At 71.1% G+C, this 57,347-nt stretch carries 49 protein-coding genes (2 of these 49 running past the window's edge); 26 read left to right on the top strand and 23 right to left on the bottom strand.

What is annotated here, in order from left to right; translation table 11 throughout:
- The 3 genes from KCH87_RS35960 to KCH87_RS35950 form a co-directional block, all read left to right on the top strand.
- Positions 1-115, top strand: the end of a protein-coding gene (locus KCH87_RS35960; RefSeq protein WP_210592048.1) for a 3-keto-5-aminohexanoate cleavage protein. Its footprint begins 773 nt before the window's first position; 115 of the gene's 888 nt are visible here — the last part of the coding sequence; its start codon lies beyond the left edge, outside the window; the stop codon is at positions 113-115.
- Between the two features lie 137 nt (positions 116-252).
- Complete coding sequence (locus tag KCH87_RS35955; RefSeq protein ID WP_210592047.1) at positions 253-1,227, top strand: 3-hydroxyacyl-CoA dehydrogenase NAD-binding domain-containing protein; 975 nt, start codon at positions 253-255, stop codon at positions 1,225-1,227.
- Entirely contained in the window at positions 1,224-1,706 is a 483-nt protein-coding gene (locus KCH87_RS35950; protein WP_210592046.1) for a thioesterase family protein, read from the top strand. The genes KCH87_RS35955 and KCH87_RS35950 overlap by 4 nt, the downstream gene beginning before the upstream one ends.
- Here KCH87_RS35950 and KCH87_RS35945 read toward each other — a convergent pair.
- Genes KCH87_RS35945 through KCH87_RS35935 form a run of 3 tightly spaced genes read right to left on the bottom strand, consistent with a single transcriptional unit; the run spans position 1,684 to position 5,292 of the window.
- The gene (locus tag KCH87_RS35945; RefSeq protein WP_210592045.1) at positions 1,684-2,079 is read right to left on the bottom strand and encodes a DUF742 domain-containing protein; all 396 of its coding nucleotides are present in this window, start codon (positions 2,077-2,079) and stop codon (positions 1,684-1,686) included. The genes KCH87_RS35950 and KCH87_RS35945 overlap by 23 nt on opposite strands.
- Positions 2,080-2,089: 10 nt before the next feature.
- On the bottom strand, positions 2,090-2,527 hold the full coding sequence (locus KCH87_RS35940; RefSeq protein ID WP_210592044.1) for a roadblock/LC7 domain-containing protein: 438 nt from the start codon (positions 2,525-2,527) through the stop codon (positions 2,090-2,092).
- The gene (locus KCH87_RS35935; protein ID WP_210592043.1) at positions 2,524-5,292 is read right to left on the bottom strand and encodes a nitrate- and nitrite sensing domain-containing protein; all 2,769 of its coding nucleotides are present in this window, start codon (positions 5,290-5,292) and stop codon (positions 2,524-2,526) included. The genes KCH87_RS35940 and KCH87_RS35935 overlap by 4 nt, the downstream gene beginning before the upstream one ends.
- Before the next feature lie 418 nt (positions 5,293-5,710).
- Between KCH87_RS35935 and KCH87_RS35930 the strand changes: the two genes are divergently transcribed.
- Entirely contained in the window at positions 5,711-6,397 is a 687-nt protein-coding gene (locus KCH87_RS35930) for a hypothetical protein (protein ID WP_210592042.1), read from the top strand.
- A 163-nt stretch (positions 6,398-6,560) separates the two neighbouring features.
- Here KCH87_RS35930 and KCH87_RS35925 read toward each other — a convergent pair whose 3' ends face one another.
- Together KCH87_RS35925 and KCH87_RS35920 are read right to left on the bottom strand one after the other, a co-directional pair.
- On the bottom strand, positions 6,561-7,754 hold the full coding sequence (locus tag KCH87_RS35925) for an NAD(P)/FAD-dependent oxidoreductase (protein ID WP_210592041.1): 1,194 nt from the start codon (positions 7,752-7,754) through the stop codon (positions 6,561-6,563).
- Positions 7,755-7,824: 70 nt separating this feature from the next.
- Entirely contained in the window at positions 7,825-8,148 is a 324-nt protein-coding gene (locus KCH87_RS35920; protein ID WP_210592040.1) for a bifunctional 3-phenylpropionate/cinnamic acid dioxygenase ferredoxin subunit, read from the bottom strand.
- A 289-nt stretch (positions 8,149-8,437) separates the two neighbouring features.
- On the opposite strand from KCH87_RS35920, the gene KCH87_RS35915 reads away from it, so the two are divergent.
- The 9 genes from KCH87_RS35915 (at position 8,438) to KCH87_RS35875 (ending at position 20,675) form a co-directional block, all read left to right on the top strand.
- Positions 8,438-9,277 (top strand): IclR family transcriptional regulator, encoded by an 840-nt coding sequence (locus KCH87_RS35915; protein ID WP_210592039.1) that lies wholly within the window; start codon positions 8,438-8,440, stop codon positions 9,275-9,277.
- 202 nt (positions 9,278-9,479) lie between these two features.
- Positions 9,480-10,565 carry an S-(hydroxymethyl)mycothiol dehydrogenase gene (locus KCH87_RS35910; protein ID WP_210592038.1) on the top strand — a complete coding sequence of 362 codons (1,086 nt, stop codon included), beginning with the start codon at positions 9,480-9,482 and terminating at the stop codon, positions 10,563-10,565.
- Positions 10,562-11,179 carry an MBL fold metallo-hydrolase gene (locus tag KCH87_RS35905; RefSeq protein WP_210592037.1) on the top strand — a complete coding sequence of 206 codons (618 nt, stop codon included), beginning with the start codon at positions 10,562-10,564 and terminating at the stop codon, positions 11,177-11,179. Before KCH87_RS35910 ends, KCH87_RS35905 begins: the two co-directional genes overlap by 4 nt.
- A 49-nt stretch (positions 11,180-11,228) precedes the next feature.
- Positions 11,229-13,673, top strand: coding sequence for an FAD-dependent oxidoreductase (locus tag KCH87_RS35900; RefSeq protein WP_210592036.1), 2,445 nt, complete (start codon positions 11,229-11,231; stop codon positions 13,671-13,673).
- A gap of 9 nt (positions 13,674-13,682) precedes the next feature.
- Positions 13,683-14,837 (top strand): N-methyl-L-tryptophan oxidase, encoded by a 1,155-nt coding sequence (solA, locus tag KCH87_RS35895; RefSeq protein ID WP_210592035.1) that lies wholly within the window; start codon positions 13,683-13,685, stop codon positions 14,835-14,837.
- Between the two features lie 11 nt (positions 14,838-14,848).
- Positions 14,849-15,991 carry an aromatic ring-hydroxylating dioxygenase subunit alpha gene (locus KCH87_RS35890; RefSeq protein ID WP_210592034.1) on the top strand — a complete coding sequence of 381 codons (1,143 nt, stop codon included), beginning with the start codon at positions 14,849-14,851 and terminating at the stop codon, positions 15,989-15,991.
- Positions 15,972-17,438, top strand: a complete 1,467-nt coding sequence (locus KCH87_RS35885) for an aldehyde dehydrogenase family protein (protein WP_210592033.1) — start codon at positions 15,972-15,974, stop codon at positions 17,436-17,438. Before KCH87_RS35890 ends, KCH87_RS35885 begins: the two co-directional genes overlap by 20 nt.
- Before the next feature lie 92 nt (positions 17,439-17,530).
- Complete coding sequence (locus tag KCH87_RS35880; RefSeq protein WP_210592032.1) at positions 17,531-19,087, top strand: APC family permease; 1,557 nt, start codon at positions 17,531-17,533, stop codon at positions 19,085-19,087.
- Positions 19,088-19,124: 37 nt separating this feature from the next.
- Entirely contained in the window at positions 19,125-20,675 is a 1,551-nt protein-coding gene (locus KCH87_RS35875) for a GMC family oxidoreductase (protein ID WP_210592031.1), read from the top strand.
- Between the two features lie 64 nt (positions 20,676-20,739).
- On the opposite strand, the gene KCH87_RS35870 is transcribed toward KCH87_RS35875, so the two are convergent.
- The 4 genes from KCH87_RS35870 to KCH87_RS35855 form a co-directional block, all read right to left on the bottom strand.
- Positions 20,740-25,644 (bottom strand): hypothetical protein, encoded by a 4,905-nt coding sequence (locus tag KCH87_RS35870; RefSeq protein WP_210592030.1) that lies wholly within the window; start codon positions 25,642-25,644, stop codon positions 20,740-20,742.
- 36 nt (positions 25,645-25,680) lie between these two features.
- Positions 25,681-26,562 carry a hypothetical protein gene (locus KCH87_RS35865; RefSeq protein ID WP_210592029.1) on the bottom strand — a complete coding sequence of 294 codons (882 nt, stop codon included), beginning with the start codon at positions 26,560-26,562 and terminating at the stop codon, positions 25,681-25,683.
- Positions 26,563-26,668: 106 nt separating this feature from the next.
- Complete coding sequence (locus tag KCH87_RS35860; RefSeq protein WP_210592068.1) at positions 26,669-28,195, bottom strand: hypothetical protein; 1,527 nt, start codon at positions 28,193-28,195, stop codon at positions 26,669-26,671.
- A 158-nt stretch (positions 28,196-28,353) separates the two neighbouring features.
- Complete coding sequence (locus tag KCH87_RS35855) at positions 28,354-29,049, bottom strand: GntR family transcriptional regulator (RefSeq protein ID WP_210592028.1); 696 nt, start codon at positions 29,047-29,049, stop codon at positions 28,354-28,356.
- Positions 29,050-29,225: 176 nt separating this feature from the next.
- Between KCH87_RS35855 and KCH87_RS35850 the strand changes: the two genes are divergently transcribed.
- The 5 genes from KCH87_RS35850 to KCH87_RS35830 are packed head-to-tail and all read left to right on the top strand — an operon-like array spanning position 29,226 to position 33,642.
- A complete protein-coding gene (locus tag KCH87_RS35850) occupies positions 29,226-30,527 on the top strand; it encodes an MFS transporter (RefSeq protein ID WP_210592027.1) in 1,302 nt (433 codons plus the stop codon).
- Positions 30,524-31,345 (top strand): putative hydro-lyase, encoded by an 822-nt coding sequence (locus KCH87_RS35845; protein WP_210592026.1) that lies wholly within the window; start codon positions 30,524-30,526, stop codon positions 31,343-31,345. Before KCH87_RS35850 ends, KCH87_RS35845 begins: the two co-directional genes overlap by 4 nt.
- A 52-nt stretch (positions 31,346-31,397) precedes the next feature.
- Positions 31,398-32,156, top strand: a complete 759-nt coding sequence (locus tag KCH87_RS35840) for a LamB/YcsF family protein (protein WP_210592025.1) — start codon at positions 31,398-31,400, stop codon at positions 32,154-32,156.
- Between the two features lie 2 nt (positions 32,157-32,158).
- A complete protein-coding gene (locus KCH87_RS35835; RefSeq protein ID WP_210592067.1) occupies positions 32,159-32,776 on the top strand; it encodes an allophanate hydrolase subunit 1 in 618 nt (205 codons plus the stop codon).
- Entirely contained in the window at positions 32,773-33,642 is an 870-nt protein-coding gene (locus tag KCH87_RS35830; protein ID WP_210592024.1) for a biotin-dependent carboxyltransferase family protein, read from the top strand. Before KCH87_RS35835 ends, KCH87_RS35830 begins: the two co-directional genes overlap by 4 nt.
- Positions 33,643-33,792: 150 nt before the next feature.
- Here KCH87_RS35830 and KCH87_RS35825 read toward each other — a convergent pair whose 3' ends face one another.
- The 5 genes from KCH87_RS35825 to KCH87_RS35805 all read right to left on the bottom strand — a co-directional run bounded on the left by KCH87_RS35825 (position 33,793) and on the right by KCH87_RS35805 (position 39,213).
- The gene (locus KCH87_RS35825; RefSeq protein ID WP_210592023.1) at positions 33,793-34,650 is read right to left on the bottom strand and encodes an SGNH/GDSL hydrolase family protein; all 858 of its coding nucleotides are present in this window, start codon (positions 34,648-34,650) and stop codon (positions 33,793-33,795) included.
- Positions 34,647-35,813 (bottom strand): glycosyltransferase, encoded by a 1,167-nt coding sequence (locus KCH87_RS35820; protein ID WP_210592022.1) that lies wholly within the window; start codon positions 35,811-35,813, stop codon positions 34,647-34,649. The genes KCH87_RS35825 and KCH87_RS35820 overlap by 4 nt, the downstream gene beginning before the upstream one ends.
- Positions 35,810-36,940: a glycosyltransferase family 1 protein gene (locus KCH87_RS35815; protein ID WP_210592021.1), complete on the bottom strand. Its 1,131-nt coding sequence runs from the start codon at positions 36,938-36,940 to the stop codon at positions 35,810-35,812. The genes KCH87_RS35820 and KCH87_RS35815 overlap by 4 nt, the downstream gene beginning before the upstream one ends.
- Before the next feature lie 139 nt (positions 36,941-37,079).
- On the bottom strand, positions 37,080-38,498 hold the full coding sequence (locus KCH87_RS35810; protein ID WP_210592020.1) for a HEAT repeat domain-containing protein: 1,419 nt from the start codon (positions 38,496-38,498) through the stop codon (positions 37,080-37,082).
- A 322-nt stretch (positions 38,499-38,820) separates the two neighbouring features.
- Positions 38,821-39,213, bottom strand: coding sequence for an ankyrin repeat domain-containing protein (locus KCH87_RS35805; protein ID WP_210592018.1), 393 nt, complete (start codon positions 39,211-39,213; stop codon positions 38,821-38,823).
- Between the two features lie 255 nt (positions 39,214-39,468).
- Between KCH87_RS35805 and KCH87_RS35800 the strand changes: the two genes are divergently transcribed.
- Positions 39,469-39,663, top strand: a complete 195-nt coding sequence (locus KCH87_RS35800; protein WP_015661880.1) for a hypothetical protein — start codon at positions 39,469-39,471, stop codon at positions 39,661-39,663.
- A gap of 41 nt (positions 39,664-39,704) precedes the next feature.
- The gene (locus KCH87_RS35795; RefSeq protein WP_210592016.1) at positions 39,705-41,300 is read left to right on the top strand and encodes a hypothetical protein; all 1,596 of its coding nucleotides are present in this window, start codon (positions 39,705-39,707) and stop codon (positions 41,298-41,300) included.
- Positions 41,301-41,459: 159 nt separating this feature from the next.
- On the opposite strand, the gene KCH87_RS35790 is transcribed toward KCH87_RS35795, so the two are convergent.
- Positions 41,460-42,959, bottom strand: coding sequence for a PLP-dependent aminotransferase family protein (locus KCH87_RS35790; protein WP_210592014.1), 1,500 nt, complete (start codon positions 42,957-42,959; stop codon positions 41,460-41,462).
- Between the two features lie 102 nt (positions 42,960-43,061).
- Here KCH87_RS35790 and KCH87_RS35785 point away from each other — a divergent pair, with 102 nt between their 5' ends.
- The 4 genes from KCH87_RS35785 to KCH87_RS35770 all read left to right on the top strand — a co-directional run bounded on the left by KCH87_RS35785 (position 43,062) and on the right by KCH87_RS35770 (position 46,515).
- Positions 43,062-43,715, top strand: coding sequence for a YitT family protein (locus KCH87_RS35785; RefSeq protein ID WP_210592012.1), 654 nt, complete (start codon positions 43,062-43,064; stop codon positions 43,713-43,715).
- Positions 43,712-44,479 (top strand): glycerophosphodiester phosphodiesterase, encoded by a 768-nt coding sequence (locus tag KCH87_RS35780; protein WP_210592010.1) that lies wholly within the window; start codon positions 43,712-43,714, stop codon positions 44,477-44,479. The genes KCH87_RS35785 and KCH87_RS35780 overlap by 4 nt, the downstream gene beginning before the upstream one ends.
- 44 nt (positions 44,480-44,523) lie before the next feature.
- Positions 44,524-45,873: an MFS transporter gene (locus tag KCH87_RS35775; protein ID WP_210592008.1), complete on the top strand. Its 1,350-nt coding sequence runs from the start codon at positions 44,524-44,526 to the stop codon at positions 45,871-45,873.
- 267 nt (positions 45,874-46,140) lie between these two features.
- Positions 46,141-46,515, top strand: coding sequence for an RNA polymerase-binding protein RbpA (locus KCH87_RS35770; protein WP_003977404.1), 375 nt, complete (start codon positions 46,141-46,143; stop codon positions 46,513-46,515).
- A 101-nt stretch (positions 46,516-46,616) separates the two neighbouring features.
- Here the strand turns inward: KCH87_RS35770 and fxsA are convergent, their stop codons facing one another.
- The 4 genes from fxsA to KCH87_RS35750 form a co-directional block, all read right to left on the bottom strand.
- Positions 46,617-47,192: an FxsA family membrane protein gene (gene fxsA / locus KCH87_RS35765; RefSeq protein ID WP_210592007.1), complete on the bottom strand. Its 576-nt coding sequence runs from the start codon at positions 47,190-47,192 to the stop codon at positions 46,617-46,619.
- Between the two features lie 81 nt (positions 47,193-47,273).
- Positions 47,274-48,074 carry a polyprenol monophosphomannose synthase gene (locus KCH87_RS35760; RefSeq protein WP_210592005.1) on the bottom strand — a complete coding sequence of 267 codons (801 nt, stop codon included), beginning with the start codon at positions 48,072-48,074 and terminating at the stop codon, positions 47,274-47,276.
- Positions 48,075-48,627: 553 nt separating this feature from the next.
- Positions 48,628-50,235: an amidohydrolase gene (locus KCH87_RS35755; RefSeq protein WP_210592002.1), complete on the bottom strand. Its 1,608-nt coding sequence runs from the start codon at positions 50,233-50,235 to the stop codon at positions 48,628-48,630.
- A gap of 56 nt (positions 50,236-50,291) precedes the next feature.
- Positions 50,292-50,732 carry an Lrp/AsnC family transcriptional regulator gene (locus KCH87_RS35750; RefSeq protein ID WP_210592001.1) on the bottom strand — a complete coding sequence of 147 codons (441 nt, stop codon included), beginning with the start codon at positions 50,730-50,732 and terminating at the stop codon, positions 50,292-50,294.
- A 267-nt stretch (positions 50,733-50,999) separates the two neighbouring features.
- Here KCH87_RS35750 and KCH87_RS35745 point away from each other — a divergent pair, with 267 nt between their 5' ends.
- A complete protein-coding gene (locus KCH87_RS35745; RefSeq protein WP_210591999.1) occupies positions 51,000-51,437 on the top strand; it encodes a hypothetical protein in 438 nt (145 codons plus the stop codon).
- A gap of 10 nt (positions 51,438-51,447) precedes the next feature.
- Here the strand turns inward: KCH87_RS35745 and KCH87_RS35740 are convergent, their stop codons facing one another.
- The 3 genes from KCH87_RS35740 to KCH87_RS35730 form a co-directional block, all read right to left on the bottom strand.
- Complete coding sequence (locus KCH87_RS35740) at positions 51,448-52,542, bottom strand: phosphotransferase family protein (RefSeq protein WP_210591997.1); 1,095 nt, start codon at positions 52,540-52,542, stop codon at positions 51,448-51,450.
- A gap of 58 nt (positions 52,543-52,600) precedes the next feature.
- Entirely contained in the window at positions 52,601-53,698 is a 1,098-nt protein-coding gene (locus KCH87_RS35735; protein WP_210591995.1) for a hypothetical protein, read from the bottom strand.
- Positions 53,699-54,048: 350 nt separating this feature from the next.
- Entirely contained in the window at positions 54,049-55,221 is a 1,173-nt protein-coding gene (locus KCH87_RS35730; protein ID WP_210591993.1) for an acyl-CoA dehydrogenase family protein, read from the bottom strand.
- A gap of 240 nt (positions 55,222-55,461) precedes the next feature.
- On the opposite strand from KCH87_RS35730, the gene KCH87_RS35725 reads away from it, so the two are divergent.
- A complete protein-coding gene (locus tag KCH87_RS35725) occupies positions 55,462-56,700 on the top strand; it encodes a glycoside hydrolase family 18 protein (protein WP_210591991.1) in 1,239 nt (412 codons plus the stop codon).
- Between the two features lie 57 nt (positions 56,701-56,757).
- On the opposite strand, the gene KCH87_RS35720 is transcribed toward KCH87_RS35725, so the two are convergent.
- A protein-coding gene (locus tag KCH87_RS35720; RefSeq protein WP_210591989.1) for a TetR/AcrR family transcriptional regulator crosses the window boundary here: on the bottom strand, positions 56,758-57,347 show its 3' portion. Its footprint extends 70 nt past the window's final position; only the last 590 of its 660 coding nucleotides appear in the window; its start codon lies beyond the right edge, outside the window; it ends in the stop codon at positions 56,758-56,760.

The raw sequence follows: 57,347 nt of genomic DNA, 5'->3' as shown, positions 1-57,347 counted from the left end.
GGCGACCAACGCCCAACTCGTGGAGCGTGCCGTGACGATCGTCGAGGCGCTGGGCGCGCGCGTCGCCACGCCCGACGAGGCACGTCTCAAGCTCGGCCTCAAGCCACGCGGCTGACATCCCCGCCGGGCGCTGTACCGACCGGTGGCACCCCGCAGGGCATCTACCGACAGGTGGCACCCGCAGGGCCCCATACCGACCCCCTGTAACCCACCCAGCCGACTCCCCGCCAAGAAGACCAGAAGGAGCCTGAGTTGACGGAGACGTACACCCCCGCCGACGCCCCCGAGGACGTGCGCCGCGTCGCCTGTGTCGGCGCCGGAGTCATCGGCGGCGGCTGGGCCGCCCACTTCCTCGCCCGCGGTTACGACGTCACGGCCTGGGACCCGGCGCCCGACGCCGAGGCCCGGCTGCGCCGGCTGGTCGAGGCCGCGTGGCCCGCGCTGGAGCAACTGGGCCTCGCCCCGGGTGCGAGCGCCGACCGGCTCACCGTGACCGACACCCTCGAAGAGGCGGTCGCCGAGGCGCAGTTCGTGCAGGAGAGCGCTCCGGAGAAGCTGGGCCTCAAGCGCGAGCTGCTGGCCAAGCTGGACGCGGCGACGCCGCCCGGCGTCATCGTCGCCTCCTCGACCTCCGGCTACCCGATGACGGACATGCAGACCGAGGCCGTCACACCCGGCCGGCTGGTGGTCGGACATCCGTTCAATCCGCCGTACCTCATACCGCTCGTCGAGGTCGTCGGCGGCGAGCGCACGGACGCCGAAGCGGTCAGTTGGGCCGCGCGCTTCTACGAGGAGGCGGGCAAGTCCGTCATCACCATGGACCGCGAGGTCCCCGGCTTCATCGCCAACCGCCTCCAGGAGGCCCTGTGGCGCGAGGCCCTGCACATGGTCGCGGGCGGCGAGGCGACGGTCCGTGAGATCGATCTGTCGATCACCGAGGGGCCTGGCCTGCGCTGGGCGGTGATGGGTCCGATGCTGACCTTCGCGCTCGCGGGCGGTGAGGGTGGAATGGCCCATATGCTCGACCACTTCGGGCCGTCCCTGAAGTCCCCGTGGACCCGCCTGGAAGCCCCCGAGCTGGACAAGGCGCTCTACGACGCGGTGGTGGCCGGCTGCGACGACGCCGCCGAGGGCCGTACGATCGCCGATCTCGTCGCCGAACGCGACCGGGGCGTCATCGACGTCCTGCGCGCCACCGGCCGACTGCCCCGGACCGGTGCCGAATGAGTCTGCCGCTGTTCCGGGAAACGGTGCGCCCCGAGTGGATCGACTACAACGGGCATATGAGCGAGGCGTATTACGTCCTCGTCTTCGGCTTCGCGACGGACGCGCTGATGGAGCGTACGGGGCTGGACTCCGCGTACCGCAAGCGCACCGGCTGCTCGCTGTACACGGTCGAGGCGCACGTCCGTTATCTGCGGGACGTATCGGAGGGCGCCCAACTCGCCGTACACACGCGCGTGCTGGGAGCGGCCGGGAAGAAGGCGCGGTTCACGCACGAGATGTACGTCGTGGAAGGGCCGCGAGCGGAGCCCGACCCGGTCGCCACGACTGAGCTGCTGATGCTGCACGTCGATCAGGGGGCGGGGCGCGCCGTCCCGTTCCCGCCCGAAGTCCGCGAGCGCCTCACGGCGCTCGCGGAGGAGCCGCCCGGATGGGCGGGACGGTCGATCGAACCGGTGGTCACAACGCCCGGAGCCCGTTGATCACATCACGCAGGATGCTCTCGTCCGGCAGCTCCGCCGGAGGTACCGGACGATTCACGTGGACGAGTTCCCCGTCCACGAGGTCGCCGATGAGGACGCGTACGACGCCGATGGGGAGGTCGAGTTCGGCGGCGAGCTCGGCGACCGACTGCGGAGTGTCCCGGCACAGACCGACGATGTCCACGTGCTCCGGGGACAGCGTGTGGTCCGCGTCTGAGTCCTCCGCGTCGGGTTCCGTGACGACCACCGCGATCAGGTCCAGGCGGTGCTGGCCCGCATGGCTGGTGCGGCCGCGCGTCATGGCGTACGGACGGACCACCGGTCCGGCCTCGTCGTCGAACCAGTGGCTTCTTCCCTGACCGTCTCCGCTCATGTCATTCTCACTACCCGCCCGCAGGCAGATCGGTGCGTGGTGCGGCCCCCAGATGTACACCGACCCGCTTCACCAGGAGCGTCATCTCGTACGCGACCTGGCCGACATCGGAATCGGCGTCCGCCAGGACGGCGAGGCAGCTGCCGTCACCGGCTGCCGTGACGAACAGGAAGGCCTCGTCCAGCTCGACGACCGTCTGCCGAACGCTGCCCGCCTCGAAGTGCCGGCCCACGCCCTTGGCGAGGCTGTGGAATCCGGAGGCGACGGCGGCCAGGTGCTCGCTGTCCTCCCGGGTCAGGTCTTTGGACGCCCCCGTCGCAAGTCCGTCGCCGGAGAGCACGACGGCCTTGCGGATGCTCGCGACACGGTCCACCAGGTCGTCCAGGAGCCAGTTCAGCTCGCCCGTCCTGCCGGTGTCGCCGTCGCCGTTCGCCTTCGGTGCGGTCATCGACCGTCCCCCTTAGTCGTTCGTTGTGGTGCTGTGCCGCTGGGCGAGTCATCGCCCTCGGCGTTCTCACTGCGGCCGCGCTGCCAGCCGCGCTGGAGCGAGGCCATCCGGCTGCGTACCTCGTCGGCGTCCCGTTCGGCGGGCTCGGCCCGCTGCTCGGTGCGCTGCTCGGCAGCCCGTTTGAGCTGCGGGGCCAGGTTGGCCTGCCGGACCCGGCGGGGCAGGGGCGCCGTACGCGAGCCGGTGGTCGGTGCGGCGGCGCCGTCCTGACCGGGCTCGGGTCCGGCCCCCGGTCCGGGTTCCGCTCTGCGCTCAGGTCTGGTCTCCGGTCCGGTCTCCAGTCTGCCCTCGTGCCTGGCCTCCTGTCCGGTTTCCTCTCGGCCTTCGTGCCTGGCCTCCTGACCCGCCGACGCGATGGCGGCGCGGCGGGTGCGCTTCGGGAGGGCCGGTGCCGTGTCCGAGGATTCCTCGCTCTCGCGCCGGGGCCGCTGCTCGGTGACCGGACGCCCGTGCGAGCTGACCAGCTTGGGAGCGCCGCGGCGAGGCAGCGGGACCGGAGCGCCGCGACGGTCGTCCGCGTCGGGTCGGCCCGACTGGTGCGGTTCGCCGGGCAGGCCCGCGGGGGCGGGGCCGCGCGGGCGGAAGATGCCGCCGCGTTCGCCGTCCTCGTCGTCGAGTGTGCCCGGGAAGTCGTTCAGGGCATCCAGGTCGACAGGGGCTTCCAGTTCGACCGGCCCGTTCAGGAGGGCAGGCGGCAGACCCGGGAGCTGCACGGGCACCTGGGAGAGCGCCGAGCGCCGGCTCTCCTCCAGCTCGGCCTCCTTCGAGGGCCGGTCCCGGTCGAGGCGGAAGCCGATGCCGTTGGTATCGGGGACGTCGTCCGTCAACAGCGCGTCGGGGATGAAGACGACCGCGGTGGTGCCGCCGTACGGGGAGGGCTGGAGGGAGACACGGACGTTCTGCCGCTGGGCGAGCCGGCTGACCACGAACAGGCCGAGCCGGTCGGTGTCGGACAGCTCGAACTCGGGTGTCTCGGCGAGCCGGAGGTTGGCATCCAGCAGCGCGTCGGCGGCCATACCGAGACCGCGGTCGTGGATCTCGAGGGTGAAGCCGTTGGCGACGCGCTCGCCGAGAACCTGGACGGCGGTGTGCGGCGGGGAGAACACCGTGGCGTTCTCCAGGAGTTCGGCGACGAGATGGGTGAGGTCCGCGACGGCCGGGCCGGTGACGGCGACCCTGGGCAGTCGGCGGACCTCGATGCGCTCGTAGTCCTCCACCTCGGCGACGGCGGCGCGTACGACGTCCATGAGCTGGACGGGCTTGCGCCACTGCCGGGAGGGGGCGGCGCCGGAGAGGATCACCAGGCCCTCGGCGTGCCTGCGCATACGGGTGGTGAGGTGGTCGAGCCGGAAGAGGTCGGCGAGTTCCTCGGTGTCCTCGGTCCTGCGCTCCATGGTGTCGAGCAGGGTGAGCTGCTTGTGCAGCAGGACCTGGCTGCGCCGGGCGAGGTTCACGAAGACCTCGGAGACGCCGGCACGGAGTTCGGCCTGTTTGACGGCGGCCTCGACGGCGGCGCGCTGGAGGGTGTTGAGGGCCTGGCCGACCTCGCCCATCTCGTTCCTGTCGAACTCCAGGCGGGGGACCTCGGTCTCGACGTCGACCTGTTCGCCGGCGGACAGGCGGCGCATCACGCTCGGCAGCCGGACGCCGGACGCCTCGTGCGCCTCCAGGCGCAGTTGCCGCAGATCGCGGATGAGGCCGCGGCCGATGCGCACGGACAGGACGAGCGAGAACAGGAGCGCGATCAGGCCGAGGACACCGGCGACGGCGGCCTGGGCGATGACGCCGATCGCGACCGGGCGTACGCGGTCCTGATAGCGGTCGTTCGCCTGGTCGTTGAGGGTGCCGAGTTCGTCCAGCACATCGCCGGCGGCGGTGTCCCAGGTCTGTGCGGTGACATCGCTCGGGGTGCCGTCGAGGGAGGAGCTGGCGGATTCCTCTGCGACGCGCAACGGGGCGCTGGCGGCGTTCTTCCAGAAGCGCTCGTAGCGGTCGCGGTCCGAAGAGGGCAGCAGCGGCAGGTTGACGTCGTACATCAGCGTGCGCTGGGCCACGAGGTCGGAGATGTCACGTGCCTCGCCGCGGGTGATCCTGCCGACGATCAGCGCGGAGCCGAGGAGGGCGTCCTCGCGGGAGAGCAGTTCGCGGGCCCGGGCAAGGTTGATGAGGGCGCGGTACTGCTTGTCCAGTTCCAGGTCGTCCACGACGTGGAGGTTGATGAGCAGGACGTAACAGGGGTCGACCAGCCGGTTGTACAGATCGAGGGCCTGGGCGCGGTTGACGGTGCCGTCCTCGACGCTGCGGCGCAGCGACTGGATGCCGTCGAGGGCCTCCAGGACGGCCGTCAGCCGCTCGCCCGTGGCCTGCCCCACCGCGTCGCGTACGTCCGCGTCCTCGGCGTTCCCACGGATCTCGGCGACGGCCTCGTCGGTGGCGGCCCTGCTGCGGCGCAGCGCGGCGAGCCCGTCGGAGGCGCGCGGGTCGGCGAGGTAGACGAGGGTCTGGCGGCGTTCCTGCTGGAGGACCCGGACGGTGTCCTCGGCCGGGTAGCCGATGTTCTCCACGACCTCGGACACGTTGAACAGCTGGCCCGCCTCACGCCCGGTGAGTACCGTGGCGAAGCCCCAGATAGCCGTCAGTGACACCAGCGGCACGAGAAGCAGCGCCACGATCTTCCGGCGGATGGACTTCCCGCGAAAGCGCATGGCCTCCCCCAGCTCGACCCCCGCCGGCCGGGGGTACACATGTACGTCAACAAACGGCGCGAGCCTACTACTGACGCATAGGTAACTCGAAGACCCGTCCGGAAGCTGAACGTCCACAACGATGGCGGGTCGTGGGGAGTTGTCCGGCCATTACGGGAGATTGCCGCCCTCGATCCCACGGTCTCCGCGGTGAACATTCCGGTCGATTACCGCGCCGGTTGGCTGGAATTTTACGGTAGTTGGGAATCTTCGAGGCGGGCCGTTCGTCCTACTGACGGGAATTGGGGGCGGAATCGGCCACAGGAGCCGCATCCCGCACCCGGGCGGCGTAAAACAGCGCAAGCCGGGCACCCACTGGGGAGCCGTGTCTTCGGACACGGGCGAGCGGGTGTGACCGGCGGTGGGGAGTGACACGTTGATGGGCACGGCGGAGCGGCGCGAGGCGCCCGGTGACGGCAATGCGGCGCAGGCGACGGCACAACGGATCCCCGAGGCACGGGATCGCGGCATTCCGGCAACCGACCGGGACACGACGGACGGTCGGGACGCTGCGGCGGCCGACGCCGGGGCGGCGGTACGGGTGAGCGTGGCGAAGGGCGGTGCGGGCGCAGTGATACAGGAGCGCGTCGCGGAGGCCGGTGCGGGTACGGACACGAAGACGCGGGAGCGTGCCCCGGAAACCGGTGTTCGCGAGAGTGTGCAGGAGCAGCCGAATTACCGGCAGTTGTGGGTCGAGGAGCCCACGCAGCGGCGTCGGATGCCGGATCCGGTGCGTACGGCGGCGGTGCGGGCGGTGCTCGTCATCGCCGTGACGCTGATCCAGGCGATGGTGGCCTTCCTGTGCACGCTGGCCGGATCGTGGCTGGCGTTCCCCATGGTGCTCAGCAGCGTGGCCAGCACGGTGGTGGCCACATGGGGCGCACTGGACGTCTGGGTGACCCGTCAGGTGTGGAACCAGCGCAACGGCGTGGTGTCCATACCCAGCAGCACCGCGCGGGCCCTACGGCGCGAGCGACGCAGGGCCAGGCGGCAGGAGCGGAACGCCGAGCGCGCCCAGGAGCGGATACGGAGTCGGGGTGGCGCCGGTCAGCTGTCTCACTCCTGAGCCGGCGCCCGGCCAGCTGCCGTGCTCCTGAACCGGCGCCCGGTCAGCGGCCGTGCTCCTGAACCGGCGATGGCGAGCTGCGACACTCCTCAGCCGCCGATGGTGAGCCGCGCCACTGCTGAACTGGCGATGGTGAGCCGCATCACTCCCGAGCCGGCGACGGTCAGAGCGCGGCCGGCTGTGGCCGGTTCTCCCCTCGTGCGCCGCGTACGAGTTCCCGTCGCGCCCGCATGAAGGGGCGCGGCCGGTCCACGGAGAGCACCGCGGTCGCATGGCCGTCCCGCTCGTACAGCGCCAGGAAGCCGCCCTCGGCCGGTGCGCCGTCGGCCAGTTCGCCCTCGGCGAGCCGGACCGTGTCCCCGTCCTGACGCCGGCCGGCGAACTGGATGCGTGCGCCGTACTGGTCCGACCAGAAGTACGGCACGGACCGCACGCTCTGCACGGTGCGTCCGGCGAGCAGGTTGGCCACGGCGACCTTGGGCTGCTCCGTCGCGGACGTCCAGTGCTCGGCGCGGGATCCGCCGACGCGGGCGACATCGCCGACGGCGACCACCTGCGGCAGCGCGGTCGCACAGCCGTCGTCGCACAGGACGCCGTCGTGCAGGGCGAGCGTCGAGCCCGCCAGCCAGCCCGTGTTGGGGACGGCGCCGATGCCGACGATCACGACATCGGCGGGCAGGGTACGGCCGTCGGAGAGCTCCACGCCGGTGACCGAGACGGTGCCGTGCAGCCCGGCCACACCGGTGCCGGTGACCAGGTCGACGCCGCCACGCCGGTGCAGCGTGGCGCACACGGAGGCCATCTCGGCGCCGAGTTGGGGCACGAGCGGCAGCGGGGCGGCCTCGACGACGGTGACGGTGTGGCCGAGGCCGGCGCACGAGGACGCGGTCTCGGCACCGATGAAGCCGCCGCCGATGACGACGACTCGGCGTGGGCCGCGGCTGAGTTCGGCACGCAGGGCACGGGCGTCGTCGAGGGTGCGCAGGGTGTGCACCCCGGCGAGGGTGTCGCCCGGGAGGCGGCGGGCCGAGGCGCCGGTGGCGATGACGACACCGTCGGTGGACACCGTCCGGCCGCCGTCGAGCAGCACGGTACGGCCGCGGGCGTCGAGCCCTCGGGCACGGACGCCGAGAAGCCACTCGGCGTCGAGTTCGGCGGTCTCCTCGGCGTCGGTGAGGGCGAGTCGGTCCTCGTCGGCACCGCCGGTGAGGAAGTCCTTGGACAGAGGCGGCCGGTCGTACGGGCGGTGGGGCTCGTCACCGACGATCACCAGTCGCCCGTCGAACCCCTGGGCGCGCAGCTCCCGGGCGGCGTACAGCCCGGAGAGCGAGGCACCGACGACGGTCACGGTCCTCATACGGCACGGCTCCTCTCTCCACCCACGGCACCCACGCCCCCCGCCGCCGCGTCCCACCGTGTCAGGGCGTTCATGCGGCGGTGCCCTCCTCCACGGCGATATGGACATGGACCACGCCGTCGTCGACGGTGACGCTGTGCGTGCGCACGGCGCGCCGGGCCGGGAGGCAGGTCGGTTGGCCGGTACGGAGATCGAATGAAGCGGCGTGCAGCGGGCATTCGACCAGGCAACCCTCCAACCAGCCCTCGGAGAGTGAGGCGTCCTGGTGGGTGCAGGTGTCGTCGATGGCGTACAACTCGCCGTCTTCGGTGTGGAACACGGCGATGGGCGGTGACGTCTCAAGACGGACGGACTCGCCCTCGGGGATGTCTTCGAGGCGGCAGACGGGAATCACGGGCCCCCCTCTCGGTCCGGGACACTGAGGTCCGGACCGACTTGGTCCAGGCAGGTAGGGAGTGCGGACCTTCGTTGGTCCGACAGTCAGGAGGTCAGCGGTGCCGGACCCTCGGGGGGTCCGGACAGTTCGGACCCCTTCCGGGGACCGGACGCTTCGGTAACATGAAGTTTCGTATGGCGCACGAGCAAGCGCTATGCGCAACAGAATCCGGGCGGGACGACCGTCACGTCAAGGGTTTCCCGCAGATGCGGTCCAAACAGGGCCGCAAGGTGGTGAGAGTTCAGCCATGACCCGCACGCAGAAGCAGTCCGACCGTACCGAGGAGACCGCCGGGAGCGCCGACATCACTGAGAAGCAGAGCGGCCGGGGCGGGGCGGGCGGCGTGCAGTCGGTGGACCGCGCCGTGAGCGTGCTGGAGATCCTCGCCCGGCACGGCGAGGTGGGCGTCACCGAGATCGCCGACGAGCTGGACGTACACAAGTCCACCGCGTTCCGGCTGCTCGGCGTCCTGGAGAACCGCGGCCTGGTGGCCCAGGCGAAGGACCGCGGCAAGTACTACCTGGGCGCCGGCGTACTGCGCCTCGCGGGGGCGGCGGCAGTGCGTCTGGACGTCTCGCAGGAGGGCGTTCCGGTCTGCCGGGATCTCGCCGACGAGCTGGGCGAGACGGTCAACATCGCGGTCCTGGACGAGGACGCGGCGGTCAACATCATGCAGGCCCGCGGCACCGCGTCCGTGACGGCCCAGAACTGGCTGGGCCGCCGCACACCGCTGCACGCCACGTCGAGCGGCAAGGTGCTGCTCGCGCACCTGCCGCTCACCCTGCGCGAGGGCCTGCTGGCCCGCTCGCTCCCGCGTTTCACGGAGCGCACGATCACCGGCACGTCCGCACTGCGCGGCGAGCTGGAGGCCGCGGTCGAGCAGGGGTTCTGCGTGGCCGTCGAGGAGCTGGAGCTGGGCCTGGCTGCCGCGGCCGCCCCGATCCGGGCGCACGACGGCAAGGTGATCGCGGCGATCAGCGTGTCGGGTCCGGTGTACCGGCTGAGCAGCGATCGGCTGCCGGAGCTGGCCAAGCGGACGGTGGCGGCGGGGGCCGACCTGTCCCGTCGTATGGGATACGGCTTCTGACGGAGCCCGCGTAGACGATCGAGGCAGGGCGGGACCAGGAGACTCCTGGTCCCGCCCTGCTGTGTGTCCGGCAGATTTCGTCCGGCCAGTTCCTTTTGCCAAGGATTAACCCTCACCTCTTGACGGCCCCCTGACGGCATTCTCACTATGTTCCTCATAGCGCAACCCATCGTGCATTGCGCAACAGCAGAGGAGCTTGGTCGTGCCACACGAGGTCCGTGCCGTAGTCGCTGTGAAGAAGGGCGCACCGGTCGAGGTGCAGACGATCGTGGTCCCCGATCCGGGGCCGGGTGAGGTGCTGGTGAACGTGCAGGCCTGCGGGGTCTGCCACACTGATCTGCACTACCGCGAGGGCGCGATCAACGACGAGTTCCCGTTTCTGCTGGGCCATGAGGCGGCCGGCACGATCGAGGCGGTCGGCGCCGGCGTGACCGACCTCGAGCCCGGCGACTACGTGATCCTGGCCTGGCGCGCTCCCTGTGGCTCCTGCCGCTCCTGTCGCCGCGGCCGACCTTGGTACTGCTTCGACTCCCGCAACGCCGCCCAGCCGATGACGCTGCTCGACGGCACTCCGCTCTCCAACGCGCTCGGTATCGGCGCCTTCGCCGAGAAAACCCTGGTCGCGGCGGGCCAGGCGGTGAAGATCAACCCGGCCGCCCGCCCCGAAGCGGCGGGGCTCATCGGCTGCGGGGTGATGGCCGGCTACGGCGCCGCCGTCAACACCGGCAACGTCGGGCGCGGCGACTCGGTGGCCGTGATCGGCTGCGGTGGCGTCGGCAACGCGGCGATCGCGGGCGCCTGCCTCAACGGCGCCATGAAGGTCATCGCCGTCGACATCGACGACAAGAAGCTCGACCAGGCCGAGAGGTTCGGCGCCACGCACACCGTCAACTCCCGTGGCACGGACCCGGTCGAGGCGGTCCGCGAGCTCACCGACGGCTTCGGCGTGGACATCGCGATCGACGCCGTAGGCCGACCGGAGACCTTCACACAGGCCTTCTACATGCGCGACCACGCAGGCACGCTGGTCCAGGTCGGCGTCCCCTCCCCCGAGATGAAGGTCGAACTCCCCCTGATCGACGTGTTCTCGCGCGGCGGCGCGATCAAGTCGTCCTGGTACGGGGACTGTCTGCCGAGCCGCGACTTCCCGTTCCTCATCGACCAGTACCTGTACGGGCTGCTCGACCTCAACGCCTTCGTCACGGAGACCATCGCGCTCGACCAGGTGGAGCGGGCGTTCGCCAAGATGCACCACGGCGAGGTCCTCCGCTCGGTGGTGGTCCTGTGAGCAGCGTCCGCGTGGACCGGGTCGTCACGAAGGGCACCTTCAGCCTCGACGGCGACACGTTCGACGTCGACAACAACGTCTGGCTCGTGGGCGACGACGAGGAGGTGCTGATCGTCGACGCTCCTCACGACGCCCGGGTGATCCACGAGGCCGTAGCAGGCCGACACGTCACCGCCATCGTCTGCACGCACGCCCACGACGACCACATCGACGCGGCCGCCGAACTCTCCGTTCTCACCGGCGCGCCCGTGCTCCTCCACCCCGACGACTTCGAGCTCTGGTCCCACACACACCCCGCCCGCAAGCCGGACGGCGACCTCACCGACGGCCGGATCCTCACGGTCGCCGGAATCGAACTACAGGTCATCCACAACCCCGGCCACACCTGGGGCAGTTGCTCCCTCTACGCCCCGTTCCTCAACGCCGTCTTCACCGGCGACACCCTCTTCCACGGCGGCCCTGGGGCCACCGGCCGCTCCTACTCGGACCGCCCCACCATCGAGGCGTCCGTCCGCAACCGGCTGCTCACGCTGCCCGGCGACACGGTCGTCCACACCGGACACGGCCAGAACACGACGATCGCCGCCGAGCGGCCGAACGTCCCCACCCCCTGAGCAGGGTCACCCCATAAGCGCGTTCACCCCCACCCCGGCAAGGAGGGGCATGTCCAGCACGCCCGAAAACCAGTCCCCCCGCGTGGTCGTCGTAGGCGCCGGCATCGTCGGCTGCTCGCTCGCCGACGAGTTGACCGCCCGCGGCTGGACCGATGTCACCGTCCTCGAACAGGGCCCGCTGCCCGCGCCCGGCGGCTCGACCTCGCACGCGCCCGGCCTCGTCTTCCAGACCAGCCCGTCCAGGACACTCGCCGAGTTCGCGAAGTACACGGTCGAGAAGTTCGGCTCGCTGGAAGTCGACGGCGTCTCCTGCTTCAACCAGGTAGGCGGCCTGGAGCTGGCCACGACCCCCGAACGCCTCACCGACCTGCACCGCAAGGCCGGTTACGCCGCCTCCTGGGGCATCCGCGGCGAGGTGGTCACCGCGGCTCGCTGCAAGGAACTGTGGCCGCTCATCGACGAGTCGGTGGTCCTAGGCGGCTTCCACACCCCCGACGACGGCCTGGCCCGCGCCCTGCTCGCGGCCCGCGCCCAGATGGAACGGGCCACCGAAAGGGGCGCCCGCTTCCTGGACCGCCACACGGTCACCGGTATCGAGAAGGAGAACGGCCGCGTCACAGGCGTAGTCACCGATCAGGGCACCTTCCCCGCCGACCATGTCGTCTCCGCCGCCGGTTTCTGGGGCCCGGTGATCGGCCGTATGGCCGGAGTGGACGTACCTCTGCAACCGCTCGCCCACCAGTACGCGAAAACCAAGCCGCTCCGCGAACTCGAAGAAGCGACCACCGAGGCATCGAAGCCCATCCTCCGCTTCCAGGACCGCGACCTCTACTTCCGCGAGCACACCGACCGCATCGGCATCGGCTCCTACGCCCACAAGCCGCTGCCCGTCGACCCGTACGCGGTCCTGCCGTACGACGAGGCCCGCGCGCAGGACATGGACATGCCCTCCTCCTACCCCTTTACCGAGGAGGACTGGGCGCCGAGCTGGCACGACTGCCGATGGCTGCTGCCCGCTCTGCGCGAGACGGAGATCGAGGAGGGCTTCAACGGCGTCTTCTCCTTCACCCCGGACGGCATGCCCGTCCTGGGCGAGTCCCGCACGCTGAGAGGCTTCTGGCTGGCGGAGGCCGTCTGGGTCACGCACTCCGCCGGCGTGGCCAGGGCCGTCGCCGAGTGGATGGTCGACGGGCGGCCCTCCCTCGACCTGCACGAGTGCGACCTCACGCGTTTCGAGGAGGCGCAGCGCTCACCGTCGTACGTCCGGGAACGCGGTTCGCAGCAGTTCGTCGAGGTGTACGACGTCCTCCACCCGCTTCAGCCGATGGAGCAGCCCCGCCCCCTCCGCGTCAGCCCCTTCTACGCCCGCCAGCAGCAGCTCGGCGCGTACTTCCTGGAGGGCGGTGGCTGGGAGCGCCCGCACTGGTACGAGGCGAACGCGCCCCTGGCCGACGCACTGGAACTCCCCGAACGTGACGCCTGGTCGGCCCGCTTCTGGTCTCCCGTCGCGGCGGCGGAAGCGAAGGCGACGCGCGAAAGGGTCGCCCTGTACGACATGACGCCGCTGCGCCGCCTGGAAGTCACCGGTCCCGGCGCCCTCGACTTCCTGCACCGCATGACCACCAACAACCTTCGCAAGAAGCCCGGCGCGGTCACCTACACCCTCCTCCTCGACGAGAAGGGCGGCATCCGCTCCGACCTCACCGTGGCCCGCCTCGCCCCCGACCGCTTCCAGGTGGGCGCCAACTCCCCCGCGGACCTGGACTGGCTCCTCAGGCACGCGCCCGGGGACGTACACACCAAGGACATCACGTCCGGAACCTGCTGCATCGGCGTCTGGGGCCCCCTGGCCCGTGACCTCGTCCAGCCGCTCACCCGCGACGACTTCTCGCACGAGGCCTTCGGCTACTTCCGCGCGAAGGAGACGTACATCGGCCATGTCCCGGTGACGGCGATGCGTCTGAGTTACGTCGGTGAGCTCGGCTGGGAGCTGTACACCACCGCCGACCTGGGGCTAAGGCTCTGGGACACGCTGTGGGAGGCGGGCCAGGAGCACGGCGTGATCGCGGCCGGGCGCTCGGCCTTCAACTCGCTGCGCCTGGAGAAGGGATACCGCGCCTGGGGCACCGACATGACCGACGAGCACAACCCGTACGAGGCAGGGGTCGGCTTCGCGGTGCGCAGGGACAAGGTGTTCGTGGGCCGCGAGGCGCTCGAAACCCAGGACATCACCCGCAAACTCACCCCCCTCCTCCTCGACGACCCGGCAGCCGTCGTCCTCGGCAAGGAGCCCGTGTACGTCGACGGCGCCCCCGCCGGCTACGTGACCAGTGCGTCGTACGGCTACACCCTCGGCCGCTGTATCGCCTACGCCTGGCTGCCGGTGCTGGCCACCGGGGCGGCCGTGCACATCGAGTACTTCGGCGAGAAGGTCCCGGCGACCGTCGCCGAAGAGCCCCTGTTCGACCCGAAGATGACCCGCATCCGCCGCTAGGAGACGCGTATGTCCCCCACGTATGACGTCATCGTCATCGGTCTCGGCGGCATGGGCAGTGCGGCCGCCCACCACCTCTCCGCGCGTGGCGCCCGCGTCCTCGGCCTGGAGAAGTTCGGCCCCGTGCACAACCGCGGCTCCAGCCACGGTGGTTCGCGGGTCACCCGCCAGTCGTACTTCGAGGACCCGGCGTACGTTCCGCTGCTGCTGCGCGCCTACGAGCTGTACGACGACCTGGAGCGGGCCACCGACCGGGACGTCGCCACCCTGTGCGGGGGCGTCATGATCGGACCGCCCGACTCCCTGACCGTCTCCGGTTCACTGCGCTCGGCCCTCCAGTGGGACCTGCCGCACGAGATGCTGGACGCGAAGGAGATCCGCCGCCGCTTCCCGACGCTCACGCCGAAGCACGACGACATCGCGCTGTACGAGACGAAGGCCGGTCTGGTGCGGCCCGAGAACATGGTCGCCGCCCATCTCCAGCTGGCCACCCGGCAGGGCGCCGACCTGCACTTCGAGGAGCCGATGACGCGCTGGGAGCCGTACCGGGACGGCGTCCGCGTGCACACCGCCGAGAACACCTACACCGCGGGCCAGTTGGTGATCTGCCCGGGCGCGTGGGCGCCGCAGCTGCTCACCGATCTCGGGGTGCCGTTCACGATCGAGCGGCAGATCATGTACTGGTTCCAGCCGGGGACCGGCGTCGAGCCCTTCCTCCCCGAGAACCACCCGGTCTACATCTGGGAGGACGCGGCAGGCGTCCAGGTGTACGGCTTCCCGGCCATCGACGGCCCCGGCCTCGGCGCGAAGGTCGCCTTCTTCCGCCAGGGCACGGTCACCACCCCGGAGACCATCGACCGGACGGTGCACGAGCACGAGATCCGGGCGATGGCCGACCACCTGGCCGGCTGTATCCCCGATCTGCCCGGCACCTTCCTCAAGGCCGCGACCTGCATGTACTCCACCACTCCGGACGAGCACTTCGTGATCGCCCGCCACCCCGAGCACCCGGAGTCGGTCAGCGTGGCCTGTGGTTTCTCCGGGCACGGCTTCAAGTTCGTGCCCGTGGTCGGGGAGATCCTCGCCGACCTGGCCCTGACCGGCACCACCGAGCACCCCATCGGCCTGTTCGACCCCGCCCGCCTCGCCGCCGCGCCCGCCTGAGGAGCACCCTCGTGACGACGACCCCCATCACCCCCAGCCTCATCGCGACGCTGCCGGGCCACTTCTACACCGACCCGGAGATCTTCCGGCAGGAACAGCAGCATCTCTTCGAGTCGATGTGGTTCTGCGCCGTCCGCAGCGCCGATCTGGCCAAGCCCGGCGCCTTCCGCACCGTGCAGATCGGCCGCGAGAACGTGATCATCACCCGGACCCGCAAGGGCGAGCTGCGTGCCTTCCTCAACGTCTGCCGCCACCGCGGAGCCCGGCTGTGCATGGAGGAGTCGGGCGAGATCCGGCGGACCCTCCAGTGCCCGTACCACGCATGGACGTACGACCTCGACGGCAAGCTGATCGCCGCGCCGAACCTGATCAAGATGCCGGACGTCGACCGTGTCGAGTACGGCCTGATCAACGTGGCCCTGCGGGAATGGCTCGGCTACGCCTGGGTGTGCCTGGCCGACGAGCCGCCCTCCTTCGAGGACACGGTGATGGATGCCGCCGTGGAACGGCTGGGCAACGTCGCGGCCATCGAGCACTACGGCACGGAGAACCTCGCGCTCGGCAAACGCATCACCTATGACGTGCGGGCGAACTGGAAGCTGATCGTCGAGAACTTCATGGAGTGCTACCACTGTGCGACCATCCACCCCGAGCTCACCGACGTGCTGCCGGAGTTCGCGGACGGCTACGCGGCCCAGTACTACGTGGGCCACGGAGCCGAGTTCGGCGAGGAGGTCAAGGGCTTCACGGTCGACGGCAGCGAGGGCTTCGGTAAGCTGCCCGACATTTCCGACGACCAGGACAGGCGGTACTACGCCATCACGGTGAAACCGACGGTCTTCATCAATCTCGTGCCTGACCATGTCATATTGCACCGCATGTTCCCGATGGCCGAGGACCGCACGATCGTCGAGTGCGACTGGCTGTACGCGCCGGAGGTCGTCGAGTCGGGGGCGGACGTGTCGAGGTCGGTGGAGCTGTTCCACCGGGTGAACGCGCAGGACTTTGAAGCATGTGAACGGACTCAGCCCGCGATGGCGTCGCGAGCGTACCGGAAGGGTGGTGTGCTGGTTCCCAACGAGCACCACATCGGGATCTTCCACGAGTGGGTCCTTCAGCGTCTGGGAGGCGGCCATGCCGGATCTGTTCATTGACGGCGAGTGGCGGAGCGCGGTCGACGAGCGCACCCGCGAGATCCGCTGTCCGGCGGACGGTTCACTCGTCGGGGTGGTGGACGAGGCCGGCGGCAAGGACACCGTCGAGGCCATAGCCGCCGCCCGCCGCGCCTTCGACGAGGGACCTTGGCCGCACACAGCCCCCGACCAGCGCGGTGACCTGCTGCTTCGAGTCGCCGACCTGCTGCTGCGGGACAAGGAGGCGCTCGCCCGCGCCGAGTCGCTGGACACCGGCAAGCGGCTGGTCGAGAGCGAGTACGACATCGACGACATCGCGAACTGCTTCCGCTACTTCGGCCGGACGGTCGCGAGCGAGACGGGACGGGTCGTCGACACGGGCACGGAGGGCGTGGACAGCCGGGTCGTGTACGAGCCGGTCGGCGTCTGCGCGCTGATCACGCCCTGGAACTACCCGCTCCTCCAGACTGCCTGGAAGGTCGCCCCGGCGCTCGCCGCCGGCAACACCTTCATCCTCAAGCCCAGCGAGCTGACCCCGCACACCGCGATCCATCTGATGCGGCTGCTGGAGGAGGCGGGCGTGCCCGCGGGCGTCGCCAACCTGGTCCTGGGCGCCGGTCCCGAGGCCGGCGCCCCGCTCGGCGACCACCCGGACGTGGACCTCGTCTCCTTCACCGGCGGACTCCAGACCGGCCGCCGGCTGATGGCGGCCGCGGCCGGGACGGTGAAGAAGGTCGCCCTCGAACTCGGCGGCAAGAATCCCAACATCGTCTTCGCGGACGCCGACTTCGACACGGCCGTGGACATGGCGCTGACCGCGGTGTTCCTGCACTCCGGTCAGGTCTGCTCGGCAGGCGCGCGGCTGCTGGTGGAGGACTCGCTGCACGACCGGTTCGTCGACGAGGTGGTACGCCGGGCTTCGGAGATCCGGCTCGGGGGACCGTTCGACGAGCGGGCGCAGACCGGGCCGCTGATCTCGGCCGCACATCTGGCCAAGATCGAGGCCTATGTCGCCAAGGGCCTGGAGGAGGGCGCGGTCCTGCGCTGCGGCGGCACGCGCCCCGACGGTCCGGACTTCGCCGACGGCTTCTACTACCTGCCCACCGTGCTGGACGAGTGCAGGGGCGGCATGTCGGTGGTGCAGGACGAGTCCTTCGGACCGGTGCTCACCGTTGAGCGGTTCGGCAGCGAGGACGAGGCGGTACGGCTCGCCAACGACACGATCTACGGCCTGGCGGGCGCCGTCTGGACCAGCGACGAGGCCAGGGCCGCCCGGGTCGCGGCGCGGCTGCGGATCGGCACGGTCTGGATCAACGACTTCCACCCTTATGTCCCGCAGGCGGAGTGGGGCGGTTTCAAGCAATCCGGATTCGGACGCGAACTCGGACCGGCGGGCCTGGCAGAGTACCGCGAGCCAAAGCACATCTGGCGCAACACAAACCCCACGCCACAGGGGTGGTTCGCCTGACTACCGGGTAGCAGCAGGCTCATCACCCCTCCTTGATCCAGGCACCCGCAGGAGCCGCTCTCCCCGTTCCACTGCCCACCAGGAGTCCGCTCATGACCACAACTCAACAGCCGGGCGCGCACGACGACGCCGAACTGGCCGAATTCGGATACAAACCCGAACTCAAGCGCACCCTCGGCAACTTCCACACCTTCGCCGCCGGCATCAGCTACATCTCCATCCTCACCGGCACCTTCCAGCTCTTCTACTTCGGATACGGCAGCGGCGGCCCCGCCTACTGGTGGTCGTGGCCGATGGTCTTCGTCGGCCAGTTCATGGTCGCCCTCTGTTTCGCCGAGCTGGCCGCCCGCTATCCGGTCGCGGGCTCCGTCTACAACTGGTCGAAGAAGATAGGCAATCCGCACCTGGGCTGGCTGGCCGGCTGGACGATGCTGATCGCGTCGATCGTGTCGATCTCGGCCGTGGCGCTCGCCTATCAGCTGACGCTGCCGCAGATCTCCGACGTGTTCCAGATCGTCGGCGACGGAACCGGCAAGTACGACGTGGCGACCAACGCGGTCATCCTGGCCGCGGTGTTGATCCTGTTCACGACCCTTGTGAACGCCTTCGGCGTCAAGCTGATGGCCACGATCAACTCGGCGGGCGTGTTCATCGAGCTGATCGCCACCGTCGTACTGATCATCCTGTTCGCCGCGCACATCACGCGCGGCCCGCAGGTCGTCACGGAGACCAACGGCACCGGAGCGGGGTACGGCGCCGGCTATCTGGGCGCGTTCCTGGTGGCCTCGCTGGCCTCGGCGTACGTCATGTACGGCTTCGACACGGCCGCCTCGCTGGGTGAGGAGTCCGTGGACCCGTCCCGGAACGCGCCCCGCGCGATCATCCGGGCGATCGTCGCCTCCTTCATCCTGGGCGGTCTGATCCTGCTGCTCGCACTCATGAGCGTGTCCAGCCTGAAGGGCGAGCAACTGTCCACCGACGGTCTTCAGTACATCGTCCTCGACGTGCTCGGCTCAACGGCCGGCAAGGCGATGCTGTGGTGCGTGATGATCGCGGTAACCGTGTGTGCGCTGGCCGTGCAGACGGCGGCGATCCGGCTGGCATTCGCCATGGCCCGGGACAACAACCTGCCCGCGTCCTCGAAGCTGGCGAAGGTCAGCCCGCGCTTCAAGACGCCCGTGCTCCCGGCCGTGATCATCGGCATCCTGGCGCTGGCGATCCTGGTCGTGAACATCCGCCAGCCACAGATCTTCACGGTCGTCACCAGCATCGGCATCATCATGATCTACCTCGCTTACCTGGGCGTCACCGTGCCGTTGCTGGTGGCGCGGCTGCGCGGCAAGTGGCAGCCCGCGGGCGACGGCAAGTTCTCGCTCGGCCGCTGGGGGCTGCTCGTCAACATCCTGGCCGTGCTGTGGGGCCTGGGCATGACCATCAACCTGATCTGGCCGCGGGCCGCCGTCTACAACGCGACCGCCCCCTTCCACTGGTACCTCCAGTGGGGCGCCCTGCTGTTCGTCGGCGTGATCATGGGCGGCGGCTTCGCCTACTACTGGTTCATCCAGCGGCACAGGACGGGCGTGCTCTCCGAACACCAGCTGGGCTCCGAACCGGCAACCGGGCCCTTCGCCGCCCCGGCGGCCGACTGAAATTCCGCAAGTAGGCTGTCAAGGAGGTCAACTCCCCATGAGCATCGATGAGTTCGACTACGTCGTGGTCGGCGGCGGCACCGCGGGCAATGCGGTGGCGGCCCGGCTGTCGGAAGACCCGTCCGTCACCGTCTGTGTCCTGGAAGCAGGGCCCAGCGATGTCGGCGACGACGACGTCCTGAAGCTGGAACGCTGGATGGGCCTGCTGGAGTCCGGCTACGACTGGGACTACCCCGTCGAACCCCAGACCAGCGGCAACAGCTTCATGCGGCACGCCAGAGCGAAGGTGCTCGGCGGCTGCTCCTCGCACAACTCCTGTATCGCCTTCTGGGCCCCGGCCGAGGACCTCGACGACTGGGCCGCGGCAGGCTGTACGGGCTGGAGCGCCGCCGACCTCTTCCCGCTCTACCAGCGGCTGGAGAACAACGATGCTCCCGGGGAGCACCACGGCCGCACGGGTCCGGTGAAACTCCGCACGCTGAAGAGCGAGGACCCGTGCGGCACGGCGCTGTTGGAGGCATGCGCGCAGGCAGGCATTCCCACCACGGGTTTCAACACCGGCAGGACGGTGATCCGGGGCGCCAACTGGTTCCAGATCAACTCCGACGAGAACAACATCCGTCAGTCGTCGTCGGTGGCCTACCTGCACCCGGTCCTGGGCAAGCGGCCGAACCTGGAGGTGCGGACGGGGGTGCGGGCCAAGAAGCTGGAGCTGGAAGGCCGGCGCTGCGTGGGCGCCGAGTATCTCGACCCGGACCTCATCCACACCCGGACGGTACGGGCCCGGCGCGAGGTCATCCTCTCCTGCGGCGCCATCGACTCACCCAAGCTGCTGATGCTGTCGGGCATCGGACCGGCCACGCACCTGCGCGAGTTCGGCATCGACGTGGTGGTCGACTCGGCGGGCGTCGGCGAGAACCTCCAGGACCACCCCGAGGGCGTCATCATGTGGGACGCCAAGCAGCCCATGACCACCACGTCCAGCCAGTGGTGGGAAGCGGGCATCTTCTACGACACCGAACCGGGCCTGGACCGGCCGGACCTGATGTTCCACTACGGGTCCGTCCCGTTCGACATGAACACCGCACGGTGGGGCTATCCGACGTCGGAGAACGCGTTCTGCCTCACACCGAACGTGACGCGCGCGAAGTCGCGTGGCACGGTGCGGCTGCGGACCCGCGACTACCGGGACAAGCCGAAGGTGGATCCGCGGTACTTCACGCATGAGCACGATGCGCGGGTGATGACGTACGGGCTGAGGCTGGCCCGAAAGATCGCCTCGCAGCCCGCGTTGAGCGGCTGGGCAGGTGCGGAGCTGGCCCCCGGCCCGGACGTCCGGACCGACGACGAACTCCTCGACTACATCCACAAGACCCACAACACCGTCTACCACCCGTCCTGCACGGTGAAGATGGGCGCGGACGACGACCCCTCGGCCCCACTCGACGCACGGCTACGGGTCAAGGGAGTGGCGGGGCTGCGGGTGGCGGACGGTTCGGTGATGCCGGATCTGGTGAGCGTCAATCCGTGCATCACGACGATGGCGATCGGCGAGAAGTGCGCCGACTTGCTGAGAGAGGACGCCTAAAGCTCCCCAGGGGCGCGGGGAACTGCGCGACCAGCCACGACGGGCCCGCAGTCCCCCACGCTCCTCAGGAGGCAGTCGCAGCCGGGCGCTTGAACATCCTCGTAGCCGTAATTTCGCTGTGCACCGCTTCCCCCGCCTGCGGCTGCGGCGGCAACCCCGGCCGGAGGTGTTCCTCCACGCTGATGTACTTGAGCCCCGCCCGTAGATCCGCATCGTTGCGCAGCCGGATGACCAGTGGAAACTCCGCCAGCGCAGTCGTGTCGAACAGACCGGTCGTGTACAGGAGTTGGACACCCAGCGCATCCGACACGGCCCGCTGAAGCTCCAGCAGATACGTGGCGTTGGCGCGCCCGATGGGGTTGTCGAGGAACAACGTGCCGGCGTGCCGGTGCTTGTCACGTCCCCGGTCGTTGCTCCGCAGCGCCGCCATCGTGCAGTACAGCGCGATGGCGGCAGTGAGCAGCTGACCGCCCGAGAACACGTCGCCCATCTGCCCCACCGGCACCCGCTCCGCACGGAGCACCGCGTCCGGCTTGAGGATCTCGACGGCCACACCCTTCGGCTCCAGCGCCGCCGCGACTCCCCGCAGCAGCAGGGACATCCCGTCCCGGCGCAGATCGGAGTTCTTCTTCACCGCGGCCCGCGTCGCCTCGTCGACGACCTCGCCGAGCCGCTCGGTGAGCGTGGCCTGGTCGGGTTCCTCGAAGCGGATCCGGAGGAACTCCTGCCCGGACCACTCGCCGAGCCCCTCGGGCAGCCGGGACAGCCGCTGGGCGGATCGCAGCGTCGCCAGCGCCGACTCGACCAGCCCGCGCAGCCGGTCCACGATCGAGTCCCGGTTCCGCTCCAGCTGCACCAACTCATCGGTGAGGACCCGCAGTCGGGGCGCGAACGCGTCCGCCCACTTCTGCGCGTGCTCGGGCAGCGCGGAGGCGGGCAGTTCCCGGATCTGCTGCCGCGCCGGCGTCCGGACCTGCTCGTACCGCGTGGAGTTGGCATGCCGTACGAGCACATCGCTCGCCTCTCGTACGGCGGACTCGGCGGCGGACAGATCGGCGGCGCAGCCGCGCAGGGAGCGCCGCGCCTCGGCGGCGGAGTGGCGGGCCTCGTCCAGGCCACCGGGATACGGTTCCTGCTCTTCCTGCTCCTCGTCCGTGGCGTGCTCGCGCAGCAGGTCGCGGAGCATGGTGGCGATCTCGTCGAAGCCACCGGCCGCGTCCTCGGCGGCCCGGTGGGCGTCGAGGAGTTCGGTATGCGCCTCCCTGGCCTGGCTCAACGCCTCGGTGCGGGAGGCGAGTTCGGCTGTCGCGGTCCGCAGCAGGGCCTGCGCGTGCTCGGCGTCCCGCGGCACCAGTTCCTCGGGCAGCTCGGTGTGCGCCTCGCCGTCTTCGGGTGCGTGCCGCTCGGCCTCTCCGCGCAGCCGCCCGAGTTGTTCGCTCGCGCTCGACATCCGGGTCTCCAGGAGCTGCACCAGCTCCTCGGCACGGGCGGCGGCGGCCTGCCGGGAGGGCCCGTCGGAACCGTCCGGGGACTCGAGCAACTGCGCCGCGCGCGTGCGGACCTTGTTGCTCAGCCGGTCGAGTTCGGTCCGCGCCGCGCTCTCGTCGCCCTCCGCGCGGGCCTGCTCGGCCCGCAGATCGGCGCCGACGCCGACCTTCTCGTACACCTGGGAAGCGGCACGATAGGCCTCGCGGAGGGCGGGAAGGGACGACGTCGAAGCATCCGTGCCGGCTTCCGGTACGTCGTCGGGGGCGCCCGCGATCTCGGCGCGCTCGGCGCGCAGCGCACGGGCCGTGCGACGGGCGTCGTCGGCGGCGCGCTGGGCGCCTCGCCGGTCCTCGTCGGCGGCGCGGGCGCGCTCCAGGCACGTCTGGGCGCGGGCCTCCGACTCGGTTGCCTCGTCCGCGAGTTCGCGCAGCTTGACCTGCCAGCCGGACCGTTCACGCAGCCGGAAGGCGAGCCCGGCGAGGGCGTCGGCGGAGCGGCGGGCGCGCTGGGCGACCTCCTGTCGCTCGTCCCGTACCTGCGTGGCCTCGGCGGCGGCTTCGTCGGCCTCCGCCCGGACGGTGCGCGCCTCGGCCAGCTCGGCCTCGGCCTCCTCGGCGAACGCGCGCGTCTCCCTGGCCGCTTCCGCCAGCTCGACCAGTCGCCCGGCCGGACAGCCGGTACGCCAGGACGCGAGCCGCGCGGCCAGCTCCCGGTCCTTGCCGAGCCGTGCCGCCAGGGTCCGGATCTCCTCGTCCCGCTCGGTCGCCCGCGCCCGCAGCGCCTGCCGTTCCTCGTCGGCGGCGTGCTCGTCGTGCATGGCGGGGTTCGGCGGTACGAGGAACACGTCGCCGCTGCTCGCGTCGGGAGCCGGGGTCGGGGCCAGCAGGGCGGCCGCCGTACCGACCGCGACGGCGGACCGGGGCAGCAGCGCGGCCTCGTTGAGCGCCTCCCGGGCACGCGCGTGCGTGGCGGGGTCGGTGATGATCACTCCGTCGACCAGCTCCGGCCGGGCGGCCAGCACGCGCGCGTGATCGGTGGGATCGACGGCCTGCGCGAGATACCGCCATCCTGGCAGCGCCGGGATGCCGTGCTCGCCGAGGAACGCGACGGTGGCCAGTACATCCGGACCGGGCGGCAGCAGCCCTCCGTCGCCGAGCGCGCCCAGGATCCGGGAGTCGTCGGCGGCAGCGGTCCGCAGCTCGAACAGCTGCCGCTCGGCGGACGAAACGGTGTCGTCGAGGAGCCGGCGGAGGTCGTCGGCGCTGCGGTCGAGTTCCTCCGGGGTGAGGAGGCCTTCGGCGAGGGGGCGCGGGGTCGCCGGGAGGCCGCGCCGCGGGTCGGCTGCATCGCCGTCGGCCGAGCGCACGGACCCGGCAGGCACGCCACCGCCGGCGTCGGCAGCCGCGTCGCTCCCGACGCGGGACACCCCGCCGGTATCCGCCCCGGCACCCCGGCCGGAGGCACTGCTCGCGGCCTGGGAAGCCCCGTTGACGCCTGCCTCGGCACCGCCGCTGCCGGACGCGCCGCTCCCGGCCCGTGCCGGCCCTCCTGGTCCGGCCGAGTCGGAGCGCTCGCGCCCGGCCGCGCCATCCGCACCCGTCCGGGGCCCCGGCACGAGAGACCCCGCCCCAGAACCGCCGGTCAGGCTCAGCAGCTCTGCCAGCCGCTCCTCCCCCGCGAGCCCCTCGGCGAGGCGGCGCTCCGCCTCGTACGAGCGTTCCGCAGCCGTCGCCGCGTCCGCCGCGCGGGCTGCCGTGAGCTCCGCGCGGGACTCGGTCGAAGCTGCTTCCCGGGCATGCTCGGTGGCCCTGTGGGACGCCTCGCGCGCCGTGTCCCAGGCGGCGACGGCCGTCTTCTCGGCGTCGCTGGCGGCGAGCGCGGCGCGTGCGGGATCGGCGTCGGGCGCGCTGTCGTCGAGCCAGCCCGCCCGCACCGCTTCAGCGGTCTCCTGCTCGACCTCGGACAGACGCTGCCGCAGGTGCCCGACCTCGCTGCGGGCACGCTGGGCCTCCGTGGCGGCGGAGGTGGAGTCCCGGTGGGCGGTCTCGCTGACCTCCTGGAGCGCGGCGGACCGCTCCTCCCCTTCGTTGGCCAGGGCTTCGGCGCTGTCCGCGGCCGAGTGCAGGGCCCGGACGAGGTCGACGGCGGCCTTGGCGCGGGCGGCCAGCGCCGGGGCCGCGTCCCGCTCGGCCTCCTGGATGGCGGAGGCGACGCGCGCGACCCGGTCGGCGGCGGCGCGGTGGCGCAACACGGTCTCGGCGGTCTGCCAGGCGGCGTGCAGGGTGCGCGCGTCGGCGAGCTCCCGCTTCTGCGCGGCGGCCGACTTCTCGGTGCCGGCGAGCGCCAACGAGGCGTGCCGGTAGGCGAGTTCGGCGGCGATCAGCGCGCTGCGCTGCCGCGCGCCCTCGGCCTGTGTGACGGCGTGCGCGGCGCCGGTGACCCGCTGGGCGAGGTCCGCGGCACGCACGCGTTCCTGGGCGCCGCGCGCCGACAGCCGCCGGGCCAGCGTCCGGGTCCGGCGCTCGGCACCGGCATGGATGTCACGCGCGCGTGCCCGTGCCTCGGCGGCCTCGACGATCCGCCCCAGCAGATCGACCGACCCGGCGGTGAAGTCCCGTTCGGCGATCAGCTCGGCACGCCGCCCCAGCTTGTTGCCGAAGCCGCCGACCAGATCGGCGAGACCGTCGGTGTCCCGCGTGTCGGTCACCGCGCGCAGCAGCAGGTCGGTGAAGTCGGAGTCCTTCTTGACCGCGAAGAGGCCGGCCGCCTCGCCCTCGTCGGCGTTCATCTCCCGCTGGTAGCGGAAGAGTTCGGGGTCGAGGCCGAGGTCGCCGAGGTGCTCGATCCACCGGTCGTGGATCTCCTCCCAGTGCACCTCCAGATGTGGATACGCCTTGCCGGCCTCGGTGAGCGCGTCCCGGAAGCCCTTCATGGTGCGCCGCCGCCCCTGAGCACCGGACGCGCCCTCCACGGGCGGCCGTACGGCGGTGGACTCGGCGACCGGCAGATTGTCCAGGCTCAGCCCGGGTCCGGGCCGGAACGAGTACCAGGCCTCGGCGAACTTCCGCGGATCGTTCGAGACCTGCCGCCCGCGCCACTCACTCACCTTGCCGACGACGACGCACTCGCCCGTCAGCACATGCTGCCACTCCAGCGCCACATGCCCGCAGTCGTCGGCGAGCAGGAACTTGCGCAGCACACCCGAGCTGGCGCCACCCAGCGTGTTGCGGTGACCCGGCAGCATCACGGAGAAGATCAGCTTCAGCAGAACGGACTTACCGCCGCCGTTCTCCAGGAAGAGCACGCCGGCGGGCGCGGGACGGCGCGGCGGGCCGAGGGGCTCCTCCTCGAAGAACTCCGCCTGCGTGGGCGCGGGATCGGGCACGGGCTCGCCGACACCCCGCAGGTCAAGCACGGTGTCGGCGTAGCGCGCACCGGCCGGACCGATGGAGTAGAGGCGGACCCGGGACAGCTCGTACATGGCGGACTCTCGTAGTCGTGAAGGCAGTCGATGCGGTCAGGAGTGGAACGGCAGCCCGGCGTCGGCCACCAGCTCCAGATCGTCGGACTCCTCGGCGGGCAGCAGCGACGGCGTCCCGTCGGTGACCGGGACGACGCCCAGTTCCAGCAGCTCGGCCATGGCGGCGCTGCCCGCCATGTCGCGCACCTGGAGCTGATAGCGGGCCGTCGTCCGGTACGTACCGCCGTTGTCGTCGCCGGTGCGCTGGAGAAACCCGGAGTCGGTCAGGAAGGCGACGGCCTTACCGATGATGCCGGTCGTCGAACCGGCCAGTCTCCGCGCGTCCTTGGTGGCGCCCGTCGCACTGCGTCGCACCCAGATCCGCCAGGCGGCCTCGAGCCCGGGCGCATCCGTGGCCGGATCGGTGTTCTCACCCTGTTCGTCGGCACGCTCCTCCAACCGCCGGCACGCCTGCCGCACGAAGGCATCCACGCCGTTGACCGTGATCCGCCCGATGTACCCGTCATCGGCCAGGTCCTCGGGCCGCGGAAACGCCATGGCGGCAACGGCGAGATGAGCGAGCCCGTGCAGGAACCGGTCCCCGGAGTCGGCGGACGTCCGACGCGCGTAGTCCCCCATCCGCACGGCGAACACCGAGTCCTCGGCAGCGGTGACAGCCATCCCGGCGCGCGGGGACACCTCCAGCACGATCAGCCCGAGCCCGGTGGCAACGGCGTCGGCGAGCCGGGCGAAGGGCGGGTCCTCGCGGTACCGGCGCAGCAGCTCGGCGTACTCCTGATCCCGCGCGGGTTGCAGTTTGGGCTGCAGCCCAAAGGAAACGAGCCGAGCAGCGTCGGCGGCATCGGCGGGGGTGACGGCAGCGGTCACCGGTGCGGAGGCGACAACCTCCGGTTCACTCCAGTCGACGTGCTCGGTCACGGTCGAAACTCCTCGGGCATCTGGCAAACAGGGGGCAGGACAAGGCTTTTAGGGGCGCGGGGAACTGCGCGACCAGCCACACACGACCCGCAGTCGGCAAAAGACATCAAGCCGCCTCCGTCCGATCCGCCGCCATCCCCACCGCATCGAGCAATGCCGTCCCCACAATCAGATCGGCCCCACCGAACTCGGGATCATCCAGCTCGGTCCCGTCGTCCACGGCGAACAGCAACTTCTCCTCACCCTGCCGATAGGCCGTGCCCACAGGCGGGCTGGCCGCATGAACCGCCAACAACGCCACGAGATACGGCAGCGCAGCATCCCGGCGCCGAGCCTCGACAAGCAGCCCCGACAGCCGCCGAGGCGCATCCGCAGGAAGATCGAGCAACTCCATCGCCGCAGCCAACTGCCCCTCGCTGAACCGACTGTCATCCGGCGTGGCAATGAGATCCGGCTCAGGCATCTCCGCGCCGAGATGCTCCCGCTCCACCGGCGGAGTCAGCAGAATGTCCACGAGATCGCCCAGCCGAACGGTCACCGGGGTACGCAGCCCGGTGCCCCGTGAGAAGAACGCGTCCGTCACCCGAACCGCCCGCTCCACCGCCAACGGCAGCACCGGCGCGACAAGATGCCCGTACAGATCGATCCCTGACGACGTCATCGGCGTGGCAAAGGCCTGCCGGTCCTGCTCGGCCCGGAACAGCGGCCCGGCCTCCAGCAGCCGCGACTGCAACTGCGTATGCCGCCGGATGCAGTCCTTCACGATGTCGACCAATTCGGCGGCCCGCCGCTTATGCTCGGGGTCCTCGGACTCGTCCCGTGCCTTGCGGATGTTCGTGAGGATCGCGTTCTCGTGTCGATACCGGTCGGCGACATGGTCGAGCGCCTCGGCGATCATGTCCGGCACGGCGCTGAGCCAGTCCACGGCGCGCACATTGCGCCGGGTGGCATCCAGCGCCCGCCGCAGTGTCTCGGAGTACTGCACCGTCCGATACCGGGCCTGCTCGGCCGCGAGCTGCGCATCCGCGAGCCGCCCCCGGTTGATCAGGACCTCCAGCTTGACCTCGGCGGCGATCTGAGCGCTGGTGACGTCGGTGTCGAGGGCACCCACCAGTACATTGACCGCTTCGTCCGTCGTACGGAGATACACGCTCCCGCCGGGTCCCGGGACCTCCTCGATCAGCTTGAAGTCGTAGTCCCGGCGCACATACGTGCCGTCCGGGGCGAAAGTGCCGTAAACGGCACGGAAGCCGCGGTCGACGCTGCCGACGTTGATCAGGTTCTCCAGCACCCAGCGGGCCACCCGCTCATGCTCGACGACGGGCCGCTGCGGGGCCTGGGCGGCGATGCGCGGGATGAGCCGGGCCACTATCTGGTCGTGGTCGGCGCCCGTGTCGAAGTCCATGTTCAGCGTGACCAGGTCGATGGAGGAGAGGGCCACCTCCGCCATGCCGTACACCGAGTACTCGCCCGCGAGGTTGGCCTTGCGGGCGTCGAGGTCGTGCAGCGGCGCGGTGCAGGCGAGCGCGCGCAGCCGCCGCGCCAGTCCCTCGTCGGCGGCCGGACCCAGTGCAGGGCGCGGCCCCGCGGTGAACTGGGGCGGAACACGGTCCGTCGATGCAGGCGAAGTCACGGTGCACAGACTAGATCCTCGGTCTGACAACGACCCAAACGACGCGGATCGCCCCCGCGGGGTGAGCCGGGTGACAGCAGCTCGCGCTTCGGCCGCGGGCCGCCCGTGGCTGGTCGCGCCCACGCGGCGGAGTCGCATATGTCACAGCCCCGCGCCCCTTACGGGGCGCTCGTCACCCGCCGCCGATACGTGTCCACAACGCGCCTGAGCGAGTCATCCAGATACACCGCAAGCAGCTTCTCGGCCTCGACCCCGTCGCCGGCCTGTAGCGCCTGGAGGATCTGCCGGTTGCGCGCCAGATAGGGCTCGTGAAGGCGCCGCGGGTCGTCCACGACGTGGAAGGCCAGCCGCAACTCGGCGAAGACGCTGCGCATCAGCTCGTCGGTGCGTTCGCTGCCGGCGAGCGAGACCAGCTCCCGGTGGAAGTGGATGTTGGCCGTACCCAACTCTTTCCAGTCACCTTCGCGCGTGGCCCGCTGCCCCTCGGCGACGGCCTCCGCGAGCCCGTCCAGCGCGTACGGCGGCTCGCCGAGACCGCGGACGACGGCGCACTCGACGAGGCCGCGGGTGCGGTAGATGTCCTCGACGTCCTCGACGGTCAGCACCCGGACGAAGACGCCCCGGTTCAACTCGTGGACGAGCAGCCGTTCATGGGTGAGCAGCCGGAACGCCTCGCGCAGCGTGTTGCGGGAGACGCCGAGGGCGCCGCCGATGCTGTCCTCCGAGAGCCGGGCCCCGGGCGGGAAATAGCCCTCGGCGATGCGGCTCCTGAGGATGTCCGAGACCCGTTCGGCGGTGCTGGTGCGACCCAGGAGGGCGCGGTCGTCGGCCAGTCCCGACAGCTGCTCTGCCATGCCCGGAATTCAATCGCAGATACAAGAACGAAACAACAGGGGTATTGAAGGATCGTTGAACGATCCTCTACGTTGCTACGAACGGCGCCGCCGTCCCGCTCACGACGGCGCCGCACGGCTTCCGCACGGCCCGGCTCAGTCCTACGCACCCTCCGTCCTCCCTCTGCGAGGTGCCCATGAGCACGACCCCTCCACCGCAGGCAGTGACCACCGACGCACATCCGGCCGCGGATGAACGCACCGCCGACGACGGCGCGTTGGGCTGGCTGCGCGCCCTGGGTCCGCGCGGTCGCCGCGCCTTCGCCGGCGCGTTCGGCGGCTATGCCCTCGACTCCTACGACTACTTCACGCTGCCGCTGAGCATGGTCGCGCTGGCCGCGTACTTCGGCCTGAACAGCGGTCAGACCGGCCTGTTCACCACCGTGACGCTGTTGGCGTCCGGCATCGGCGGCGCCCTGGCCGGGGTGATGGCCGACCGGTTCGGCCGGGTCAGGGCGCTGATGATCACGGTGATCACCTACGCGGTCTTCACCGTCGCCTGCGGCTTCGCCCCCAACTTCGAGTCCCTGCTGGTCTTCCGTGCCCTTCAGGGCCTCGGCTTCGGCGGCGAGTGGGCGGTCGGCGCGATCCTGGTCGCCGAGTACGCCAGCGCGAAGCACCGGGGCCGTACGCTCGGCGCCATCCAGAGCTCATGGGCCGTCGGCTGGGCGCTGGCCGCGATCATGTACACGCTGGTGTTCTCGGTCATGGACGACGACCTGGCCTGGCGCGTGATGTTCTGGACCGGCGCACTGCCCGCGCTGCTCGTCGTCTGGATGCGGCGCCGGGTGCAGGACGCGCCCGAGGCGATAGCCGCGCGGCAGAAGAGCGCGGGGAAGGGCTCCTTCAAGGCGATCTTCAAGCCCGGTCTCCTGCGCACCACGATCTTCGCCGGACTGCTCTCCACCGGTGTCCAGGGCGGCTACTACACGCTGGCCACCTGGGTGCCGACGTACCTGAAGAGCGATCGCGGACTGTCGGTCGTCAACACCGGCGGCTATCTGACCTTCCTGATCTCCGGCGCCTTCCTCGGCTATCTGACCGGCGGTTACCTCACCGACCGGCTCGGCCGCCGGCGCAACATCTGGCTCTTCGCACTGCTGTCGGCCGTCTGCATCGTGGCGTACGGGAACATCCCCAGCGGCTCCAACACCCTGCTCCTGGTGCTCGGTTTCCCCCTCGGGTTCTGTATGTCGGCGATCTTCAGCGGCTTCGGTTCCTACCTGAGCGAGCTGTACCCGACGGCGGTGCGTGGCGCCGGACAGGGCTTCACCTACAACGCCGGTCGCGCCGTGGGCGCCGTCTTCCCCACGACCGTGGGCTTCCTGGCCGACAGCTGGGGTGTGGGCGGAGCACTCGTCTTCGGGGCGATCGGATACGCGCTTGCCGCACTGGCGCTCCTCGGGCTTCCCGAGACGCGCGGGAAGGAGCTGGAGTGAACCGCACCGAAGACCGCCCCCTGACCCTCGTCGACGAGCACGCGCACGCGTGGAGCCCGGGGAACGCCCGCTACCGCTTCCGCGCGGGCCTGACGGGCGCCACCGCAGGAGTCGCCGCGGGGCACACGCAGGCCAACCTGATCTCGGTGCCCGCGGACTGGGCGTACGACATGCTGCTGTTCTGCCAGCGCAACGAAAAGGCGTGCCCCGTACTCGACGTCACGGACGCCGGTTCCTTCACGACGGTTCTCGCGGACGGCGCGGATCTGCGCACCGATCTGCCGCGCTACCGGGTGTGGGAGAACGGCGAGTTGGTGGACGAGCCGACGGATGTGCGCGGGCGCTGGCGGGACGACCTGGTGTCGTTCCTGATCGGGTGCAGCTTCACCTTCGAGTGGGCGCTCGCCGAGGCGGGGGTCCCGATCCGCCACCTCGAACAGGGCCGCAACGTCCCGATGTACGTGACCAGCCGTCAGTGCCGTCCGGCGGGGCGGCTGCGCGGTCCGCTGGTGGTGTCCATGCGTCCGGTGCCGCCGGAGCACCTCTCGGCGGCGATCCGGGAGAGCAGCCTGCTCCCGGCGGTGCACGGCAGCCCCGTACACTGCGGCGATCCGTCGGGGCTCGGCATCCACGACCTCGACCGCCCCGACTTCGGCGACCCGGTGACTGCCGGACCGGACGACATCCCGGTGTTCTGGGCCTGCGGGGTGACCCCGCAGGCCGCGGTGATGGCGTCGCGCCCGCCGTTCGCCATCACCCACGCACCGGGGCAGATGTTCCTCACCGACGCCCGCGACGCGCAGTTCCGCGTGGCATGAGCGGTGGCAAGAGCAGTGGCCCGAGCAGTGGCACGAGCACCAGAGGGGACCGATGACCGCGATCGATCTGAACGCCGACCTCGGCGAGGGCTTCGGCCGCTGGCGGCTCACCGACGACGAACAGCTGCTGTCCGTCGTCACCAGCGCCAACGTGGCCTGCGGCTTCCACGCCGGGGACGCGGCCACCATGCGGCGGGTGTGCGCGCTTGCGGCCGAGCGCGGAGTACGGATCGGGGCCCAGGTCTCCTACCACGATCTGGCCGGGTTCGGGCGGCGCGCGATGGACGTGCCGTCCGCCGAGCTGGCGGCCGAAGTGGCGTACCAGATCGGCGCCCTGGAGGTGTTCGCGCGCGCGGCCGGCACGCGCGTGTCGTACGTCAAGCCGCACGGCGCGCTCTACAACCGCGTCGTGCACGACGAGGAGCAGGCCGGCGCGGTCGTCGACGGCGTGCTCCTCGCGGACGTCTCACTGCCCGTGCTCGGACTGCCCGGCTCGCGTCTGCTGGCGCTGGCCGGGAAGGCCGGGCTCCCGGCCGTCACGGAGGCGTTCGCGGACCGCGCCTACACCGAGGAGGGGACGCTGGTCCCGCGCGGGCAGGACGGCGCCGTGGTCACCGACCCGGACACCGTCGTGGAGCGCTCGGTGGGGCTGGCCCGATTCGGCGTCGTCACCGCCCACTCCGGGTCACCCATCGAAGTACGGGCCCAGTCCTTGTGCCTGCACGGGGACACGCCCGGTGCGGTGGAGCTGGCCCGCCGGGTCCGGGAGCGGCTCCAGGAGTCGGGTGTCCGGGTGGAGGCCTTCACATGAGCATGCGGGTGCTGCCCGTCGGCGACCGCGCCCTGCTCGTCGAGGTCGCTTCCGGTGACGAGGCACAGGCCCTGCACGCGGAGCTGCTGCGGCGCCGCGCGGAGGGCTCGCTCACGGTCGGCGAGATCGTCCCGGCGGCCCGTACGGTCCTCCTCGACGGCCTCGCCGACCCGGCCCGTCTGGCCTCCGAACTGACCGCGACCGAGCTGCCGCCCGCTCCCCCACGCGCGCGTGAGGTGATCGACCTCCCGGTGCGCTACGACGGCCCGGACCTGGCCGACGTGGCGGCGCACTGGGGTGTGCCCGAGCAGGAGGTGGCCCGCATCCACGCGGCGACCGAATTCCGCGTCGCCTTCTGCGGTTTCGCGCCCGGCTTCGGCTACCTCACCGGGCTGCCGGAGCGCTACGACGTCCCGCGCCGGGCCACGCCACGAACCGCCGTCCCCGACGGTGCGGTGGCACTCGCGGGCCGCTACACGGGCGTGTACCCGCGCTCCTCGCCCGGTGGCTGGCAGCTGATCGGCACCACGGACGCCGTGCTGTGGGACCACGCGCGCGTGCCGGCCGCGCTGCTGTCACCGGGCACGCGCGTCCGTTTCGTCCCGGTGGGGCACTCATGACGGACCGTGCGCTCGTCGTCGTACGGGCCGGTGCGCTGACCACCGTGCAGGACCGCGGGCGTCCCGGTCACGCGCACCTCGGGGTGCCCCGCTCCGGGGCACTGGACGGTCCGGCCGCGGCCCTCGTCAACCGCCTCGTCGGCAATCCGCCCGAGACGGCCGTCCTGGAGACCACACTCAACGGCTGCGCGGTGCGCCCTCGTTCGACGGTCACCATGGCGGTCGGAGGCGCCCCCTGCCCCGTCACGGTGGACGGCCGCCCAGTCGCCTGGGGCACACCGGTGCGCGTGCCGGCCGGGTCGGTCCTGGACGTCGGTTCCGCCGTCTCCGGTGTACGCAGCTACCTGGCCGTCACCGGCGGTGTCGCCGTCGAACCGGTGCTCGGCAGCCGCTCCACGGACCTGCTGTCCGGACTCGGCCCACCGCCGCTCACGGACGGCACAGTGCTCCCCCTGGGACATCCCGTCGGACCGCACGCACGCGTGGACGTCGCCCCGCACCCGGCTCCCCCGGCCGAACTCGTACTCCACGTAACGCTCGGCCCGCGCGACGACTGGTTCACCCGAGAGGCGATCCGCACGTTCACCTCACGCCCGTACCGCGTGTCCGCTGCGAGCAACCGCATAGGACTGCGCACCGAAGGACCCGCCCTGGAGCGGGCCCTCCCCGGTGAACTCCCCAGCGAGGGCATGGTCCTGGGCGCGGTCCAAGTACCCCCCGACGGCCGCCCGGTGATCTTCCTGGCCGACCACCCGACGACCGGGGGCTACCCAGTGATCGCCGTAGTCCGCACCCTCGACCTCCCACCCACTGCCCAGGCAGCCCCCGGAACACCGGTCCGCTTCATACCCGTACGCCGCCGCTGACCCCTGCGTGTCATCGTCGGGGCCTTGTCAACGCCGGGTGCGCTCCCGCGCCCTTCAGGGGCGCGGGGCTGTCACATCATGCGGCTCCGCCGCGTGGGCGCGACCAGCCACAACGAACCCGCAGATCCAAACGGCGCCCAACCACCCCGGCTACGCCGCATCAGGCTCCGGCTGCTGCTCCGCCATGGACAACGCCGCCAGCGCCGCAGACACCCCCTGCGCCGCCCGCAGATCGAGCTTCGCGCTCGTCCCACGCGCACGGTGCCGCATCTCGTCGGCAGCGAGCGTCAACAGGTTCGGCAGCAGGTCGGTGCACCGCCGGATCACCCAGGCCGTGCCCGCGGTGGCCAGCCACAGCAGGCTCGCCGACTTGGTGGGAACCGCGAACTCGGGCACCGGCGAGGGTGCGAAGCCCTTGGCGACGCCCGCACCGGCCAACAACCCGTGGAACCGCAGCGCCAGCTCCCGGTGCCCCCGCTCGCTGGGGTGCAGCCGGTCCGCGCTCCAGATCGCCCGGTCCTGGATCCAGTCCTCCTCGGCGGCATGCAGATGCACGACGCCGTACCGCTCGGACAGCGCATGGACCACCGTGTTGACCGCGCGCTGCCTCCGAGCCAGCGGACGGGCCAGCGATCCCGGCAGCCTCAGCATCGAACCGGGGTCGGGCAGACAGGCCGTGAGGACGACCGTGCCCTGGGCGGCGAGGGCCGCGTACACCTTGTCGAGCCGTTCGGCCACGGCGTGGATGTCGAAGGTGTAGCGCAGCGTGTCGTTGACGCCGATGACGACGGACGCCACGTCCGGCCGCAGGTCCAGCGCGGCAGGCAGCTGGCGTTCCAGGACGTCACGCGTCTGCGCCCCGCTCACGGCGAGGTTGGTGAACTGCGCGGGCTCCGCACTGAGCCCGTCAGCGAGCAGCGCGGCCCAGCCGCGCCAGACTTTCCCGACGGGATCGCCCACCCCCTCGGTGAGCGAATCGCCGAGGGAAACGAAACTCAGCGGTCTCATATCACACGCTCCGGCACGACCCGATGCACCTGACCCGTCACCACCGCGTCGTGTGCGGCAAGGAACGACTCGACGGCCGTACCCCATCCGAAACACTCGGCACGCGCGCGTGCCGCCTCCCGCCGGTCCGCCTCGGACCGCTCCAGCAGCATGTCCACGGCGTCCGCGAAGGCCGCGCCGCGATCCGCGGCGGTGGCCCCGGCGGAGCCGATCACCTCCGGCAGCGCCGACGACGCGCTCGCCACCACGGGCGTACCGCAGGCCATCGCCTCCAGAGCGGCGAGCCCGAACGTCTCGGCGGGCCCCGGTGCCAGGCACACATCGGCGGACGCCTGGAGCGCACCCAGCCGGCCACGGTCCTTCAGGTGGCCCAGGAAGGTGACCGGAAGCGAACGCTCACGCGCCCGCTGCTCGAGACGCTCCCGCAGGGGACCGTCACCGGCCACCACCAACCGCACCCGGCGTCCGCGTCGGACCAGTTCCTCGGCGGCGTCGATCGCGGTGCTGGGCCGCTTCTCCACCGACAGCCGGGAGCACATCACCAGCAGAATCTCGTCCACGCGCGCGTACTCGGCGCGCAGAGAGGCATCCCGCAGGGCAGGGTGGCGTTCCATCACATCGACGCCCAGCGGGGCCCGTACGACATTGCGCGCCCCGATCCGCACGAACTCGCGCTCCGCGAACTCGGTGGTGCACACGACCCGCGAGTACGTGTGCGCCGTACGGACGTTGATGGCGTCGGCGGTCCGCCGGGACAGGTTCTCCGAGAGGCCCCAGGTGCGCAGGACGCCGTCTGCGGTCTCGTGGGAGACCATCACGGCGGGGACCCGGGCGCGGCGCGCCCACTTGCCGGTCCAGCGCAGAGTCGTGCGGTCGGAGACCTCCAGGCGGTCGGGGCCCAGCTCCTCCAGGAGCTTGGCCACGCGCCGCTTGTCGATGAGCACGCGGTAGCCGCCGGTGCCGGGCAGCACCGGCCCGGGCAGGGTGATCACCCGGCCCTGCTCGGTCTCCCGGTCGGAGTACCGCTCACCCGGCACGATCAGCACGGGCTCGTGCCCGGCCGCCTTGAAGCCCTTGCCGAGTTCACGCAGCGCGGTACGCAGACCGCCTGAGGCGGGCGCGACGAAGTTCGCCAGCCGCACGATGCGCAGTGACTCGTTCACGCCGCCACCACCGTCTTGTTCCGTGTCTTGAGCACCTGGGCATAGTGCCCGATGAGTTGGTCTCCGACGGCCGCCCAGGTGCGGCCCTCGACCATGGCGCGCGCGGCGGCGCCGTATTCGGCCCGCAGCGTGGGGTCGGCGGCCAGCGTCTGCACCGCGTCCCGTACGGCGCCGGCGTCGCGCGGCGGGACCAGCAGCCCGGTGCGTCCGTGGGCGACCAGGTCCAGCGGGCCTCCCGCGGCGGGCGCGATGACCGGCACACCGCTCGCCATGGCCTCCTGGACGGTCTGGCAGAACGTCTCGAAGGGGCCGGTGTGCGCGAAGACGTCGAACGAGGCGAAGATCCGGGCGAGGTCCTCGCCGGTGCGGCGGCCGAGGAAGACCGCGCCCGGCAGCGCCTCCGCCAGGTTCGGCTGGCTGGGTCCGTCGCCCACGACCACGACACGGACGCCGGGCAGTGCGGAGGCACCGGCCAGCAGCTCCACGTGCTTCTCGGGGGCGAGCCGCCCGACGTAGCCGACGATCAGCTCACCGTTCGGGGCGAGTTCCCGGCGCAGCTTCTCGTCCCGGAGGTCGGGGCGGAAGCGGACGGTGTCCACGCCACGCGGCCACAGCTTCAGCCGGGGCACACCGTGCGCCTCCAGGTCGTTCAGGGACACGCTGGACGGCGCGAGGGTGAGGTCGGCGGCGGAGTGGACGGAGCGGATGCGACGCCAGGCCGCGGCCTCGCCGGCGCCCACATAGGTGCGGGCGTATCCGGCCAGGTCGGTCTGGTAGATGGCTACGGCCGGGATGCCGAGCCGGGCGGCGGCGGCCATGCCGCGGACGCCGAGGATGAAGGGGCTTGCCAGGTGGACGATGTCCGCGCGGTGCTCGATGAGCGCCGCGGCGAGGCGCCGGCTGGGGAGGGCGACGCGGACCTGGGGGTAGCCGGGGAGCGGTAGGGAGGGGACGTGGACAACGGGGCACGGCGAAAGGCCGGCCACCTTGTTCCCGGGAGCGGGAGCCGGGGCGACGACGAGAGGGGCGTGACCGCGATCGACGAGGTGTCGGGCGGTCTGGAGCGCGCAGTGGGCCACGCCGTTCACGTCGGGGGGAAAGGATTCGGTCACGATGACGACACGCATACGGGTGTTGTCGCCGTACTGGACGTGGTCGCGTCAACGTGGATCTTTCCGAGCGGCGAACGACTCGTGAGCGTTCCGCTGCCCACCCGAGCGGGCCAGATCGCGTCCATGTTCATCTGACCCGCGAGTCACCCCGTGTTCATACAGCGGGCGCGTCGGGGCCGATCCGGCTGCGTACGGCGGTCTGGACCTCGTCCTCCTCTGCCGGGTCCGCGGCGAGCCTGCGCAGCTGCTCCACGACCCGGGCATCGCCGGTCTCGGCATGCCGGGCGGCGATCTCGCGGGTGGCTTCCTCGCAGTCCCAGAGGCATTCGACGGCGAATCCCGCGGCGAAGGAGGGGTCGGTGGCGGCCAGGGCCCGGGCGGCCCGGCCACGCAGATGGGATGACGCGGTCTCTCGGTAGACATGCCGCAGCACGGGTGCCGCGCAGAGGATGCCGAGCCGTCCGGTGCCGTCCACCAGGGTCCACAGGGTCGGCGCGTCGGGCCCTTCGCCCCGTACGGCCTCCCGCAGCGCACCGAGGACCAGGTCCCGGTCCCCCGTGCCGCCCCGGCAGGCGAGCACCCGTCCGGCTGCGGCGCCCAGGGCGTCGGGCCGGTGGGCCCAGCCGCGGGCCCGGTCGACCGCGGCGACACTGCGCATGCGTTCGAAGGCGTCGACGGCGGCCTCCACGACAGGCGTCGAGCCGGTGGCAACGGCGCCGTCGATCAGGTCGAGCGCGTCCGGATCGTTGCTGTCGGCGAGGTAGCGGAGCGCCGTGCAGCGGGCGCCCTCGCTGCCGTCCTTGGCGGCGGCGACGATTTCCGGCCGGTCCTCGGGGCCGGCCACGGCGGTGAGACAGCGGGCGGCCGGAACATGGAGAGCCGCTCCGCGTTCGACGCCCTGCTGAGCCCACTCGAAGACGGCCTGCACGCTCCACCCGGGGCGTGGGCCGGTCGGCCGCATCTGGCGTTGCCAGCGGTCGAAACAGCCGGTCTCCTGGGCGGCACGCACGCGCGTGGCGATGGATTCGCGCGGATCGTCGGCCCACAGGCGCCACGGCCGTGGCTCGAAGGCGTCGCGTACGGCGGCGGCCAGTTCGGCCTCCCCCTCGGCGTCGGCCGGGAAGCGGGCCAGGACGGGGGCCGCGAGGGCACGCAGGCCGGCGTCGTCGTCGCGGAGGGCGAGCTCGTCCAGGGCCCAGGCCCAGTTGGAGCCCGAGGCGGCGTACCTGCGCAGCAGTCCCAGGGCGTCCAGCCTGCCGTACGAGGCGAGGTGGCCGAGGACGGCCAGGGCGAGGCCGGTGCGTGACTCCTCGGTGTCGAGGGCGTCCTCGACGTCGAAGAGGTGGGCCTCGATCTCGTCCAGCTCGCCGTTCAGGTCGAGGTAGAGGCGGGCGAAGTACAGGGAGCGGTTCTCCACCTGCCAGTCGTGGCGGGGGTCGAGCAGCACGCAGTGGTTCAGTGCCGCGAGCGCTTCGGCGCGCGGGGCGGTGAGCGCGTGCAGCGTGCCGTCGCCGCGGCCCCGCTGGAGCAGGCCGAGCAGCGTGCCACTGGGCGCTATGACCGGATCGAACATGGGAAACAGCCTCACATCAAGCGTCGACGCAACCGGGATCTTGCTCTACCTGGCCGCGTGACAACACGTCGGGGCGCCCGCCGTTTCCTGCTTGCTGTAAGCCATCTTCCTCTGCCTCTCGTTGGTGGCCCATGCGGACCGCTCACGGCCCGCGCGGTGCGGCAACACCTGCCCGGCCATCGCGTCCGTGAATCACGACGTCATGATGACCCGGCAGTTCTCCCTGCCGCGACCGAAATATCCGGCGGCCTTGTACCGCCTCCCCCGTTGTCCGTTTCCTGACTGCTTCGAATGCCTGTTTTTCCTGGTCAGGGCGTTCGGATCAGTGTGCGCCGAACAGTTCCAGCAGTTCTGTCCTGCCGAACATGCGGGCGGTGTCGATGGCCGACGGAGTACCCCCGGCCGGGTCGGCGCCACCCTCCAGGAGGGCTCGGATCACTTCTTCCTCGCCCTTGAAGACGGCCCCCGCGAGGGGGGTCTGCCCTCGGTCGTTGATCCGGTCGGCCTCGGCGCCCCGGGCCAGCAGCGCCCGCACCGCCTCCGCGTGCCCGTGGTACGCGGCGAGCATCACCAGGGAGTCACCGCGGTCGTTCGTGAGGTTGGCCGGGACGCCCGCGTCGACGTAGGCCACGAGCGCCTCGGTCCGTCCCTGCCGAGCAAGATCGAAGATCTTGGTCGCCAGCTCCACGACGTCGGGGTCGGGGGCTTCAGTCATCGGCCGGACCGCCTCTCACTAGTACGAGTGAATCGCCAGAGTACTGGCTTCCCGGGCACATGACCGGATGCGCCCTCGGCAAAGATCATTGCAGGACCGCACCCTGCGACCGACCTGCCCGGACCGCCGATCTGGGCTACGCCACCCGAGGGAAATCCACCGAAATTCACCCAGTTGCACCTTTTGTAGTATGGATACATCCTGTGAGCCTGGAAGTACTCATGGTGACTGTCCCCACGAACCAGGAGAACTCACATGATCCTGTCCATCTCAGGCGTGGTCCTGCTCGGCATCATCGTCTTCCTCTTCTTCAAGAAGGACGGACTCAAGGCCTCCCACGCCCTGGTGGCCGCACTCTTCGGCTTCTATCTGGCCAGCACGGCCATCGCCCCGAGCATCAAGGCCGGCGGCGAGAGCCTGGCGAGCCTCCTCGGCGGAATCAAGTTCTGACGCCGCCCCCGCCCGTACGCACGCACTTTCAGGAGACAGCAGTGGCCCGCCGCCCCCTCCCCCGCATTCTGAGCAACGGCAGCGCGCAGCTCGCCCGGAGCCGGGTGCTGGCCCGGACGGCGGCCGACAGCGCCACCGACGTCCTCCACCCGCTGATCACGATCACCCGTGGTCTGCGCCGGCTGGCAGCGGCCGGACGGCGCAAGTGGGCCGACACCCCCAAGGACAGACGCGGACCGCTGCTGTTCCTGGTGGCCTCGGTGGTCCTGGTCGTGGCGCTCGCTCCGTACGGCCCGCTGCTGGCCGTCATCACCGTGATGGCGGCGGCAGCCTGGCAGGGCCGGGACCGTGCCCCCTCGGCCCCGGACGGCCCCGACGAGGCACAGACGAAGCGCCTCCAGGCGTTGTACGAGGCGCTGGTGCCCTACTTCTCGACCGCCGAGGACCCCGCGCCCCTGTATGCGCACGGCGGCGAGTGGGAGAAGGCCTTCCCGACGTACGGGTTCGACGACACCGGCCGCGTCACACACCTGGTGGTCCGCTACCCGGCGTACTTCACGGACGGCGAGGCCGAGTCCCGGGCCCGCATCGAGCATCTGCTCACCGCCAAGTCCGGCCGTGGCCGCGAATACCACTTCGCCTGGGACGAGGAGGGCAACCTGCTCACGGTCACGGTCCTCGTGCCGCTGCCGACCGACATCACCGCCCAGCGTTTCGTCACATCCCCCGGCGAGACGGTGCTCGGCTTCACCGACCCCATCGGCGTCCAGCGCACGCTCCCCCTCACCTTCGGTGAGGAACAGCGCGACGCCCCGCCGGTCGTCTGGCGCACGGGCGTCCGCTCGACCGAGCCGCACCTGCTGGTCATGGGGCAGCCGGGCAGCGGCACCTCGACCCTGCTGCGCTCCATCGCCCTCCAGGCCCTCCAGTACGGCGACGTACTGATCGTCGAGGGCGGCGGCACCGGCGAGTACGCCTGCCTCACCGGCCGGGACGGCGTCCTGGCCGTCGAGTGCGCGCTGGCCGGGGCGCTGGCGAGCCTGGAGTGGGCCGCGGCCGAGACGGAGCGCCGCCTGATCGCGGTCAACCGCGCCCGCCAGGCGGGCCACCCGCCGCCGGACGACACCAAGCGCCCCCTGTGGATCCTTCTGGACCGCCCGAGCGCCTTCAGCCATGTCGCCGCCGCCGACGGCCGCAAGGACCCGCAGACCCTGCTCCAGGTCCCCCTGCGCCACGGCCGCTCGGCCAACGTGACGGTGGCCGTGGCCGACCAGTTCGACAGCGCGGACACCCTGAGCGACCCGGTACGACAGCACACGCGCGCGCGTGTCGTCCTGGGCCCCGCCACGGCCGACCAGCTGAAGACGGTCCTGGGCACGCCCCCGCACACCACACCCGTCGCCCACGTCCCACCCGGCCGCGGCTACGCCCGTCTCGGCACGGGCCCGGTCCACCGCCTCCAGGTCCCGGCGACCCCGGACCCCTACGACGACGCCGCGACGGACGCCCACCGCGAGGCGGTCCTGGCCCTGCTCCCACCGAAAACGACACCGGCAGACGCGGAACCGGAACAGCTGCCGGAAGAGCCGGAACCGAAGAAGCTGCCCGAAAAGGCGGCCGCGGTAGAACCCGCGTAGCCGACGCCGGTCCGCAATCAGCTCCGAGCCGCGGGGATCGAGGCCGTCCAGCCGCGGGCATTCGTGCCGCCCGGGGCGGCTCTCGACCCGAAGAGAGGCGGCACCCCGCCGACGCCGGGCTGCGCGATCGGCTGCCCGCACAGCAATCCCGCCGCACGGTCACGCAACGAACGTACGAGGCCCTTCCGTCCCCCCGGACACCCCGCTCTCCACCAACCGAGCCGCAGCGGCAAGCCGCGCCGCGGCCTCCTCCGCCACCGCGCCGCCCACCGTGAACGGCAACCGCACATACCCCTCGAAGGCCCCGTCGACCCCGAAGCGAGGCCCGGACGGCACCCGCACACCCACCCGCTCCCCCGCCTCCGCAAGCCGCGACCCGGACAGCCCGCCGGTCCGCACCCACAGCGTCAGCCCACCCTGCGGCACCTCGAACTCCCAGCCCGGCAGCTGCCTGCGCACCGCGGCCACCAGCGCCTCCCGGTTGTCCCGGGCCTGACCGCGCCGCACCTCCACGGCCTGCTCCCAGCCCCCGGTGCTGAACAGCCAGTTCACGGCCAGCTGCTCCAGCACCGGCGTGCCCAGATCCGCGTAAGCCCGTGCGGCGACCAGGCTGCGGATCACGTCAGGAGCGGCCCGCACCCACCCGATCCGCATCCCGGCCCAGAAGGCCTTGCTCGCGGAGCCCACGGTGATGACGGTCGACCCGGCCGGGTCGAAGGCACACACGGGCCGCGGCATCTCGACATCGTCGTCCAGCCACAGCTCGCTCATCGTCTCGTCGGCGACCAGCACGGTCCCCGCCGAGCGCGCCGCGTCCACCAGTTGCCGCCGCTGGTCCTCGCCGGCCAGCGCGCCGGTGGGGTTGTGGAAGTCGGCGACGACGTACGCGATCCGCGGCGCCGCCTCCCGCAGCACCTGCCGCCACCGGTCCACGTCCCACCCGGTAAGTCCCTCGGCCATCGCGACGGGCACGAGCCGGGCACCCGCCTCCCGCATCAGTTGCAGGATGTTGGCGTACGACGGCGACTCCACCGCGATCCGCTCGCCCCGCCCTCCGAAGAGATGGCAGATGGCGTCGATCGCCCCCATCGCCCCCGTCGTCACCATGATCTGCTCGGGCATGGTCGGAATGCCGCGCACGGTGTACCGCTCGGCGATCATCGCGCGGAGCGCGGGCAGCCCGGCCGGATAGTCCCCGTGCGTGTGCGCATACGGCGGCAGCTCCTCCAGCGCCCCCTGCACCGCACGCGTCAGCCACGGCTCGGGCGCGGGCAGCGCCGCACAGCCGAGGTCGATCATGGATCCGAGCGCCTCCGGCGGCAGGGGCTCCAGGCCGCGCGCCGGCAGCGGATTGCCGGCCGGTACGGCGGTCCAGCTGCCCGCCCCGCGCCGGGACTCCAGGAATCCCTCGGAGCGCAGCGCCTCGTAGGCCGCGGCGACGGTCGTACGGCTGACGGAGAGGGAGAGGGCCAGCTCGCGTTCGGCGGGCAGCCGGGCGGCCACCGGGACGCGGCCTTCGAGCACGAGCAGCCGGATGCCGTCGGCGAGCGCGCGGTAGGCGGGCGGACGGCGCGTGCCCGGTCCCGCCGGGCGGTCCTGCTGGGAGCCGAGCAGCCGGGCGAGCTGAGCCGGCCCCACCGCAGAGGTCCACTGCGCCATGGAAATCAGTCCACCTTCCCCGAATTGGCCATGGTTCATATTTCTTTGCAAGCCACAGGGTGTCATGCATCAGGCCACAACCACCACCAGAGGGGGAACGTCTTGTCCGCGAAGGGCCAATTGACCCGCCGACTGATCCAGCTGTACGCCGGTCTCGCGCTCTACGGAGCGAGTTCGGCCCTGCTCGTCGAGGCAGGCCTGGGCCTTGAGCCCTGGAACGTGCTGCACCAGGGCCTGGCCGAGCTGACGGGCCTGACGATCGGCGTGGTGTCGATCGTGGCCGGCGCGGCGGTCCTGCTCCTGTGGATCCCCCTGCGCCAGCGCCCCGGCATCGGCACCGTCTCCAACGTCTTCGTCGTCGGCCTCGCCATGGACGGCACCCTCGCCCTGCTCCCCGACGCCCACTCCCTGGCCGTACGCGTCCCACTCCTCCTGGCCGGCATCCTGCTCAACGGCGCTGCCACCGGTCTCTATATCGCCGCCCGCTTCGGTCCGGGGCCGCGGGACGGGCTGATGACCGGGCTGCACCGGCGTACCGGCCGCTCGATCCGGCTGATGCGGACGGCCGTCGAGGTGGCGGTCGTCGTGACCGGCTTCGCCCTGGGCGGCACGATCGGCGTCGGCACACTCCTGTACGCGGTGTCGATCGGCCCGATGGCTCAGCTCTTCCTGCGCGTGTTCGCCGTCCCGTCGGCACCGGGCCGCAGCACGGTGGTTGCCGGAGGGCAACCCCGTGGGGCGATACTTCGACCGTGAGCACGCGGATACGCCACCCCTATCTCGACCACCCCGGTCCGATCCCCTTCGCCCACCGCGGCGGAGACGCGGACGGCCTGGAGAACACCGCGCTTCAGTTCCGGCGTGCGGTGGATGCGGGCTACCGGTATCTCGAGACCGACGTCCACGCCAGTTCGGACGGGAAGCTCGTCGCCTTCCACGACGCGACCCTGGACCGGCTGACCGACGGCGCGGGCCGGATCGCCGACCTGCCGTGGAAGGACGTGGCGCACGCGCGCGTGGCGGGGCAGGAGCCGGTGCCCCTCTTCGAAGACCTGCTCGAAGAGTTCCCCGACGTCCGCTGGAACGTCGACATGAAGGCCGAGCCCGCGCTGCACCCGCTCCTCGATCTGATCGAGCGCACGAACACCTGGGACCGGATCTGCGTCGGCTCCTTCTCCGAGGCGCGCGTGGTGCGCGCCCAGCGGCTGGCCGGGCCGCGCCTGGCGACGTCGTACGGCACCCGCGGCGTCCTCAACCTGCGCCTGCGCTCCTGGGGCGTCCCGGCGGCGCTGCGGCGTTCCGCGGTCGCGGCGCAGGTGCCCGAGGCGCAGTCGGGCATCCAGGTGGTGGATCACCGCTTCATCCGCACCGCCCACGCGCGCGGGCTGAAGGTGCATGTGTGGACGATCAACGAAGCCGAGGACATGCACCGGCTGCTCGACCTGGGGGTCGATGGCATCATGACCGATCACATCGACACACTGCGCAAGGTCATGGAGGACCGGGGCGTCTGGGTCTGAGCCCCGGCAGGCCCCTGCCCTTCACGGGGAAGTGAGGGGCACGGGTGGGCACCGGCACCGTGCGGACGGAAGCGGCCGACGAAGCCGCCGAACGGCGGCGCGAGCAGCGCGGCTGGTATTTCTACGACTGGGCGTGCTCCGTCTACTCGACGAGCGTGCTCACTGTGTTCCTGGGCCCCTATCTGACCTCGGTCGCGAAGGAGGCGGCGGACGGGGACGGATTCGTGCATCCCCTGGGGATCCCGGTCCGCGCGGGGGCCTTCTTCGCGTACTCGGTGTCCCTGTCGGTGATCGTGGCCGTGCTGGTGATGCCTCTGGTGGGCGCGGCGGCCGACCGCACCGGCCGCAAGAAGCCACTCCTCGCGGCCGCCGCCTACGTGGGGGCCGCGGCGACGACGGCGATGTTCTTCCTGGACGGGGACCGATACCTGCTCGGCGGCCTCCTGCTGGTGGTCGCGAACGCCGCTCAGTCCGTCGCGATGATGCTCTACAACTCCTATCTGCCGCAGATCGCCCCGCCCGAGGAACGCGACGCGGTCTCCTCCCGGGGGTGGGCGTTCGGCTACGCGGCGGGCGCGCTGGTCCTCGTGCTGAATCTGGTGCTCTACCTCGCCCACGACACCTTCGGTGTCTCGGAGGGCACCGCCGTCCGCATCTGTCTGGCCTCGGCCGGTCTGTGGTGGGGCGCCTTCACGCTCGTACCGCTACGACGGCTGCGCGACCGCCGGTCCGCCACGGCGAAAGAGGCGACCGTCCCCGGGTTCCGGCAGCTGGCGGCGACCGTCCGGGACATGCGCCGCCACCCGCTGACGCTGGCGTTCCTGCTGGCGTACCTCGTCTACAACGACGGCATCCAGACGGTGATCTCCCAGGCCTCCGTCTACGGCTCCGAGGAGCTGGGGCTCGGGCAGTCGACGCTGATCGGGGCCATCCTCATGGTCCAGGTACTGGCGGTGGCGGGCGCCCTCGCACTCGGACGGCTGGCCCGGACGTACGGCGCCAAGCGCACGATCCTCGGCTCGCTGATCGCATGGACGGTGACGCTGGGGGCCGGCTACTTCCTGCCCGCGCGTGCACCCGTCTGGTTCTTCGTGCTCGCCGCCGGGATCGGCCTCGTCCTCGGCGGCAGCCAGGCGCTGTCCCGCTCCCTGTTCTCGCATCTGGTCCCGCCCGGCAAAGAGGCCGAGTACTTCTCGGCGTACGAACTGAGCGACCGGGGCATGAGCTGGCTGGGCCCACTTCTGTTCGGTCTCACCTACCAGCTGACCGGAAGTTATCGAGACGCGATCCTCTCTCTAGTGGCCTTCTTCATCCTGGGGTTTGCCCTGCTCGCACGGGTTCCGGTACGGCGGGCGATCGCCGATGCGGGCAACCCCGTTCCGGACAGGATTTAGCACTCAAGGCGAAAGGGCGGTAGTGTACGCGTTTGGCCTGCCAGGCGTACCGTTACTGCGCGTCAAAGATGCCGAAACGCTGGGTGACATCTGCGAGCAGATGTGACAAACCGGGCACTGGTGGGTACAACAAGGGGCGGCTACGACGGCGACGCATGACCCGGAACGGGACACGGAACGGGAATCTTTACCGCCGACCGGACGTTGACCGGATGACGACGACAGCGACACCTGTCCTGTGGGCGACAAGCCCGGGAGGCACGATTCATGAGTGAGCGAGCTCTTCGCGGCACGCGCCTCGTGGTGACCAGCTACGAGACGGACCGCGGTATCGACCTGGCCCCGCGCCAGGCCGTGGAGTACGCATGCGAGAAGGGGCACCGGTTTGAGATGCCCTTCTCGGTCGAGGCGGAGATCCCGCCGGAGTGGGAGTGCAAGGTCTGCGGGGCCCAGGCACTCCTCGTGGACGGCGACGGCCCTGAGGAAAAGAAGGCCAAGCCCGCGCGTACACACTGGGACATGTTGATGGAGCGACGCACCCGCGAGGAACTCGAAGAGGTCCTCGAGGAGCGTCTGGCAGTACTGCGCTCCGGTGCAATGAACATCGCGGTACATCCGCGCGACAGCCGCAAGTCCGCGTAATCCCTCAGGGGCTTGGGCGGAAAGCAACGCACGCACACAACCGCGGGCGCCGTACGTGAGGTCGACGTACGGCGCCCGCGGTTTCGTGTGCCCGGTGGGCCTCAGCCCGTGAGCGGCGGACGCGGATCCTGCGGGGCGTCCCCCGGCTCGTCCCGGACGACCTCGCCCGGCACGACCTTGCCGTCGGGGCGGTGCATGCGAGCCTGCTGGAAGGCGTCGCCCAGGGTGCCGGGTCCGGCCTGACGGAGTCTGCGCTCGAAGGTGCGCTCCGCGTACCGGCTGATGGCCTTCTGGACCGGCGGGATCAGCAGGAGCAGGCCCACCGCGTCCGAGACCAGGCCCGGGATCATCAGCAGCAGCCCGCCGAGCATCATCAGACCGTTGCCCTCGCTGTTGCCCGAGGGTGCCGCGGGCGGCACGCCGCCCTGCTGCTGTTGCAGCGTCTCACTGAGGTTCCGGAAGGCCCGCCGGCCCGCCCGCTTGATGATCACCGCGCCGAGGACGAACCCGGCGAGCAGCACCAGGAACACCGTGAAGCCGCTCGAGGCGCCCGCGACCACGGTCAGCAGCCAGATCTCCAGCACCAGCCAGGCGGCGACGCCCAGCGGCAGGAAGGTGCGCAGCCGCGAGCGCCGCGGCCGTGCGGGGTGGGTGGGGGTCGGAGCGCCAGTCGTCATGCGTCCAGTGTGCCTGGGTCCGGCTCAGTACGGGATAAGAGGACGATCAACGCTGCCTGTGAGGCCGTAGGGCCGCGAGGGCTACTGCTGTGACGGCCTGCCCCGGCCGAAGACCTTGCCGACCCGCTCCCCCACACCCCATGTCGTGACCCGCCACAGCGCCTCCACGAGGATGTCGCGGCTCATCTTGGAGTCGCCGTGCTCGCGCTCCACGAAGGTGATGGGGACCTCGACGACGTGGTAACCGGCCTTGATCGCGCGGCGGGCCAGGTCGACCTGGAAGCAGTAGCCCTGGGACGCGACCTCCTCGAGGCCGAGGCCTTTCAGGGTCTCGCTGCGGAAGGCCCGGTACCCGCCGGTGACGTCCCGGATGGGGACGTCGAGGAGCACGCGCGAGTACAGGCTGCCGCCGCGGGAGATGAACTCGCGGGACCTGGGCCAGTTCACCACCCGGCCGCCGGGCACCCAGCGGGAGCCGAGCACCAGGTCGGCGCCCTTGAGCGCGGTGAGCAGACGGGGCAGTTCCTCGGGCTGGTGGGAGCCGTCGGCGTCCATCTCGATCAGCACGCCGAAGCCGTGCTCCATGCCCCAGTGGAAGCCCGCGAGGTAGGCGGCGCCGAGTCCTTCCTTGCCCTTGCGGTGCAGGACGTGGACCTGGTCGTCGTCGACGGTCAGCTCGTCGGCGAGCTTGCCCGTGCCGTCGGGGCTGTTGTCGTCGGCGACGAGCACGTGCGCCTCGGGGACGGCCTTGCGCACCCGGTCGACGATCGCCTTGATGTTCTCCGCCTCGTTGTAGGTCGGGATGATCACCAAGGCCGTGCCGAGCGGTCCGAACTGCCTCCCCTGGCTCTGTGCCGCGAGGGTCCCGTCGCCGTCGTTCACTACTGCCCCTTCGTGTCCGTGCACAGGGGTCCACCATAGTGGGCGCCGCCTGCGTGGACGCGTCAGAAGGGTCGTACAGCGGTGTCGATTCCGCAAGAGCCGGGTAAGTATCCCCATTTCGACGTCTGTGATCTCTGACGTCCATGGGTCTACGGATGGGGGCCCGGCGCCCTTCGGGCCGACCTGGGACCCGCTGGCTGCGGGTCGACCGAAAGGCCGTTGTCTACTGAGCGCCCGGGCCCCACCCGGGTCACACCTCCCCGACCGGCCGGAACGTTCCCTCGCCGCGGCGCGGGCGCTGAGCCTGGCACCCAGTGGCGGTGCCCCGGTGCGGGACACCGTCCCTGACCCAGCGGCGTGGCGACGACTGCACGGAGGTTCTCCGGTCGGGCGTCCGGTGGTGGACTGGGCCGAACCTACCGGCCCCCTGCCATCGGCTGTCAACAGCCGTTTGACCTGCGGGTTTGTGCTCAAATCCCTGGTCAGTGCGGAGGATGCGCAGGTCGAGCGACAGTGCCTCGGCCGTTGATCTTCTGCACGCCACCCCGGGAGATCACTCGCCCGGCCGTACGAACACAGTCCGTCCGCCCACCACGGTGCGCAGGCACACGGGGAGGTCGGCGCCGGGGCTCAGATCGGGCAGACCGGGGGTGCCGGAGCGCGGGTCGGTCGACCAGCGCGCGACCCGATCGTCCGGGGCCTGCACCACCAGTGCGTCGGTGCGCCACACGGCGTAGTCAGCAGGCGCGCCCGGCACCAGCACACCCGCATCGTCCCGCCCTACGGCCCGCCAGCCGCCCCGGGTGTGCGCGGTGAACGCGGCGCGCACGGAGACCCGGTGCTCGGGCGTCCGGTGGAAGGCGGCGGCCCGGACGGTGCCCCACGGGTCGAGAGGCGTGACCGGGCTGTCGGAGCCGAAGGCGAGCGGGACGCCGGCGCGCAGCAGGGCCGCGAAGGGGTTCAGCAGGCGGGCTCGCTCAATGCCGAGACGCTGGGCGTACATGCCCTCCTCACCGCCCCACAGCGCGTCGAAGGCGGGCTGCACGGAGGCGGTCAGACCGAGTTCGGCGAAGGCGGCGACGGTGTCGGGGGTGAGCATCTCGGCGTGCTCGACGCGATGCCGGGCGGCGCGTACGCGGGCCAGGCCGACCTTCTCGGCGGCGGCGCGCACGCCGTCCACCACGGCGGTCACGGCGGCGTCCCCGATCGCGTGGAAGCCCGCCTGGAGGCCCGCCTCGGTGCAGGCGGCGACATGGGCGGCGACCGCGGCGGCGTCCAGGTAGGAGGTGCCGGTGTGGCCGGCGTCGGCGTACGGCTCGTGCAGACAGGCGGTGTGCGAGCCGAGGGAGCCGTCGACGAACAGGTCGCCGGCCGCGCCGATCGCACCCAGCTCACGCGCCTTCTCGACGTCCTGCTCGGCCCAGTAGCCCACCACCCGCGGACCTGCCTCCTCCGCGGCGAGCCGGAGCAGACCCGTGAAGTCGTCCTCCGAGGAAATGTCCGGGCCGGCGCACTCGTGGACCGAGCCGACGCCGAGGGAGGCGGCGCGGGCGAGGGCGGCCCGCTGGGCCTCCCTGCGCTGTGCGGGCGTTACGGCTGCGAACGCCGCGGCGCGTACGGCGTGATGGGCGTCGCGGGTGAGGGGTTCGTCGGCCCGGGTGATGCTGCCGGGGACCATGTCGAGCAGGGCCGTCGTGACGACCGCCGAGTGGACGTCGATCCGGGAGAGGTACAAGGGGCGGCCGCCCGTGGCCTCGTCGAGTTCGGCGCGGGCCGGCGGGCGGCCGCCGGGCCAGCGGGCGGCGTCCCAGCCGTGGCCGAGGAGGACGCGGTCGTTCGGGCGGGCGGCCGCGAAGTCCCGTACGGCGGCGAGGGCCGCTTCGAGCGAGGGGGCGGTGGACAGGTCCAGGCCGGTGAGGGCGAGGCCGGTGGACGTGGTGTGGACGTGGGCGTCGGTGAACGCGGGGGTGACCAGGGCCCCGTCCAGGTCGACGACCTCGTCCACGCCCTCGGCGAAGGCGTCGGCGGCGCCTTCCGAGCCGACCCAGGCGACCTGGCCTCGCTCGACCACCATCGCGGTTGCGAACGAGTCGGCGGGGCTGTGGATCTCTCCGCGGCGGAGGAGGACGGTTCGGGGGGAGGCGGCGGTGCGTTCACTCATGAGGGACAGTCTCGCGCTTTGCGCCCACCGCCCGGCGAGCAGGGCACCACCGGTGCTCAGACGCGCGGCGGCCGTGCCTCGTACGGCGTCGACAGCACGACCGTCGTCCGCGTCGAGACACCCGCCAGCGACCTCAGCCGGGCCAGCAGTTCCTCCAGCTCGTGCGGTGTGGCCACGCGCACCTTGAGGATGTAGTTCTCGTCGCCGGCGACGCTGTGGCAGGCCTCGATCTCGGGCACGTCGGCCAGCCGCTCGGCGATGTCGTCGGGGGCGCTGGGGTCGAAGGGCTTGACCGAGATGAAGGCGGTCATGGGCAGCCCGACGGCCTCCGGGTCGACGACCGCGGCGTACCCGCGGATGACGCCGCGCTGTTCCAGCCGGCGCACGCGCTGGTGCACTGCCGACGTGGACAGGCCCGTGGCCTTGCCCAGGTCGGTGTAACTCATCCGCCCGTCCTTGACGAGCAGCTGCACGATCTGTCGGTCCAGCTCCTCCATGGCGCAAGAACCTACAGTGCGCGTGATCTCCTCGGGTACCGGAGCAGCAGGTCATACCCGGTTCGTGATGTGGCCGAGAGCAGCCTGTGAGCCGGCTTGGGGGGCAAACGTGCCGCGCCGGGCACCTGCGGACGGCATGTGACGAACGCCACTGTCCCGCAGGAGTCTCCGTGATGTTCTCGTGATTACCGCCGAGACCGGGCGGGAAGTGCTTGCTGTGGTCGAGGCCGCAGTGCCTTCACGGCCCAGCCCGAGGGGGAGAATCCCATGCAGAGTGTTAAGCGCCCTGGTCGTATCGCGCCCAAGCGGCAGCAGCCGGTCGTCGAGACCGAGCCGGAGGGTGTCGAACCCGACGCTCTCGACGCCGAAGAGCTCGATGCGTACGACACCTTCGAGATGTACCGGGTGATCTGCCCGGACTGTGCACAGCCCATCGCTCTGCTGGCGGACGAGGAAGTCCTGCCGGAGCACGCGCTGTGCGTGTCGAAGTGGAACCCGTTCGGCCTCACGGTCTGCGCCGGCACCGGCCGTCGCGCGTCCGAGGCCCGACCCGCGGACGAGTCCGTGGAGCCCCAGGAGCAGGACACCGCCCTCCTGCTGACGCTTCCTCAGGGGCTGGACTGGCGGAAGCAGCCCTTCTCGCACGTCGGCGGACCGGGTTCGCGCCCCTTGCGGGTCCCTGTGATGCGTCGTGAGGCCGCCTGAGCCGGCTCGCTCAGTCCCAGTAGCTGCCCTGCACCATGGCTCGCAGGCTGCCGTGGTGCAGGATCAGTGTGTCCGGGTCCGCCGGGCGGGCGACTTCGCCGAAGTGGACCTGGCGGTAGGCGACGCGCAGCATGACGACGGCGTGCCGCAGAGCGGCGTACAGCGTGTAGAAGTCCATGTCGCGCGGGGTGTGGCCGGTGAGATGCGCGTAGCGCTCCTCGACCCGGTCGCGGCGCAGGAAGTCCGGCAGGCCGCGCTGTCCGAAGGCGACCGTCAGATCGTGGAAGAAGCGGTGCAGGTACACGGTCCAGCCGAGGTCGACCTCGCGCGGGGCCAGGGCCGCCATCTCCCAGTCGAGGACGGCCGTGGGTTCGAAGCCGTCGTAGACGACGTTCCCGATGCGCGCGTCGCCCCAGTTGAGCACCGGCGTGCCCGTTTCGCGCGGCCAGAGTTCCTCGAGCCGTTCGAAGGCGTCCTCGATGAGGGGTGAGCGGGCGAGTCCGTCGACCACCCAGGCGTAGTAGGCGCGTTGAGCCGTGACGTGGCGGCGCAGGGCGTCGCCGTCGCCCGGTGCGGCGAGGAACTCGGCCTTCTCCGGCGGGACTTGGTCGTGCAGTCGGGCCAACAACCCGATCGATGCCGCCTCCAGGTGCTCGCGCTCGGTGTCGCTCGCCGCGTGCAGCCAGTTTCCCTCGTACGTGTAAGGCATGACGTCCGGCGGCACCCGCCCCTCCACTCGCTCCATGACGAAGAACGGCGCTCCGAGCGGGCCGGGGTCCTCCTCCAGCCACAGCACGCGGGGCACCGGGAGGTCGGTGTGCTCGGCGACCAGGCGCATGGTGCGGTACTGGCGGGCCATGTCGTACACCGGGAAGACGGTGTACGCCGCCGGGTCCGCCGCAAGTCTCAAGGCGCAGGCGTGCAGGGGCGGTTCGGGGTGCTCCAGGTCGAAGAGCAGGGTCTCGCTGGACATGCCGTTCGAGGTGGGGACGGTGACGCGGGCGGCCCGGGCGCCGGGCAACCGGGTGTCGAGCCAGGCCGTGAGGCGGCGGGCGACCTCTTCCGGGTCGCGGGTGGACGTACGGGGACGGGGTGCCGTGACCATGTGCCCTCCAACTCCGTGCCGACTGCCTTGCGACGCGCCGAGCGAACCGACAACTCCCCTACGGCGCCACCGAGTCGAACCCGGTGAATCCGCTCGGGTCGTGCCGGCCGAACGAGCCGTGCTCGAAGATGCCGTGCCCCACCTGTCCGTCCAGCCGGAAGCGCGCGGCGTGGTCGGTGACGCCGTAGGCGGCCAGGGCGTGCGGGGCCGAGAGGTCGTAGGTGCGGCGGTCGGTCCAGCCGTGGCCGCGCCAGGTGCCGTGCTGCCAGTCGTCGGCGGGCGGGTAGCCGGCGCCGATCGCGAGCGGGGAGGAGGTCAGGATCTCCACGTCCAGCTCCGTCGGCTTGCGCAGGTCGCCGAGGTGGATGAGGGCGCGTTCCGGGTGCCGGGTGCCGGAGCGGTAGGTGATCTCGGCCTGGGGCCAGCCGAGTTGACGGTCGCGGTGGCCGTCTCGGACGAGAGTGGCGTCGTTGAGCGATCGGTATCCGTCGGCGTCCTCCTGGGTGATGACCATCAGGAAGCGGTCCTCGAAGCGGACCGGGCACCAGATCCAGTGGAAGCCCTCGGTCGGGTGCTCCTCGGCCTGCCTCCCACCGTCCTCACCCGGGATCGGGCGCACACCCCAGCTGCGGTCACGCGTGCCCGTCCACTGCGTGGCGGTGACACGGAACTCCTCATCGGCGGCGCGGATGACGCCCTCGACACCGCCCGCCTGAACGAAACGGCGCCCTTCGAGGGTCAGCCGGTCGCCTCGGCGCTGGACATGGTGCGGCTCCCAGAGAGCGGGGAACTCCGCGGTCCAAGTGAGGTCGTACGACACCGAGTCCTCGCACCTGAGACGCAGTCGCCTCAGGGGCTCCTCGACGTCGATCCGCAGGGGACCGACGGCCAGCCTCATCCGGTCGTCGCCGAGAGCGTCCGAGGCCCGGACGGCGTGCAGCGTGTCCCCCACCCTCAGCGTCGCGTACGCGTCGACGACCCCCACGTTCGGGTACACCCCGAGCCCGAGGATCAGCAGTGCCCGGCCCTCGTGGTCGAAGACGTGGAAGATGCAGCGGTCGTAGGCGTTCCGGTCGCCGGTCGCCACGTGCTTCATGGACAGGGGAACCTGGTGCACCGGGTACTCGTCGAGCGGTACGGGACGATCGTCGGCCACGGCATACCTCCCTGGAGGCGGTGCGGCTGACGGTACGTCAGATCATCGGAGGAGACCATATTCCGAGCAGTACGTCCGCGAACTCACAGCCGATTACGCACCCCGGTGACCTGCCAACCGGCCCGGACGTTGGCCCGGTATGACCCCCACCTATCCGGCGACGGGACGAGCCCGACGGGTGTTCGTTCCGGCGCCCGCAAAATCGGTTCCGCCGGCGCTGCCGCAGCCCCAGGATCCCCCCATCTACCGCGACCTCATGCGCACTTGGGCCGATCGCGGCCGCACGCTGCCGGGGCGCCACGACCCGGAGTGGGTCCGGCTCGCGGCGCCGCCGCGCGGACTGAGTCAGCTCAGCGGCTCTCGGGACCCGCGAGATGACGGGCGATGACCAACCGCTGGATCTGGTTCGTGCCCTCGACGATCTGTAGCACCTTGGCCTCGCGCATATAGCGCTCGACCGGGAAGTCCGCCGTGTAGCCGTATCCGCCGAGGACCTGGACGGCGTCCGTGGTGACCTTCATCGCCGTGTCGGTGCAGTGCAGCTTGGCCATCGCCGCCTGCTTGGCGAACGGCCGGCCCGCGTCCCGCAGCCGCGCCGCCGCCAGATACAGCGCACGGCCCGCCTCGATCTGGGTCGCCATGTCGGCGAGGAGGAAGCGCAGCCCCTGGAAGTCGGAGATCGGCCGCCCGAACTGCTGCCGGCCGGTGGCGTACGCCAACGCCTCGTCGAGCGCCGCCTGGGCCAGGCCGATCGCGCAGGCCGCGACGCCGAGCCGCCCGGAGTCGAGCGCGGCGAGGGCGATCGCGAATCCCTGCCCCTCCTCGCCGATGCGCCGCTCGTCCGGCACCCGCACCCCGTCGAAGTGAACCTGAGCGGTCGGCGAGCCCTTCATGCCCATCTTCTTCTCCGGCGCCGCGGCACTCAGCCCGTCCGCGTCGCCGGGCACCAGGAACGCGGTGATCCCGCGCGGGCCCTCCTCGCCGGTGCGGGCCATGACCGTGTAGAAGTCGGCGACTCCGCCGTGCGTGATCCAGGCCTTGGTGCCGGTGATCACCCAGTCGTCACCCTCCCTGACGGCCTTCGTCCGCAGGGAGGCGGCGTCCGAGCCGGACGACGGCTCGGACAGGCAGTACGCGCCGAGCAGCCCGCCGGCGAGCATGTCGGGCAGGAACCCGACCTGCTGCTGCTTGCTGCCGTAGGTGGCGAGCGCATAGCAGGACAGGGAGTGGACGCTCACTCCGAGGCCTACGGTGAGCCGGGCCGCGGCGAGCTCTTCGAGGACCTGGAGGTAGACCTCGTACGGCTGGTCGCCACCGCCGTGTGCGGAGTCGTACGCCAGGCCGAGCAGGCCGGATTCCGAGAGCAGGGTGAAGATCTCGCGCGGGAAGCGTCCGGCGTCCTCCTCCTCGGCCGCCTTCGGGGCGATCTCGCGCCGGGCGATGTCGCGGACGAGCGAGAGCAGATCCCGTGCCTCGTCCGTGGGCAGTTGCCGGTCCACCGGCTGCGGGGCGCGGTCGTTCATGGCGACGCCCTCCTCCCGGGTCACGGAAGCTGCCGACCAGCGGCTCTGCGCTGTGAGTATGCCCGATCGGGGGCACCTCGTCACCAGTTAACGACCGCTTACTCCGGGTAAATTCAAGCGCCCCAAAATTGGTCCGAACCATTGACCTACTGGTCTAGTCCTCCTACTGTTTCGCATCAACGCTTGACCGCGTTCATGCCAATCGGCGCGCGTTCCCTCTCCCCCACGAGGAGACACCCGATGCACCATCCCGACCGTCCCCACAACCGGTTCCGGGCGCTCGTGTCCGCCGCCTGTTGCGCCGTCCTCGGCGCCGGACTCCTGGCCGGCGCGAGCACCGCCACGGCCACCGCCGAGCCCACCGCGAAGGAAGCCGCCGATTCCAAAGTGCTCGGCTACTTCACGGAATGGGGTACCTACGACCGCAAGTACTACGTCAAGAACATCGAGACGTCCGGCTCGGCCGCCAAGCTCACCCACATCAACTACGCCTTCGGCAACGTCACCGGCGGCAAGTGCGCGATGGGCGACAACTACGCGGCCACCGAACGGACCTACACCGCGGCCGAGTCGGTGGACGGCGTCGCCGACACCTGGGACCAGCCGCTGCGCGGCAACTTCAACGAACTGCTTGAGCTGAAGAAGAAGCACCCGGACCTCAAGATCCTCTGGTCCTTCGGCGGTTGGACCTGGTCGGGCGGTTTCGGCGAGGCCGCCAAGGACCCGGCCGCGTTCGCCCAGTCCTGCTACGACCTGGTCGAGAACTCCAAGTGGGCGGATGTCTTCGACGGCATCGACATCGACTGGGAGTATCCGAACGCCTGCGGTCTGACCTGTGACACCTCGGGCGCCGCAGCGTTCAAGAACCTGATGCAGGCGCTGCGCGCGAAGTTCGGCACGAGCAACCTGGTCACCGCGGCCATCACGGCCGACGCCACCGCCGGCGGCAAGATCGACGCGGCGGACTACGCGGGCGCGGCCCAGTACGTCGACTGGTACAACCCGATGACGTACGACTTCTTCGGCGCCTTCGACGCGGACGGCCCGACCGCCCCGCACTCCCCGCTGACCTCGTACCCCGGCATCCCGGCCGCGGACTTCCACTCTTCGGCGACCATCGCGAAGCTCAAGGGCCTCGGTATCCCGGCCTCGAAGCTGCTGCTCGGCATCGGCTTCTACGGCCGCGGCTGGACCGGCGTCACCCAGTCGGAACCCGGAGGCACCGCGACCGGCCCGGCGCCGGGCACGTACGAGCAGGGCATCGACGACTACAAGGTGCTCAAGACCAGCTGCCCGGCGACCGGCACCGTGGCGGGCACCGCCTACGCCAAGTGCGGGAGCAACTGGTGGAGTTACGACACCCCCGCGACCATCGCGACCAAGATGACGTACAAGGACCAGCAGGGTCTGGGCGGCACGTTCTTCTGGGAGCTGAGCGGTGACACGGCCAACGGCGAGCTGATCAACGCGATCAACTAGCCGGTTCCACGGGGGGCTTGGGGGCGGAGGACCACGAGACCTCCGCCCCTCGGCCGGTCAGTCCTCGCGGCGGGCGGGCTCTGGGGCCGGGTAGGCCGGGTCGAGTTCCGCGATGGCGCGCATCGATCCGCCCAGCGACTTCACCAGCAGCTCGCGCATGATGTCGCGGGAGAGTTCGGGGTGGTCGATCCAGTCCAGGGCGGCACCCTCGACGCTGCACACCCAGGCGAGCAGCCCCATCCGGGCCAGCGGAGCGATGTCGCTGCGGCCGTACGCGCCCTCGGCGATGGTCGAGACGATCGCCTCACGCACCCCGTCCCGGATGGCGTGCACCTCGGCGTCGAAGCCGACACCGCCGCTCACGATCGTGCGGTAGGCGGCCTGGTTCTGCTCGGCGTAGCGCAGATAGCTGTCGATCGTGCGGTGGACCCGCTCCACCGGCGGCCGTTCGAGGCCGCTCGCGGCGTAGGTGACCAGGTCGGCGACGGAGTCGTTGATGATCGCCAGGTAGTAGCCGCGCTTGGACTGGAAGTAGTAGTAGATCAGTCCCTTGGCGACATGCGCCTGCCGGGCGATGTCATCCATCGAGAGCGCGTCGTAGGACGTGTCGGCGAACAACCCCCGCCCGATGGTGATGAGTTCGGCCC

Origin of the sequence: Streptomyces sp. GESEQ-35 (genome assembly GCF_017948485.1) — a bacterium.
GTDB lineage: Bacteria > Actinomycetota > Actinomycetes > Streptomycetales > Streptomycetaceae > Streptomyces.
The sequence above is the reverse complement of the archived record's forward strand: the minus strand, read 5'-3'. Positions and strand labels throughout refer to the sequence as shown.

Excerpts from the sequence above, each read along its gene's own strand:
- KCH87_RS35850 (WP_210592027.1), top strand. The coding sequence starts at position 29,226 with ATGAGCACGACCCCTCCACCGCAGGCAGTGACCACCGACGCACATCCG.
- KCH87_RS35810 (WP_210592020.1), bottom strand. The coding sequence starts at position 38,498 with ATGTTCGATCCGGTCATAGCGCCCAGTGGCACGCTGCTCGGCCTGCTC.
- KCH87_RS35875 (WP_210592031.1), top strand. The coding sequence starts at position 19,125 with ATGAGCATCGATGAGTTCGACTACGTCGTGGTCGGCGGCGGCACCGCG.
- KCH87_RS35725 (WP_210591991.1), top strand. The coding sequence starts at position 55,462 with ATGCACCATCCCGACCGTCCCCACAACCGGTTCCGGGCGCTCGTGTCC.
- KCH87_RS35935 (WP_210592043.1), bottom strand. The coding sequence starts at position 5,292 with ATGCGCTTTCGCGGGAAGTCCATCCGCCGGAAGATCGTGGCGCTGCTT.
- KCH87_RS35815 (WP_210592021.1), bottom strand. The coding sequence starts at position 36,940 with ATGCGTGTCGTCATCGTGACCGAATCCTTTCCCCCCGACGTGAACGGC.
- KCH87_RS35930 (WP_210592042.1), top strand. The coding sequence starts at position 5,711 with ATGGGCACGGCGGAGCGGCGCGAGGCGCCCGGTGACGGCAATGCGGCG.
- KCH87_RS35805 (WP_210592018.1), bottom strand. The coding sequence starts at position 39,213 with ATGACTGAAGCCCCCGACCCCGACGTCGTGGAGCTGGCGACCAAGATC.
- KCH87_RS35885 (WP_210592033.1), top strand. The coding sequence starts at position 15,972 with ATGCCGGATCTGTTCATTGACGGCGAGTGGCGGAGCGCGGTCGACGAG.
- KCH87_RS35915 (WP_210592039.1), top strand. The coding sequence starts at position 8,438 with ATGACCCGCACGCAGAAGCAGTCCGACCGTACCGAGGAGACCGCCGGG.
- KCH87_RS35830 (WP_210592024.1), top strand. The coding sequence starts at position 32,773 with ATGACGGACCGTGCGCTCGTCGTCGTACGGGCCGGTGCGCTGACCACC.
- KCH87_RS35825 (WP_210592023.1), bottom strand. The coding sequence starts at position 34,650 with ATGAGACCGCTGAGTTTCGTTTCCCTCGGCGATTCGCTCACCGAGGGG.
- KCH87_RS35840 (WP_210592025.1), top strand. The coding sequence starts at position 31,398 with ATGACCGCGATCGATCTGAACGCCGACCTCGGCGAGGGCTTCGGCCGC.
- KCH87_RS35835 (WP_210592067.1), top strand. The coding sequence starts at position 32,159 with ATGCGGGTGCTGCCCGTCGGCGACCGCGCCCTGCTCGTCGAGGTCGCT.
- solA (WP_210592035.1), top strand. The coding sequence starts at position 13,683 with ATGTCCCCCACGTATGACGTCATCGTCATCGGTCTCGGCGGCATGGGC.
- KCH87_RS35900 (WP_210592036.1), top strand. The coding sequence starts at position 11,229 with ATGTCCAGCACGCCCGAAAACCAGTCCCCCCGCGTGGTCGTCGTAGGC.
- KCH87_RS35750 (WP_210592001.1), bottom strand. The coding sequence starts at position 50,732 with ATGGAGGAGCTGGACCGACAGATCGTGCAGCTGCTCGTCAAGGACGGG.
- KCH87_RS35740 (WP_210591997.1), bottom strand. The coding sequence starts at position 52,542 with ATGGTCACGGCACCCCGTCCCCGTACGTCCACCCGCGACCCGGAAGAG.
- KCH87_RS35880 (WP_210592032.1), top strand. The coding sequence starts at position 17,531 with ATGACCACAACTCAACAGCCGGGCGCGCACGACGACGCCGAACTGGCC.
- fxsA (WP_210592007.1), bottom strand. The coding sequence starts at position 47,192 with ATGACGACTGGCGCTCCGACCCCCACCCACCCCGCACGGCCGCGGCGC.
- KCH87_RS35790 (WP_210592014.1), bottom strand. The coding sequence starts at position 42,959 with ATGGCGCAGTGGACCTCTGCGGTGGGGCCGGCTCAGCTCGCCCGGCTG.
- KCH87_RS35855 (WP_210592028.1), bottom strand. The coding sequence starts at position 29,049 with ATGGCAGAGCAGCTGTCGGGACTGGCCGACGACCGCGCCCTCCTGGGT.
- KCH87_RS35950 (WP_210592046.1), top strand. The coding sequence starts at position 1,224 with ATGAGTCTGCCGCTGTTCCGGGAAACGGTGCGCCCCGAGTGGATCGAC.
- KCH87_RS35870 (WP_210592030.1), bottom strand. The coding sequence starts at position 25,644 with ATGTACGAGCTGTCCCGGGTCCGCCTCTACTCCATCGGTCCGGCCGGT.
- KCH87_RS35940 (WP_210592044.1), bottom strand. The coding sequence starts at position 2,527 with ATGACCGCACCGAAGGCGAACGGCGACGGCGACACCGGCAGGACGGGC.
- KCH87_RS35770 (WP_003977404.1), top strand. The coding sequence starts at position 46,141 with ATGAGTGAGCGAGCTCTTCGCGGCACGCGCCTCGTGGTGACCAGCTAC.
- KCH87_RS35925 (WP_210592041.1), bottom strand. The coding sequence starts at position 7,754 with ATGAGGACCGTGACCGTCGTCGGTGCCTCGCTCTCCGGGCTGTACGCC.
- KCH87_RS35755 (WP_210592002.1), bottom strand. The coding sequence starts at position 50,235 with ATGAGTGAACGCACCGCCGCCTCCCCCCGAACCGTCCTCCTCCGCCGC.
- KCH87_RS35945 (WP_210592045.1), bottom strand. The coding sequence starts at position 2,079 with ATGAGCGGAGACGGTCAGGGAAGAAGCCACTGGTTCGACGACGAGGCC.
- KCH87_RS35800 (WP_015661880.1), top strand. The coding sequence starts at position 39,469 with ATGATCCTGTCCATCTCAGGCGTGGTCCTGCTCGGCATCATCGTCTTC.
- KCH87_RS35745 (WP_210591999.1), top strand. The coding sequence starts at position 51,000 with ATGCAGAGTGTTAAGCGCCCTGGTCGTATCGCGCCCAAGCGGCAGCAG.
- KCH87_RS35730 (WP_210591993.1), bottom strand. The coding sequence starts at position 55,221 with ATGAACGACCGCGCCCCGCAGCCGGTGGACCGGCAACTGCCCACGGAC.